This window comes from Duganella sp. Dugasp56, assembly GCF_047304105.1.
Classification (GTDB): Bacteria; Pseudomonadota; Gammaproteobacteria; order Burkholderiales; family Burkholderiaceae_D; genus Rugamonas; species Rugamonas hordei.
On record NZ_JBGLYQ010000053.1, the window covers coordinates 1 to 46,274 of the forward strand.

Annotated in this window: 41 protein-coding genes and 3 pseudogenes; 15 read left to right on the plus strand and 29 right to left on the minus strand. The window is 65.4% G+C overall.

What is annotated here, in order from left to right; translation table 11 throughout:
* Nucleotides 1–80 precede the first annotated feature (80 nt).
* From ACCD07_RS27585 to ACCD07_RS27600, 4 genes and pseudogenes are all read left to right on the plus strand, one after another.
* A pseudogene (locus ACCD07_RS27585) lies at nucleotides 81–341 on the plus strand (lipoprotein-releasing system ATP-binding protein LolD); the annotation flags it as partial.
* 5 nt (nucleotides 342–346) lie between these two features.
* Entirely contained in the window at nucleotides 347–1,150 is an 804-nt protein-coding gene (locus ACCD07_RS27590) for a TatD family hydrolase (protein WP_176650464.1), read from the plus strand.
* A gap of 63 nt (nucleotides 1,151–1,213) precedes the next feature.
* The gene (locus ACCD07_RS27595; protein WP_176650465.1) at nucleotides 1,214–2,008 is read left to right on the plus strand and encodes a CsgG/HfaB family protein; all 795 of its coding nucleotides are present in this window, start codon (nucleotides 1,214–1,216) and stop codon (nucleotides 2,006–2,008) included.
* A 71-nt stretch (nucleotides 2,009–2,079) separates the two neighbouring features.
* Complete coding sequence (locus ACCD07_RS27600; protein ID WP_413449189.1) at nucleotides 2,080–4,572, plus strand: DNA internalization-related competence protein ComEC/Rec2; 2,493 nt, start codon at nucleotides 2,080–2,082, stop codon at nucleotides 4,570–4,572.
* Between the two features lie 30 nt (nucleotides 4,573–4,602).
* On the opposite strand, the gene ACCD07_RS27605 is transcribed toward ACCD07_RS27600, so the two are convergent.
* On the minus strand, nucleotides 4,603–5,430 hold the full coding sequence (locus ACCD07_RS27605; RefSeq protein ID WP_413449190.1) for a hypothetical protein: 828 nt from the start codon (nucleotides 5,428–5,430) through the stop codon (nucleotides 4,603–4,605).
* A gap of 186 nt (nucleotides 5,431–5,616) precedes the next feature.
* Here ACCD07_RS27605 and ACCD07_RS27610 point away from each other — a divergent pair, with 186 nt between their 5' ends.
* Together ACCD07_RS27610 and dcd are read left to right on the plus strand one after the other, a co-directional pair.
* A complete protein-coding gene (locus tag ACCD07_RS27610) occupies nucleotides 5,617–6,450 on the plus strand; it encodes an alpha/beta hydrolase (protein ID WP_176650468.1) in 834 nt (277 codons plus the stop codon).
* A 56-nt stretch (nucleotides 6,451–6,506) separates the two neighbouring features.
* The gene (gene dcd, locus ACCD07_RS27615) at nucleotides 6,507–7,073 is read left to right on the plus strand and encodes a dCTP deaminase (protein WP_176650469.1); all 567 of its coding nucleotides are present in this window, start codon (nucleotides 6,507–6,509) and stop codon (nucleotides 7,071–7,073) included.
* Between the two features lie 19 nt (nucleotides 7,074–7,092).
* Here dcd and ACCD07_RS27620 read toward each other — a convergent pair whose 3' ends face one another.
* Together ACCD07_RS27620 and ACCD07_RS27625 are read right to left on the minus strand one after the other, a co-directional pair.
* On the minus strand, nucleotides 7,093–8,664 hold the full coding sequence (locus ACCD07_RS27620) for an ATP-binding protein (RefSeq protein ID WP_413449191.1): 1,572 nt from the start codon (nucleotides 8,662–8,664) through the stop codon (nucleotides 7,093–7,095).
* A 4-nt stretch (nucleotides 8,665–8,668) separates the two neighbouring features.
* Nucleotides 8,669–9,361, minus strand: coding sequence for a response regulator (locus ACCD07_RS27625; RefSeq protein ID WP_176650471.1), 693 nt, complete (start codon nucleotides 9,359–9,361; stop codon nucleotides 8,669–8,671).
* A gap of 207 nt (nucleotides 9,362–9,568) precedes the next feature.
* Between ACCD07_RS27625 and ACCD07_RS27630 the strand changes: the two genes are divergently transcribed.
* The 3 genes from ACCD07_RS27630 to ACCD07_RS27640 are packed head-to-tail and all read left to right on the plus strand — an operon-like array spanning nucleotide 9,569 to nucleotide 11,736.
* The gene (locus tag ACCD07_RS27630; RefSeq protein WP_413449192.1) at nucleotides 9,569–10,126 is read left to right on the plus strand and encodes a Spy/CpxP family protein refolding chaperone; all 558 of its coding nucleotides are present in this window, start codon (nucleotides 9,569–9,571) and stop codon (nucleotides 10,124–10,126) included.
* Nucleotides 10,127–10,161: 35 nt separating this feature from the next.
* Nucleotides 10,162–10,851, plus strand: a complete 690-nt coding sequence (locus tag ACCD07_RS27635; protein WP_413449193.1) for a hypothetical protein — start codon at nucleotides 10,162–10,164, stop codon at nucleotides 10,849–10,851.
* Nucleotides 10,852–10,863: 12 nt separating this feature from the next.
* Nucleotides 10,864–11,736, plus strand: a complete 873-nt coding sequence (locus ACCD07_RS27640; protein ID WP_413449194.1) for an intradiol ring-cleavage dioxygenase — start codon at nucleotides 10,864–10,866, stop codon at nucleotides 11,734–11,736.
* On the opposite strand, the gene ACCD07_RS27645 is transcribed toward ACCD07_RS27640, so the two are convergent.
* The 6 genes from ACCD07_RS27645 to ACCD07_RS27670 all read right to left on the minus strand — a co-directional run bounded on the left by ACCD07_RS27645 (nucleotide 11,690) and on the right by ACCD07_RS27670 (nucleotide 17,898).
* Entirely contained in the window at nucleotides 11,690–12,865 is a 1,176-nt protein-coding gene (locus ACCD07_RS27645) for a hypothetical protein (RefSeq protein ID WP_413449195.1), read from the minus strand. The genes ACCD07_RS27640 and ACCD07_RS27645 overlap by 47 nt on opposite strands.
* A gap of 76 nt (nucleotides 12,866–12,941) precedes the next feature.
* Nucleotides 12,942–15,194, minus strand: a complete 2,253-nt coding sequence (locus ACCD07_RS27650; RefSeq protein ID WP_176650477.1) for an Orn/Lys/Arg decarboxylase N-terminal domain-containing protein — start codon at nucleotides 15,192–15,194, stop codon at nucleotides 12,942–12,944.
* Between the two features lie 200 nt (nucleotides 15,195–15,394).
* On the minus strand, nucleotides 15,395–15,994 hold the full coding sequence (locus tag ACCD07_RS27655) for a DUF4337 domain-containing protein (RefSeq protein WP_176650478.1): 600 nt from the start codon (nucleotides 15,992–15,994) through the stop codon (nucleotides 15,395–15,397).
* 35 nt (nucleotides 15,995–16,029) lie between these two features.
* The gene (locus ACCD07_RS27660; protein ID WP_413449196.1) at nucleotides 16,030–16,515 is read right to left on the minus strand and encodes a dihydrofolate reductase; all 486 of its coding nucleotides are present in this window, start codon (nucleotides 16,513–16,515) and stop codon (nucleotides 16,030–16,032) included.
* Nucleotides 16,516–16,565: 50 nt separating this feature from the next.
* On the minus strand, nucleotides 16,566–17,360 hold the full coding sequence (locus tag ACCD07_RS27665) for an anti-sigma factor family protein (protein WP_413449197.1): 795 nt from the start codon (nucleotides 17,358–17,360) through the stop codon (nucleotides 16,566–16,568).
* Nucleotides 17,350–17,898 carry a sigma-70 family RNA polymerase sigma factor gene (locus ACCD07_RS27670; RefSeq protein ID WP_176650481.1) on the minus strand — a complete coding sequence of 183 codons (549 nt, stop codon included), beginning with the start codon at nucleotides 17,896–17,898 and terminating at the stop codon, nucleotides 17,350–17,352. Before ACCD07_RS27670 ends, ACCD07_RS27665 begins: the two co-directional genes overlap by 11 nt.
* Nucleotides 17,899–18,071: 173 nt before the next feature.
* Here ACCD07_RS27670 and ACCD07_RS27675 point away from each other — a divergent pair, with 173 nt between their 5' ends.
* On the plus strand, nucleotides 18,072–18,950 hold the full coding sequence (locus ACCD07_RS27675; RefSeq protein ID WP_176651233.1) for a metallophosphoesterase family protein: 879 nt from the start codon (nucleotides 18,072–18,074) through the stop codon (nucleotides 18,948–18,950).
* Between the two features lie 3 nt (nucleotides 18,951–18,953).
* Complete coding sequence (locus ACCD07_RS27680) at nucleotides 18,954–19,310, plus strand: cupredoxin domain-containing protein (RefSeq protein ID WP_413449198.1); 357 nt, start codon at nucleotides 18,954–18,956, stop codon at nucleotides 19,308–19,310.
* Nucleotide 19,311: 1 nt separating this feature from the next.
* On the opposite strand, the gene ACCD07_RS27685 is transcribed toward ACCD07_RS27680, so the two are convergent.
* From ACCD07_RS27685 to wrbA, 14 genes and pseudogenes are all read right to left on the minus strand, one after another.
* Entirely contained in the window at nucleotides 19,312–19,521 is a 210-nt protein-coding gene (locus tag ACCD07_RS27685) for a hypothetical protein (protein ID WP_413449216.1), read from the minus strand.
* A gap of 48 nt (nucleotides 19,522–19,569) precedes the next feature.
* Nucleotides 19,570–19,761 (minus strand): annotated as a pseudogene (gene yidD / locus ACCD07_RS27690) (membrane protein insertion efficiency factor YidD); the annotation flags it as partial.
* On the minus strand, nucleotides 19,758–20,453 hold the full coding sequence (locus tag ACCD07_RS27695; RefSeq protein WP_353398164.1) for an alpha/beta fold hydrolase: 696 nt from the start codon (nucleotides 20,451–20,453) through the stop codon (nucleotides 19,758–19,760). The pseudogene yidD and the gene ACCD07_RS27695, both read right to left, overlap by 4 nt.
* Nucleotides 20,450–21,424 carry a thymidylate synthase gene (locus ACCD07_RS27700; protein ID WP_413449199.1) on the minus strand — a complete coding sequence of 325 codons (975 nt, stop codon included), beginning with the start codon at nucleotides 21,422–21,424 and terminating at the stop codon, nucleotides 20,450–20,452. The genes ACCD07_RS27695 and ACCD07_RS27700 overlap by 4 nt, the downstream gene beginning before the upstream one ends.
* A gap of 58 nt (nucleotides 21,425–21,482) precedes the next feature.
* On the minus strand, nucleotides 21,483–23,036 hold the full coding sequence (locus ACCD07_RS27705) for a DEAD/DEAH box helicase (protein WP_413449200.1): 1,554 nt from the start codon (nucleotides 23,034–23,036) through the stop codon (nucleotides 21,483–21,485).
* Nucleotides 23,037–23,097: 61 nt separating this feature from the next.
* On the minus strand, nucleotides 23,098–24,183 hold the full coding sequence (locus ACCD07_RS27710) for a threonine aldolase family protein (RefSeq protein WP_413449201.1): 1,086 nt from the start codon (nucleotides 24,181–24,183) through the stop codon (nucleotides 23,098–23,100).
* 24 nt (nucleotides 24,184–24,207) lie between these two features.
* Nucleotides 24,208–24,981, minus strand: coding sequence for a sterol desaturase family protein (locus ACCD07_RS27715; RefSeq protein WP_413449202.1), 774 nt, complete (start codon nucleotides 24,979–24,981; stop codon nucleotides 24,208–24,210).
* Nucleotides 24,982–25,060: 79 nt separating this feature from the next.
* Nucleotides 25,061–26,905, minus strand: coding sequence for an ABC transporter transmembrane domain-containing protein (locus ACCD07_RS27720; RefSeq protein WP_413449203.1), 1,845 nt, complete (start codon nucleotides 26,903–26,905; stop codon nucleotides 25,061–25,063).
* Between the two features lie 70 nt (nucleotides 26,906–26,975).
* On the minus strand, nucleotides 26,976–28,073 hold the full coding sequence (locus ACCD07_RS27725) for a lipocalin-like domain-containing protein (RefSeq protein ID WP_413449204.1): 1,098 nt from the start codon (nucleotides 28,071–28,073) through the stop codon (nucleotides 26,976–26,978).
* Entirely contained in the window at nucleotides 28,073–30,637 is a 2,565-nt protein-coding gene (locus ACCD07_RS27730) for an FtsX-like permease family protein (RefSeq protein WP_413449205.1), read from the minus strand. The genes ACCD07_RS27725 and ACCD07_RS27730 overlap by 1 nt, the downstream gene beginning before the upstream one ends.
* Nucleotides 30,638–30,648: 11 nt before the next feature.
* Entirely contained in the window at nucleotides 30,649–31,083 is a 435-nt protein-coding gene (locus ACCD07_RS27735; protein ID WP_413449206.1) for a DUF4124 domain-containing protein, read from the minus strand.
* Nucleotides 31,084–31,094: 11 nt separating this feature from the next.
* On the minus strand, nucleotides 31,095–32,501 hold the full coding sequence (locus tag ACCD07_RS27740) for an FAD-binding oxidoreductase (RefSeq protein ID WP_413449207.1): 1,407 nt from the start codon (nucleotides 32,499–32,501) through the stop codon (nucleotides 31,095–31,097).
* Entirely contained in the window at nucleotides 32,498–32,905 is a 408-nt protein-coding gene (locus ACCD07_RS27745; RefSeq protein ID WP_176650493.1) for a DUF2069 domain-containing protein, read from the minus strand. Before ACCD07_RS27745 ends, ACCD07_RS27740 begins: the two co-directional genes overlap by 4 nt.
* A 13-nt stretch (nucleotides 32,906–32,918) precedes the next feature.
* Nucleotides 32,919–33,530 carry an NAD(P)H:quinone oxidoreductase gene (wrbA, locus tag ACCD07_RS27750; RefSeq protein WP_413449208.1) on the minus strand — a complete coding sequence of 204 codons (612 nt, stop codon included), beginning with the start codon at nucleotides 33,528–33,530 and terminating at the stop codon, nucleotides 32,919–32,921.
* 65 nt (nucleotides 33,531–33,595) lie between these two features.
* On the opposite strand from wrbA, the gene ACCD07_RS27755 reads away from it, so the two are divergent.
* Entirely contained in the window at nucleotides 33,596–34,972 is a 1,377-nt protein-coding gene (locus ACCD07_RS27755; RefSeq protein WP_413449209.1) for a YihY family inner membrane protein, read from the plus strand.
* Nucleotides 34,973–35,027: 55 nt separating this feature from the next.
* Here the strand turns inward: ACCD07_RS27755 and ACCD07_RS27760 are convergent, their stop codons facing one another.
* Both ACCD07_RS27760 and ACCD07_RS27765 read right to left on the minus strand, forming a co-directional pair.
* Nucleotides 35,028–35,831, minus strand: coding sequence for an alpha/beta fold hydrolase (locus ACCD07_RS27760; protein ID WP_413449210.1), 804 nt, complete (start codon nucleotides 35,829–35,831; stop codon nucleotides 35,028–35,030).
* 1 nt (nucleotide 35,832) lies between these two features.
* Entirely contained in the window at nucleotides 35,833–37,143 is a 1,311-nt protein-coding gene (locus tag ACCD07_RS27765) for an O-acetylhomoserine aminocarboxypropyltransferase (RefSeq protein WP_413449211.1), read from the minus strand.
* Nucleotides 37,144–37,339: 196 nt separating this feature from the next.
* Here ACCD07_RS27765 and ACCD07_RS27770 point away from each other — a divergent pair, with 196 nt between their 5' ends.
* Nucleotides 37,340–37,798, plus strand: a complete 459-nt coding sequence (locus ACCD07_RS27770) for a CBS domain-containing protein (RefSeq protein WP_413449212.1) — start codon at nucleotides 37,340–37,342, stop codon at nucleotides 37,796–37,798.
* Between the two features lie 76 nt (nucleotides 37,799–37,874).
* Here the strand turns inward: ACCD07_RS27770 and ACCD07_RS27775 are convergent, their stop codons facing one another.
* Nucleotides 37,875–40,139, minus strand: a complete 2,265-nt coding sequence (locus tag ACCD07_RS27775) for a putative bifunctional diguanylate cyclase/phosphodiesterase (RefSeq protein ID WP_413449213.1) — start codon at nucleotides 40,137–40,139, stop codon at nucleotides 37,875–37,877.
* Nucleotides 40,140–40,369: 230 nt separating this feature from the next.
* Between ACCD07_RS27775 and aroC the strand changes: the two genes are divergently transcribed.
* Together aroC and ACCD07_RS27785 are read left to right on the plus strand one after the other, a co-directional pair.
* Nucleotides 40,370–41,467, plus strand: a complete 1,098-nt coding sequence (gene aroC / locus ACCD07_RS27780) for a chorismate synthase (protein WP_413449214.1) — start codon at nucleotides 40,370–40,372, stop codon at nucleotides 41,465–41,467.
* Nucleotides 41,468–41,470: 3 nt separating this feature from the next.
* On the plus strand, nucleotides 41,471–42,622 hold the full coding sequence (locus ACCD07_RS27785; RefSeq protein ID WP_176650501.1) for an MFS transporter: 1,152 nt from the start codon (nucleotides 41,471–41,473) through the stop codon (nucleotides 42,620–42,622).
* Between the two features lie 9 nt (nucleotides 42,623–42,631).
* On the opposite strand, the gene ACCD07_RS27790 is transcribed toward ACCD07_RS27785, so the two are convergent.
* The 3 genes and pseudogenes from ACCD07_RS27790 to ACCD07_RS27800 all read right to left on the minus strand — a co-directional run.
* Complete coding sequence (locus ACCD07_RS27790) at nucleotides 42,632–44,140, minus strand: HDOD domain-containing protein (protein WP_413449215.1); 1,509 nt, start codon at nucleotides 44,138–44,140, stop codon at nucleotides 42,632–42,634.
* The gene (locus tag ACCD07_RS27795; protein ID WP_176650502.1) at nucleotides 44,140–45,864 is read right to left on the minus strand and encodes a putative bifunctional diguanylate cyclase/phosphodiesterase; all 1,725 of its coding nucleotides are present in this window, start codon (nucleotides 45,862–45,864) and stop codon (nucleotides 44,140–44,142) included. Before ACCD07_RS27795 ends, ACCD07_RS27790 begins: the two co-directional genes overlap by 1 nt.
* A gap of 164 nt (nucleotides 45,865–46,028) precedes the next feature.
* Nucleotides 46,029–46,274 (minus strand): annotated as a pseudogene (locus ACCD07_RS27800) (hypothetical protein); the annotation flags it as partial.

The following is a 46,274-nucleotide window of genomic DNA, read 5'->3' on the forward strand; positions in this document are numbered from 1 at the left end:
CCCCCCTTTTTTTCTCCCACCCCACCCCGCCAACCCCCCCCCCCCCTTTCTCGCGGGGCGGCGTATAGGTGATAACCCCCCCGGCCGCGGGGGCGGGCGGCGAGCCCCTGGGCGTGGCGCTGGCGCGGGCGCTGGTCACGCAGCCGGCCTGCGTGCTGGCCGACGAACCGACCGGCAACCTCGATCACGCCACCGCGCAGCAGATTTTCGAGCTGATGCTGGAGCTGTCGCGCACCCTCGGCACGGCCTTCGTCATCGTCACCCACGATATCGAACTGGCACGCCGCTGCGACCGCGTGCTGCGCCTCACCGACGAAGGCCTGCAGCCATACCAGGAGTAAGCCTGATGTGGATCGACACTCACTGCCATCTGGACGCGCACGAATTCGGCGGCGAGTCCGTCGCGCAAGCCGCGCTGGCGCGGCAGCAGGGCGTGGGCATGATCGTGATCCCGGCGGTGGAGGCGGCCAACTTCCCGGTGGTGGCGCAGCTGGCCGCCAGTGTGGACAATAGCTGCTACGCGCTGGGCATCCACCCGATCTACGTGCCGCAGGCCGCGGAGGACGACCTGCGGATGCTGCGCGAACAGGTCGCCGCCGCGATGGCGGATGAGCGCTTCGTGGCCATCGGCGAGATCGGCCTCGATTTTTTCATCCCCATGCTGACCGAACCGGCCATGCGCGAGAAGCAGGTGTTCTTCTTTCGCGAGCAGCTCAAGATCGCCCGCGATTTTGAGCTGCCGGTGCTGATGCACGTGCGCCGCTCGCAGGACGTGGTGCTCAAGCACGTGCGCCAGATCCGCCCGGCCGGCGGCATCGCGCACGCATTCAACGGCAGCTTCCAGCAGGCGCAGGGCTATATCGGGCTGGGGTTCAAGCTGGGCTTCGGCGGCGCCATGACATTTACCCGTGCGCTGCAGATACGCCGCATGGCAGCGGAGCTGCCGCTGGACGCCATCGTGCTGGAAACCGATGCGCCGGATATTTCACCCAGTTGGATCCATCCGGGCCGCAACAGCCCCGACCAGATTCCCCGCATCGGCCAGGTGTTGGCCGAGTTGCGCGGCATCGGCATTGAGCAGGTGGCCGCCGCGACCACCGCCAACGCCCGCGCCGCGCTGCCGCGCATGGTGAGATTTGGTGAGAATTGACGGAACTTTAATAGTGCATAATTTTAAATCTTAATTTTAAAATAATTCACTGGAAAGTGCCGAATGAAAAATATCTGCCTTGCATCGCTGCTGGTCGTGCCCATCCTCGGTTTTGCTGAAACCAGCCAGGTGTCCGAGCGCGAAATCGCCGTGCCGAAGTGCGCCAATCCCGCCGCGAAGGTGGTATTTACCGAATTTAAATGCAAATCGGCAGATTGCTCGTCGGGCGCCGGCCAGCAGGATCCGCGCCAGTACCGCTGGTGGGAGCGCCAGGGCAACGTGGCGCAGCCCAGCTACACCGGCGTCGGCACCGGCATGACCGAGATGCTGGCGACCGCGCTGACGCAAACCGGCTGTTTCGACGTGCAGGAGCGCGCGGAGATGGAAGAGATCAACAAGGAACTGGCGCTGATCGGCAAAAAAGTGGAGGCCGAGGCGGCCGACTACATGATCACCGGATCGATCACCTCGCTCGGCTTCGAGCAGAGCTCCACCGGCCTGGGCGGCCTGGGCTTTCTGAAGGGGCCGTTGAGCTTGCTGGCCGGCTCGGTCGACTTCAAGAAATCCAAGGTGCACATGAATATGGACATCCGCGTGGTGGATGTGAAGCGGGCCAAGATCGTCGCCTCCAAGACCTTCCAGGCGAATAACGAGAAGAACGGCTTCGGCGTGTCGGCGCTGGGCTGGGGCGGCGGCGTGGGGCTGGGCGGCAGCCACGCCAGCATCAGCGGCTCGCCGCTGGAGGAAGTGGCGCGCGACCTGCTGGTCAAGTCGACGTCCTTCCTGGCCGAGACCATCGCGGCCAAGAATATCACCGAACACGTCGCCATCAAGGCGACGGACGTCTCGGTCAAGTAAGCGGCTGGCGCCCGGCGAACCCGGGCAGGCGCAGCGTCCGGCGGCGGGCCTGGCGGTAGCGAGGTGGCGTGATGCGGATGGCGATAATCGGCTTTGCCGCCGGCGCGGCGCTCCTGCAAACACAGGCCGCGCTGCCTGAGGCTTCGACTATCGGGCTGGCCGCCGTCGCGGTTTTGGCGTTGCCGCTGGCCTCGGCCGCATGGCGCAGGCACGGTGGGCAGGGCGGCTGGTCCGCCACCATGCGTGGCGCGGCTGCCTTGACCCTGGCGGCGCGTCTCGCCGCGATGCTTGCCGGCTGCGCCGCCGGATTCCTTTGGGCCGCCTGGCTGGCCCATTGCGCGCTGGCGCCGCAGTTGGCGTCCGCCGACGAAGGACGCGACTTCACGCTGGTGGGCACCATCGACAACCTGCCGTATCGCTTCGACCGGGGCGTGCGCTTCAACTTCGCGGTGGAGCGGGTAGTCGGCGGCGTGCAAGGCCAAGTACCGCCGCATGTCGCGTTGTCCTGGTATGCCGGTTTCCGCGACCAGGTGACTGAAGTGGGCGACGTCCAGCCGGGCGAGCGTTGGCAGCTCACGGTGCGGCTGCAACGCCCGCACGGCAACGCCAATCCCTACGGTTTCGATTATGAAGTCTGGCTGCTGGAACAAGGCCTGCGCGCGACCGGCTATGTGCGTCCGGACGCGGGCAACCGGCGGCTGGACGGCTTTGTCTTCAGCATCGGCAACGTCGTCGAGCATGCGCGGGCGGTGCTGCGTGGCCGCATCCTGGCCGCGCTGCCGGACCGGCCCTATGCCGGCGTGATCGTCGCGCTGGTGCTCGGCGACCAGCGCGGCATCGACCAATCAGACTGGGCGGTGTTCAACCGCACCGGCATCGGACATCTCATTTCCATCTCTGGGTTGCACATCACGATGGTGGCGGGACTGTTTGCGCTGGCCGCATTCAAGCTGTGGCGCTGGTCGTTCTTCACGCGCGCGCAGCTGCCGTTGCTGCTGCCGGCGCAGAAGGTGGCGGCGCTGGTCGGCGCGGCGGTGGCTTTGCTCTACGTGCTGCTGGCTGGATTCGGCGTGCCGGCGCAGCGCACCTTGTACATGCTGACGGTGGTGGCCGCCGCGCTGTGGCTGAACCGGATCACGAGCGTCTCGCACGTGCTGTGCACCGCGCTGGGCGTGGTGGTGGTGCTTGATCCGTGGGCCGTGCTGTGGCCGGGCTTCTGGCTGTCATTCGGTGCGGTCGCCGTCATCCTGTACGCGACGGTCGGCCGTACCACGCTGCGTCCAGCGCGCGGCCGGCACGGTCCCGCGCCCGCTGCGGCGGCGCAGGCGCCGTCGCGCCGCGAGCAGCTTTGGCAGGCGTTGCGGCTGGGCGCGCACACGCAGTATGCGGTGACGTTCGGGCTGGTGCCGCTGTCCATGCTGCTGTTCGCGCAAATCTCCGTGGTCAGTCCCCTGGCGAACGCTGTGGCGATTCCCTTGATCAGCCTTGTGGTCACGCCGCTGGCTTTGGTCGGCAGCATGCTGCCCGCGCCGCTGGCCGGACCGGTACTGGGGCTTGCGCACTGGCTGGTCGCGCTGCTGGCGGCGTGCCTGCAGTGGTTCAGCGGCTTGCGCTATGCCGTCTGGAGTGCGCCGACACCGCCGTTCTGGCTGTTCTGCTGGGCCATGTTCGGTACTATCTGGCTGCTGGCGCCGCGCGGCTGGCCGGTGCGCTGGCTGGGCCTGGCGACGTGGATACCACTGCTGGCGGCGCAGCCATCGCATCCGGCGCCTGGTCGGATGACGGTCACCGCGTTCGACATCGGGCAGGGCATGGCGCTGCTGATCGAGACCGGGCACCACCGGCTGCTGTACGACACCGGGCCGGCCTATGCGCCCGACTCCAACGCCGGCAACCGCGTCATCCTGCCGTACCTGAAGGCGCGCGGCATCGCGGCGCTGGACGGCATGATCGTCAGCCACAGCGACGCCGACCACTCCGGCGGCGCGCTGACGCTGCTCGACGGGGTCCGCATCGGCTGGGTTTTATCCTCGCTGTGGCCGAACCATCCGATCGCGCTGGCCGCTCGCCGGCATGTGCATTGCGCGGCGGGGCAGGGCTGGAGCTGGGACGGCGTGCGTTTCGAGATGCTGCATCCGCTGCCGTCCAGCTACGCCGACACCGCGCTCAAGCCGAACGCGCGCGGCTGTACGCTGAAGATCACGGCGGGCGGCAAATCGATGCTGCTGGCGGCCGACATCGAAGCCGCGCAGGAAGCCGCGCTGCTGGAGCGCGATCGTGGCCGTTTGCAGGCCGACGTGCTGCTGGCGCCGCACCACGGCAGCGGCACCTCGTCGACGCCGGCTTTCCTGCTGGCCGTGCAGCCATCGGTGGCCGTGTTCCAGGTGGGCTACCGCAACCGCTATCACCATCCCAAGCAGGAAGTGTATGAACGCTACGGCGTGCAGGGCATACGCCGCTTGCGTACCGATGAAAGCGGCGCTGTCGCGCTGGCCTTTGGCGACGGCGCCGTCGCCGCCACCGAATACCGCTCGCAGCAGCGCAGGTACTGGCATGGACACTGATGATTGCCGAGGCGCCGGATAACGCGCCGTCTACCCCCTGCGTCCGACCGGCAGACGCAACGGCAAAGTGCCGTGGGTGAAATCTTGAGGTTGCAGGGGCTGGCCGTTCATGTGTTCAAATCCCTGGTTGCGATAGAACCCTTGGGCTTCGCGGCCTTCTGCCGACAGCGTGACTTCGGGCAGATGGGCCGCGCGAGCCAGATGTTGCGCGTGCTGGATCATGGCGCTACCGACACCTGGCGTCGGCGCGTTGCCCAGAATATTTTGCGGATGGGTGCCGATAAACCCGATCGCCAGCCGGTTTGCCTGGGTTCCATCGTCGTTGGCGGTGGTGGTCTGCATCAAGCCTTGCAGGCGCCCCTGATGAGTCACGGCGGAAAACGTGGACGGGAAAAACTCATGCATATCCGCCGCGTCCCGGATGGTACTGAAGACACTGGCCGATTCATGCAGGCGCCGGGCGGTCGTCAAATGCTGCATGACATTGCCCTGTTGCCCGTAATTGCCGTCGCGGCGCGTAGGCTGCATGATGTCGGCCAGCCAGGACAATTGCGCCGCGCTGCGTGAGACCCGTTCGCCGATGCCGGCATCCTGTGCCAACGCGCTGGCGGCTGCGCCAAGCGCAGGCACTGCCGACGGGGTGACGGTGCTGACCGTGAGCGCGGTATCGCCCCGCACGTGCGTGCTCTGCGACGATACGTGCTGCGCCTGTCCGGCGTATTGCGTGGCCAGCACGGTGTCGGGAGTATTCACGCCATTTAGCTGCCCGGTGCGGTGTGCCGTCAGCTCCCGCCGCGCGGTGTGAAAAGTATCACCGACCCTGTCAAAGGTATCGCGTATCGGTCCGTTATGATCCATGGATTGTCCTTGATGAAGAGGCGCGGCAAGCGGTTGATGTCAATTTTGACACTTTTCACCAAGGTTTTTCTATCCAATTGTCACTGACCACCAGGTCGGTCGAACGCTTATTTTAGAGTCTTTACCCCAAGTCGCTTGCGCCGTCTGCCCGTACAATGGACCGAAACAACCATACGGAGACCGCTTGTGAGCAAGCCCAAGCTGCATTTCGCCCACGCCAACAGCTATCCGGCGGGCGTGTACCGCCAATATTTCGCGTTGCTGGCCGAGGATTTCGACATCCAGGCGCTCGACATGCACGGCCATAGCCCGCGCTACCCGGTCAGCGACTGCTGGCCTAACCTGGTCGACGAATATATCAACGAACTGACCGCCCGCTACGACGAACCGGTGATCCTAGTCGGCCACTCGCTGGGCGGCATGCTGAGTCTGATGGTGGCGCACGCCCGGCCCGACCTGGTGCGCTGCGTCGTCATGCTCGACGCGCCGGTGGTGGCCGGGTGGCGCGCGCTGGCCTGGCGCCTGATCAAGATGACCGGCAGGGCCAACAGCGTGCCGCCGGCCAAATTCTCCATCCGCCGCCGCAACGTGTGGCCGGACGCGCAGGCGGCCTACCAGCATTTCGTCACCAAGGACCTGTTTGCCGCGTGGGCGCCGGGCGTGCTGGCCGACTACATGGAAAGCGGCCTGAAACCGCACCCGGAGGGCGTGCAGCTGCGCTTTACCCGCGAGGTGGAGACGGCGATCTACGCCAGCCTGCCGCACCACCTGCCCAAGCTGGTGCGCGGCCGTTTCCCGGTGCCGATCGGTTTTATCGGCGGCACGGATTCGTGGGAAACCAGCCAGTCCGGTCTCGGTCACACGCAGGCGCTGGTGGGGCGGCACTTCCGCATCGTCAAAGGCGGCCATTTGTTCCCGATGGAGTCGCCGCAAGTGGCGGCCGAGGCGACGCGGGAGATGATAGTCAATCTCGTGGGCATATCGAGCAAAAAAGTTCTTAAAAGCGGGGCTTTCGCGTAAAATCTCGGGCATCCGGCGCGGTTGCGCCGCCCCCTGAACTTTAGGAATGCCTTGCGATGACGATTAAAAGCGATAAATGGATACGCCGGATGGCGGAGCAGCATGGAATGATCGAACCGTTCTTCCCGGACCAGGTGCGCCAGGAAGAGGGCCGCAAGGTGATCTCCTACGGTACCTCGTCGTACGGCTACGATATCCGCTGCGCCGACGAATTCAAGGTCTTCACCAACATCAACAGCACCATCGTCGATCCGAAGAACTTCGATTCGAATTCCTTCGTCGATATCAAGAGCGATGTCTGCATCATCCCGCCGAACTCCTTCGCGCTGGCGCGCACCATCGAGTACTTCCGCATTCCGCGCAACGTGCTGACGGTCTGCCTGGGCAAATCGACGTATGCGCGCTGCGGCATCATCGTCAACGTGACGCCGTTCGAGCCGGAATGGGAAGGCTACGTCACGCTGGAGTTCTCCAACACCACGCCGCTGCCGGCCAAGATCTACGCCGGCGAAGGCTGCGCGCAGGTGCTGTTCTTCGAGAGCGACGAAGTGTGCGAGGTGTCGTACAAGGACCGCAACGGCAAGTACCAGGGCCAGCACGGCGTGACCTTGCCGAAGGCCTGAGGTCCAGGGCCGATAAGGCTTAGCGCTTAATCGGCAGCAGCATTTCCACGCACAAGCCACCACCCGTACGGTTGGTGGCTTTTATACTTCCGCCGTGCGCCTGGATCACATGCTGGGCGATGGCCAGGCCCAGGCCGTGGCCGTCGGCGCTGGCGGTGCTGGAGCGGAAGAAGGGCTGGAAGATGGTTTCCAGATCGGCCGGCGCCACGCCTGGGCCGCGATCGAGCACGCGGATGCACAGCTGGCGCGCGTCCTGCACGGTGCGCGACTGCAGCTGCACCACGCCGCCCTCGGGGCTGTGCTTGATCGCGTTGCGCACCACGTTCTCGATGGCGCGGCCCAGCAGGTCGGCCTGGCCGGCGACCAGCACTTCGGCTTCGCCTTCCTGCACCACGCTGCGCTGCTGGCTGGACGCCTCGTAGCTGGCGTCGTCGGCGATCTGGTCCAGCAGCTCCGCCATGCTGATTTCTTCCTGGCTGGCGCGGATGGCACCCGCTTCCAGCCGCGCCAGAGTCAGCAACTCGCCCACCAGTTTGTCCATGCGCACGCTTTCGCGCTCGATGCGCTCCAGCGATGCGCCCAGCTTTTCCGGCTGCTGATGGGCGAGGCCGATCGCCGCCTGCAGGCGCGCCAGCGGCGAGCGCAGTTCGTGCGAAACGTCGTGCAGCAAACGGGTCTGGCCGTCGATCAGGCTGCGCAGGCGGGCCGTCATGCGGTCGAAGTCGCGACCGAGATCGTTCAATTCCGAATTGCCCTTGCCGTTGCCGAAGCGCGGCGCCAGATCGCCGCCGGCGGCGGCGTCGAACGCCTGCCGCAGCGCGCGGATGGGACGGGAAAAATACCACGCCAGCAGGAACGAGAACAGCAGGCTGGCCAGGGTGGCCGCGGCGATCGGCACCCACGGCGTCAGCGGCTGGAAGCGCTGGCCGCGCATCTCGCGCGGTTCGCCCGGGCCTCCGGGACCGCCCGGACCACGAGGGCTGGCGGCATCGCCCGGCCCGCCTGGGCCGCTGTCGGGTGGCGGGTTCGCATGGCCCGGGTCGAAGCGGTGGTCGGGCATTGGCGGCTGGCCGTTCGGGCCGTGGGGCTGGTCGCCGCCGGGCGGCATCGCCGGGGCGCCTTGCAGCGCCATCTGCGCGCCGCCGAGACCGGCCATCAACTGGCGGCCGCCATCGAGGCCGCGCAGGCGCTCGGCCGTCGGCAGGAACAGCGTGTGGCGCAGGCCGTCCGGATCGGTCACCTGGCGCACCACGTGGCGCTTGCCTTCCTGCTTGAGCAGGGCGCGCGATTCGCGCAGCATGGCCGGCGTGACGACGCGGCCCAGCAGTTCATGCCCCTGCTCGTCGACCACGAAAACGCGATGGCGTTCGAGGCCATCGAGCATTTTCCGCAGCGCCTTGGTGCCGCCGAATTCCAGCGTGGCCGCCGCCGCGCCGATCGCCATTTCGGCCGGCGGACTGGTGTCCAGGTCGGATGCAGCGGCGTTTTGCTGACGGAGGTTCTTGAGCCAGACGGCGCCGCCGATGCCGACCGTCGCGGTCAGCTGCGCCAGCAGGATACAGACGAAAAACTTCCAGAACAAACGGCCCACAGGCTTACTCCTTGATCAGCTGATAGCCCAGGCGGTACACGGTTTGCAGGCAGGAGCGGCCGTCGGCGATGGTGCCGAGCTTGTGGCGCAGGCTGCTCAGGTGAACGTCGATATTGCGGTCGAAGCGCGCCAGCGGCCGGCCCAGGCCCTGTTCGGACAAGGTGTTCTTGCTGACCGGGCGACCGGCGTTACGGGCCAGCACTTCGAGCAGGTTGAATTCGGTGCTGGTCAGTTCCAGCTTGTCGCCGGCCCACGCGGCGCGGCGCTGCTCCGGCCACATGGTCAGCTGGCCGACCGTCAGCGCGGCCGGCGTGCCGCTGTCCGCCGGCGCGCTTTGCGCCCGGCGCAGGATGGCGCGGATGCGGGCGGTGAGCTCGCGCGGCGTGCAGGGCTTGGCGACGTAATCGTCGGCGCCCAGTTCGAGGCCGACGATGCGGTCGGTGTCGTCGCCGCGCCCGGTCAGCATCAGGATCGGCAGCTGGCTGTTGGTGCGGATGCGGCGCAGCGTCTCCAGGCCGTTCATGCGCGGCATCATCACGTCCAGGATGGCGATCGAATACATGCCGGTAAAGGCTTCGGCGGTACCGGCCTCGCCGTCGTGCACGGCTTTGACATCGAAGCCTTCGCGCTCCAGGTACTCCTGGAACATGCCCACCAGTTCGATGTCGTCGTCTATCAGCAGTACTTTGCTCTTCATTGCCGCATGGTTCTTTCTATATCGAGAAGCCGATCATAGCAGCCCTCAGGCAGCGGCCGGCATGCTTTTACCCCGTTTTACAACGCGTTGCCCTGTGCTAATCAAGTGTCAAATCGACCATCTTTACATCGATTTACCCCGGGCTAACAGCGCTTTACACGGGCTGGCAAGAAAATGGCTGCTCCCTACCAACCGAGGATTGTTTGCATGAAAACTCCAAGAAACAGCGTACACAATATCTTGCTGGCGGCCGCCATGGCGCTGCCGCTGTTTGCCATGAGCGGCGGCGTGCGCGCCGGCAACGACGATGGCGATGCCGACGGCGGCCGTCCACCGATGATGATGCGGGAAGGCGACGCGCCAGCGCACGGCGGCGAGCGCGGCCCGGACCGTGGCCCCGGCTTCCACGGCGGCATGGCGCCGTTTGGCGGGCCGGTCATGGGCGGCCCCTCGCGGTCGCTGCGCGGCGTCGAGCTGAGCGAGGCCCAGGACGACCAGGTGTTCGCCATCCTGCATGCCCAGGAACCGTATCTGCGCGAGCAGGGCAAGGCGGCCGCCAAGGCCCACGAAGCGCTGCGCGCGCTGGCTGCAGCCGACAAGTACGACGACGCCAAGGCCGCGGCGCTGGCGAAGGAAGCGGCGACGGCGATGGCCAACATCGCGCTGCAGCACGTGCGCACCGAGCAGAAGTTGCGGGCCGTGCTGACGCCGGAACAGCGCAAGAAGCAAGCTGAAGACGATGCACGCCGCGCACCGCGCTCCTGAATCAACCTCAACCACTCACATGAACGGAGAACGCCATGTCGATCAGCGCCCTGAGTTCCAGTAACGTCAGCCAGCTCAGCTTTCTGAGCCGTTTGAGCAGCACCAATGCCGGCAGCAGTGCCGAGGCGACGCGCGGCGCGCCGCCACCTCGGCCACCGGAAGGCGGCGGCTTCGCCTCGGCCATCGCCGACGCGCTGGCGGCGATCGGAATTACTGACGCCAGCATCACCGGCGGCACCACCGACACCAGCACCGGCACCGCGACAGCGGCCGGCAGCACCGACAGCACGACCGATGGCACCGACAGCGGCACGCTGGCCGATGCGCTGGGCAGCTTCCTGCAAAGCCTGATGGGCGCGCTGCACGCGCAAAACAATGGCAGCGAGGCGCCGCCGCCGTACAGCGACGCGCAGCAGGGCGGGGGCTCGGGCGGTCCGGGCAAGCTGCAGTCCGATCTGCAGAGCCTGATCGCCAAGCTGACATCGGGCAGCACCGCTTCATCGACCACGAGCACCGACAGCACCGACGGCAGCGACGCCGTCAGCGAACTGGAAAGCACGTTCGCCAATCTGCTGGACAAGCTGAGCGGTGGTAGCGGCACTGGCAGCACTGGCAGCACCGACAGCACCGATGCCAACGTCAAGCTGGCGGACTTCCTGCAGGCCTTGTCGTCCAAGGTCGGCGGCAGCGGCACCAGCGGCAGTCTGGTCAACACCACAGTATAAGGAGAAATGTAAATGACAATGCACGACGATCAACACGAGCACAGCCTGGCGGCCGACCTGAGCGCCATGCTCAACCTGGCCAGCGACCGGCGCCAGACCCTGCGCTGGCTGCTGGCCGGCGCATCGGCCTTGCCGGTGCTCGGCTGCGGCGGCGGTGGCAGTGCCAGCGACAGCACCAGCGCAACCACCTCGACCAGCAGCACTACTACCACTACCACGACAACAACGACCACCGGCTCATGCGCGGTGATTCCCGAGGAGACCGGCGGCCCCTATCCGGGCGACGGCACCAACAGCAACGCCAGCGGCGTGGTCAATGTACTGACGCAGACGGGCGTGGTCCGCAGCGACATCCGCAGCAGCTTCAATGGTCCGACCGGCGTGGCGGCCGGCGTGCCGTTGACGATCAAGCTGCAGATCGTCAACGCCAACGGCAGCTGTGCGGCCTTGTCCGGCTACGCGGTGTACCTGTGGCATTGCGACCGCGACGGCAACTACTCGCTGTATTCGAGCGGCGTGACGTCGGAGAATTATCTGCGCGGCGTGCAGGCCAGCGACACCGGCGGCAACGTCACGTTCCAGACCATCTTCCCGGGCTGCTATTCGGGCCGCATGACGCACGTGCACTTCGAGGTGTACCCGACGCTGGCCAAGAGCACCAGCGCCGCCAACCGCATCAAGACCTCGCAGTTCACCTTCCCGATGGCGACGCTGAACGAGGTCTACGCCACCAGCGGCTACAGCGCCAGCGTACGCAACCTGGCGCAGATCAGCTACGCCACCGACAACGTCTTCAGCGACGGCACCACGCTGCAGATGGGCGCCGTTACCGGCAACGTCACCGACGGTTACGTGGTGACGCTGACCGTGGCCGTGGCGGGGTGACCGGCGCAGGCGGGGCCAGCGTATCCCTGACGGCCTTCAGCCGCGCATAAAACTGATCGCTGCTATTGGAAATTTCATCGAACAGCAGCAGGGCGCCCACGGCAATCCTGCCCATCTGGTACCGGTGATTGAATAAGGTTTCCTCATTGCTTTCATGTAGGCGGCGCGAACCATGCGAGATGTGGCAGCGTTGCTTGTACAGTTCCTTCAAGTCATCTTCGATGGCTGCCCACTCCTGTTTCATGTCGCTGTCGACAACAGGGTGGGCCTGGGACGCCAGATCCGGGTGAGCAGCGATGACGGCGAACGTTGCACCGAACTCGCGGAACTTCGCCGACACACCGCCCGTGCCGCCGGCCTGGTTGGTCAGGGCCTCGACGGCGGTGGCGCCCCGGAGGAAGCAGTCTCGCAGATTGGTCTCTTCCATCATGGCACCGAACTGGATCATGCTGGCGCCGATGATTTCATGCAGCGGCGTCACGTGCTGGCCTGTGTGGGAACGGTAGACCGTCGCTGCCAGCGTCTCGAAATTCCAGGCCAGTATCCACAGGTCAATGTCTTTCTGATGGAGCGGCACATCGTGGATGCGGGTGCCCGGCAGCAGATCCTCGGAATAGGATTTGCCGCTATCCGTCACGCCGACGACCGTAGAGTAATGTGGCAGGTGCTGAAGGCTGATGAGATTGTGGGCAGGCATCTGGCCCCGATGGCCAATAAAGATAAACAGGCGCAGCAGCGACAACATGTCTTCGAGAAGCGGCAAGGCCATGCCAATCACATCGGTGGGTTCGCCGCCGGCTATCGTTGCAATACAAATGCATTCCTTGTTCCTGAGTGTGACGACATCGACCATCTGGCCGTCAATCAGACGAGGCTGTGTTTGATCGGTTTTGTGTCTGGCACATCGGCGACACCGGTTTTGTTCAGGCACTACATGGCCAGGGATTTTTACGGACAACACAGTACTGCACCAAAAGTCCTCCTTGAGGCGCAGCTGATGTTTTTCGCGCAGGTTCTCCATGCTTGCATGGCGGAGCGAAAACGGACCGAATTCGACGTCCGTCTTAAACTTTACCCCTATGATGGGCAACAGGATTTCCCATTCCACCGTTTGCATTGCGGTATTCATAAGTTGAGATGTTACGACGTAGGTTTACATGAAAAAATGCAGCCGAAGCTGCATTTTTTGCCGGGATTAACGACGCTTACTGTTTGACGCAGTCGACAAAGTAGCCGCGCTTGCCATCCACTTCGCGCTTGACCAGCCCGTGCACGTCGGTTTCGAAGCCGGGGAAACGTTCGTTGAAGTCGCGCGCGAAGCGCAGGTAGTCGACGATGGTCTTGTTGAAGCGCTCGCCCGGGATCAGCAGCGGAATGCCCGGCGGGTAGGGCGTCAGCAGGATGGACGTGATGCGGCCTTCCAGCTCGTCGATGGCGACGCGCTCGATCTCGCGGTGCGCCATCTTGGCGAAGGCGTCCGACGGCTTCATCGCCGGGATCATGTCCGACAGGTACATCTCGGTGGTCAGGCGCGCCACGTCGTAGGCCTTGTAGAAGTCGTGGATCTGCTGGCACAGGTCGCGCAGGCCCATTTTTTCGTAGGTCGGGTTGGCGGCCGCGAATTCCGGCAGGATGCGCCACATCGGCTGGTTCTTGTCGTAGTCGTCCTTGAACTGCTGCAGCGCCGTCAGCAGCGTGTTCCAGCGGCCCTTGGTGATGCCGATGGTAAACATGATGAAGAACGAGTACAGGCCGCACTTCTCGATGATCACGCCGTGCTCGGCCAGGTACTTGGTGACGATGGACGCCGGAATGCCGGACTCGGCGAACTGGCCGTCCAGCGACAGGCCCGGATTGACGATGGTGGCCTTGATCGGGTCCAGCATGTTGAAGCCCGGCGCCAGCTTGCCGAAGCCGTGCCAGTCGTCCTCGGCGCGGATGACCCAGTCTTCGCGCGAGCCGATGCCTTCCTCGGCGAATTCCTGCGGGCCCCAGACCTGGAACCACCAGTCCTTGCCCCATTCCTGGTCGATCTTCTTCATCGCGCGGCGGAAGTCCAGCGCCTCGAGGATGGACTCTTCCACCAGCGCGGTGCCGCCCGGCGCCTCCATCATCGCCGCCGCCACGTCGCAGGAAGCGATGATCGAGTACTGCGGCGAGGTCGAGGTGTGCATCAGGTAGGCCTCGTTGAAGGCGTCGCGGTCCAGCTTGACCGTTTCCGATTCGCGCACCAGCACCTGCGAGGCCTGCGACAGGCCGGCCAGCAGCTTGTGGGTCGACTGGGTCGAGAAGATCATCGACTCCTTGGCGCGCGGACGGTCCTTGCCGATCGCGTGCATGTTCTTGTAGAAGTCGTGGAAGGTGGCGTGCGGCAGCCACGCTTCGTCGAAGTGCAGCGTGTCGATCTGGCCGTCGAGCATTTCGCGCAGGGTTTCCACGTTGTAGACCACGCCGTCGTAGGTCGACTGGGTGATGGTCAGGATGCGCGGCTTCTTGTTTACCGCTTCGCGCGCGAACGGGTTGGCCTCGATCTTGCGCATGATGCTTTCCATCGTGAACTCTTCCAGCGGGATCGGTCCGATGATGCCCAGGTGGTTGCGGGTCGGCATCAGGAACACCGGTATCGCGCCGCACATGATGATCGAGTGCAGGATGGACTTGTGGCAGTTGCGGTCGACCACGACGATGTCGCCCGGCGCCACCGTCGAATGCCAGACCATCTTGTTCGAGGTCGACGTGCCGTTGGTGACGAAATAGCAATGGTCGGCGTTGAAGATGCGCGCGGCGTTGCGCTCGGACGCGGCCACCGGGCCGGTGTGGTCCAGCAGCTGGCCCAGCTCTTCGACAGCGTTGCAGACGTCGGCGCGCAGCATGTTTTCGCCGAAGAACTGGTGGAACATCTGGCCGATCGGCGACTTCAGGAAGGCCACGCCGCCCGAGTGGCCGGGGCAGTGCCACGAGTAGGAGCCGTCGTTGGCGTAGTGCACCAGCGCGCGGAAGAACGGCGGCGACAGGCCGTCCAGGTAGGACTTGGCTTCGCGGATGATGTGGCGCGCCACGAACTCCGGCGTGTCCTCGAACATGTGGATGAAGCCGTGCAGCTCGCGCAGGATATCGTTGGGGATGTGGCGCGAGGTGCGGGTTTCGCCGTACAGGTAGATCGGGATGTCGGCGTTCTTGTAGCGGATCTCTTCGACGAAGGCGCGCAGCGACTTCAGCGCGACATCGGTTTCCTCGGCCGAACCGGCGCCGAATTCCTCGTCGTCGATCGACAGCACGAAGGCCGACGCGCGCGATTGCTGCTGGGCAAACTGGGACAGGTCGCCGTAGCTGGTCACGCCCACCACTTCCATGCCTTCTTTTTCCATCGCATCGGCCAAGGCGCGGATGCCCAGGCCAGACGTGTTCTCGGAACGGAAATCCTCGTCAATGATGACGATGGGGAAACGAAATTTCATGCATGTCTCCAAAAAAGCAAGCCGCCCCGGCAAAGGTGCAGGGGCGGACAGGGCGCGACCCTTCAGGTGAACGGGCCGCAAAAAAATAAGAACGGGATTCTCGCAGAAATAGTGCCGCTGCGGGAAAAAATTATCGTAACAGAATGCATGAGTAGCATGACGCCCCTGTGACAGGCGTCATGCCGTTCATATAATGTTGCTTAGTGACCGCCCAGCAGCGCGCCGATCGGATCGACGTGGAACCAGGCGAACGCGCCCAGCGCGATGCCGACGCCGGCCACGCCGTAGGCCAGGCCCATCATCCACTTCTTGCGGGTCAGCAGCGTGATGGCCGCCAGCGAAATGGCGATCTGCTCGGCCGTGGTTGCCAGCGCCCACTGGTGGTGCTGGTGCATGGCCTCGTCCGATTTATGGTTCCATTCCTTGGACGACTCTTCCCACTTCTCCGCATCCTTCTTGATGTCTTCCTTTTCGCCCTTGTAGCGGGCCACCTCGGCCTCGTAGCGTTTCGGGTCGACGCCCGGCAGCGTCATCGCCAGCTCGGCCAGGTTTTGCTTGCTGGACTTGGCCTGATAGTAATTCCAGCTGTTGGCGGCCTGGGTCTTGTCGATCGCGGCGTTGTTCTTGAACAGCGCCGCGTCATTCTGCGTGGCGCCGCCCAGGTAGCCGAAGGTGGCGCCCACCGTGGCCAGGATGGCCGTCATGACGGCAATGTTGTTCGAAAAGCCATCGCTGCCGTGGGCTGCGTGTTCGACCGCGTGATCGTGCGGTCCGTGTACGTGAAAACCATCGCCTGACATTGCTGTTGATTCCTTGATGAAGTTGAGGATAGGACTTAGGCCTTGCGGCGCAGTGTAACAAAAGCGTAGGACAAACCGGCGGATTCCGAAACGTGCGCCTCGCGCGCGGTTTCTTCCCATTCCGACGGCGCCAGGGCGGGGAAGAAGGCGTCGCAGGCGAAACTGCCGCCGATTTCGGTGATGACCAGCTTGTCGGTCACCGGCAGCGCCTGCTTGTAGATCTCGGCGCCGCCGATCAGGTAGCCTTCTGCGCCGTCCAGCAGCGCGATGGCCGCGTCGATGGAGCCGACCGCTTCCACGCCGTCATGGCGCCAGTCCGCGTTGCGGGTGATGACGATGTTGCGGCGGTTCGGCAGCGGCCGGCCGATGGAATCGAAGGTCTTGCGGCCCATGATGATGGGATGGCCGGTGGTCAGGCGCTTGAAATGCGCCAGATCCTCCGGCAGCTTCCACGGCAGGGTGTTGTTGATGCCGATGCCGCGCTGGGCGTCCATGGCGACGATGATGGTTAGTGTGCTCATTTTTCGATGCTATCCGATGCAGAGCCAACATTATCGTTCAAATTGCCATGCTATTGGGCGGCCGATTGCGCCACCTTGTCGTGCAGCAGGCGGGCGAATTCCGCCAGGTCCTGCGGATTCATGTCCGACACGGCCGAGTACTGCATGCCGTCCTGCGACCAGCGCAGCAGGTGGAAGCCCTGGCGCGTGCCGGCGCGCGGCGCGCTGTCGCGGCCGCCGGCGTCGGGCCAGACGTACAGGTTCATGATGTGCTGGCGGTGGCGGTAGGCCAGCGCCGCCACCGGACGCCGCTGCAGATAGTCCAGCCGGCCGCCGACCAGCGTATAACCGTGCGCCGCCAGGTCGTAGACCGGCGGGGAAAAATCGAGCTTGCCGGCGAACCAGGGCTTGACCGTATGCTGGTCGGTCGAGGCGACGTCCGCCAGGTGGTCAGGCATCAGCGCGCGGAAGTGGCTGGCGACCAGTTCCTGCTCCACCAGCTCGTTGGCCGACGGCTGGCCCAGGTACAGCGTCAGCGTGACGGCGAAGGCGGCCGTCGCGGCGCCGGCCAGGCCGAGGTTGATCCATGCCCACGGCCAGGCGCGCCGGCTGCGCTGGCCTTGCGTATCCGCCTGGCGCGGACGCTCGGCCTGCAGCGCCGCGTGGATGCGGTGCTTCAGGTGTTCGGGCGCGGCGTGGCGCGTCGCCTGCGTCGCGATCTGGTCCTGCAGCGCCCGCAGTTCCGCCAGCGCGGCCTGGCAGGCGGCGCACGACGCCAGATGGCCCTCGATCTGGCGCAGGTCGGCCGCGCCGAGTTCGGCGTCCAGATAGGCCGACATCATTTCCTGGCTGTGCTTACAGTCCATCCTGTTCTCCGTGCTTCAGGTAGGCCAGCAGCAGCTTGCGCGCGCGGGCCAGCCGCGACATCACCGTGCCGATCGGCGTTTCGGTTACTTGCGCGATCTGCTTGTACGACAGATCGTCCATCTCCTTCAGTACCAGCACCTCGCGGAACGCCCGCGGCAGCTGCGCCAGCGCGGCGTTGACGGTGCGGCAGGTGTCGCGGCTGGCGGCGATGGCGGCCGGGTCGCCGGCGTCGTCGTCCTGCTCGCCGTCGCCATGCAGTTCCTCGTCGTAGCTGACGTCGCCGCGCTGGGCCTGGCCGTCGCGCAGCGCCGTGTAATAGGTGTGGCGCACGATGGTCAGCAGCCATGCGCGCACGTCGCCGCCGCGAAAGCCGTCGGCAAAGCGGAAGGCGCGCAGATAGGCGCTCTGCACCAGATCATCGGCGTCGTGCTCGTTGCGGGTCAGCCAGCGGGCCAGGTTGTAGGCCGCGTCCAGGTGCGGCATGGTCATCGCCTCGAACCGCGCGGTTTTGTCGTCGTCGCCCAAATACTTGTCCATCGTAGTGATCCAGTGGATGAAGACTCGGTGGGATGCGGTTTTATTCCCGGTTCAAAAATAAAAAAATAAACGGGAATAATCCCGCTGCGCTCCGGGTTTTAGCCGGTACGAGCGACGCCCGCAGATTATGCCATGGGCGCCGTCTTTTCAATCTGACCACGGAGCACATCATGATGGATCGCAGGGGATTTATACGGTTGACGGCAGTCGGCGGGGGCGCCGTTTTCATGTCCGGCCTGTACGGCACGGCGCTGGCCGACACCGGCTATGAGGATTTTTACTTCGTCCAGCTGTCCGATTCGCACTGGGGCTACAAGGGCCCGGCCAATCCGGACGCGCAAAACACGCTCAAGCTGGCGGTTGACAGCGTCAACGCGCTAACGGTGCCGCCCGAGTTCATCGTCTTCACCGGCGACCTGACGCATACCACCGACGATCCTGCCGAGCGCCGCCGGCGCATGGCGGAGTTCAAGCAGATCGTCGGCGGGCTGAAGGTGAAAACGGTGCATTTCCTCGCGGGCGAGCACGACGCCTCGCTCGACAACGGCGCCGCGTTCCAGGAATTCTTCGGACCGACGCACTACAGCTTCGACCACAAGGGCGTGCACTTCATCGCCCTCGACAACGTCTCCGATCCCGGCGCGCGCATCGGCGAGGCGCAGCTGGCGTGGCTGAAGGCGGATCTGGCGAAGCAAGCCAGGGACGCGCGCATCGTCGTGCTGACCCACCGGCCGCTGTTCGACCTGGCGCCCAAGTGGGACTGGGCCACGCGCGACGGCGAGCAGGCCATCGCGTTGCTGATGCCATATTCGAACGTGACCGTGTTCTACGGCCATATCCACCAGGAGAACCATCACATGAGCGGCCATATCGCCCATCACGCGGCCAAGTCGCTGATCTTCCCGCTGCCGGCGCCGGGTTCGCAGCCCAACCGCGCGCCGCTGCCGTGGGACCCTGCGGCGCCGGGCAAGGGCCTGGGATTCCGCGAAGTGGAAGCGGAAGCGAAGCCCGTGGGCTACCAGATCACCGAATTCCCTGCGATGAAGGGATAAATCATGGTGTCGACAAAACGAAGGCTGCTGGTTAGCGCGCCGCTGGTACTGGCGGTGCTGGGCGTGGTGCAGGCCAAGGCGAAGGAACGCGTCATCAAGATCGAGGCGCGCAAATTCCGCTTCGCGCCCAATGTGATCGAGTTGAAGAAGGGTGAAGCGGTGGTGCTGGAGCTGACCGCGCTGGACTTCCCGCACGGCTTCAGTCTGCCGGACTTCAAGATCCGGGCCGATCTGGTGATGGGCAAGCCGGTGCAGGTGAGATTGAAGCCGGACCAGGTGGGGCAATTCGGCTTCTTGTGCGATAACTTCTGCGGCAGCGGCCACGAGGAAATGGCCGGCACGATTATCGTCAAGGCTTGAGTTACTCCAGGCCTTGGGTAGGGTTGACGCGCACGTACTGGTCCTGGTTGCGTTTTCTGCGCCACCAGTTCCTGCAGCTGGAACCGTCGCAGGAGGCGAGGTTGCCCAGGCAGTCGGCAGCATCGCAGGCGTCGCCCGCACTACAGGGCAAGTCGGGCACGTCGCAGGGCAGGTCGCAAAAGCCGGCCTGTGCCAAGTGTCGTGTGGTCATGCCGCGCGGCGCTGCGGCCGGCGGACAAGGACGATGCTGGCGATGCATGTCGCCGCAATCGCCCATACGGCGGTTCAGCAGGGCCAAGCCGACGTGCAATCCATACCGTGCGATTACGCGCTGGCCGTAAGCGGAGCAGCTGTCACGGCCTGTATGGACGCGGAACGCGCAGGAAAAACCCTTCAGCCGAGACAGGTAGCGCCGATAAAACGCGATGGCGGCGAGGGCGAGCCGTTTCATGCGGCGTCGTGGAAGGCCAGTATGTCGGCGGCCAGCGTCTGAGGGATCTCCAGCGGGATCATGTGGCCGCTGCCTTCGTGCATGCTCAAGCGGGCGTGGGGCAGGCGGGCGTGCATGTCGCGCAGGATGGCGGCATCCACCAGCTGGTCGCCTTCCGCGCCGACGATCAGGACCGGGCAGGCGATCTCCGATAGCCGGTCCATCAGGTCGGGGCGCTCCATGGAGGCGGTGAACTGCGCCAGCAGCACGTCCTTACCCAGGTCCAGCGCCATCTGCTGGATGACGTCGACGATGGACTGGTCTTCGAAGTGGTCCGGATGCAGCACTTCGCGCAGGCGCTGGCGCGTCATGCCGCTGTAGGCATTGCGCTCCAACATGGGGATGATGCGCCGGCGGGTCTGGATTTCAGCGTCGCTCAGCCCACGGGCGGAATTGGCGATCAGCACCAGCGACTGGACCCGCTCCGGATGCGCCAGCACGTGTTCAATCGCCAGGTAGGCGCCCAGCGAGAACGCCACCAGATGGGCGGACGGCGCGCTATGCGCCGAAATCAGCTGCTGCATCTGGGGACGCGTGCGCGCCTTGTGCAGCGGAACGTGATTGAATTCGAAACCGCCGCCCAGCAGCGGCGTCAGGCGGGACCACATCCTCTCGTCGCACAAGGTGCCGGGGATGAAGTCCAGCCGCGTCATACCGCCATCGGCGCGGTGATCGGCGCGTGGTGCTGGTAGCCTTCCAGCGAGAAGTCGGACGGCTCGACCTTTTCCAGCCATTCCGGCTCGTACTTGCCGGTCTTGGCGAAATCCGGCACGCGGTCGGAGATGATGAAGCGCGGCGCCGGGAACGGCGCGCGGGTCAGCTGTTCCTTGACCATGTCCATGTGATTTTCATAGATATGCGCGTCGCCGATGAAGTAGGTGAACCAGCGTGGCGTGTAGCCGGTCAGGCGGCCGACCAGGTGCATCAGCGCGGCGCCTTCGGCCAGGTTGAACGGCGTGCCCAGGCCCAGGTCGTTCGAACGGACGTAGAGGCACATCGACAGCTCGCGCGTGGCCGGATTCGGAATGAACTGGTACAGCAGGTGGCAGGCCGGCAGCGCGACCGAGTCCAGCACGGCCGGATTCCAGCCGTGGAACAGGATGCGGCGGCTGGACGGATTGTTGACGATGGTGTCCAGGCACTCGCGCAGCTGGTCGATGGCCTTGTGCAGTAGCACCTTGGTCACGCCTTCATCCTCGATTTGCGAGATCAGGCGAAAGCCGTTCTTTTGCGCGTCGGCGATCTGCGCCGGCTGGTCGACGGGGATCAGCTTGAAGCCAGGCCATTGGCGCCACTGCACGCCGTAGACCGGGCCGAGGTCGTCCTCGCCGAGGCGGTAGGGATTGTCCAGCCATTGCTTGTTCTCGTTGGCGTTCTGGTCCCAGACCTTGCAGCCCAGCGCGCGGAAGTCGGCGGCGCTGCGGGAGGCGCGCAGGAACGCGCACAGTTCGCCGACCACGGACTTGAATGCCAGCTTCTTGGTCGTCACGGCAGGAAAACCGTCGTTCAACAGGTCGAAGCGCATCATCGCACCCGGCACGCTCAGCGTGCGGATGCCGGTGCGGTTGTCTTGCCAGCTGCCGGTGTCGAGGACGGTCTGGATCAGTTCCTGGTATTGCTGCATTCAATTCTCCAACGTGTGCGGGGCGCGAAAGACAGCTATTTTATCAGGCCCCCGGCCGTCAGCGTCCGCCCGGCTTGCCTTTGCGGCCGCCCGGCTGGGCGGTGGCCTTGCCGGCGGCGCGCGCCAGCGATTTGGCGCCGCGGCCGCCGGTGACGACCACGGCGCCTTTCGGTGCGGCGGCCGGCTTGCCGCCACCCCCGTAGATGCGGCCCTGGGCGGATTTGCCGCCACCGGCGGAGCGTGCGCCGCCGGCCGGCTTGCCCGATGGCGCCGGCGGCGTCCAGGTGCCCAGCGATGCGTCGCCGCCTGCGGGGCGCGCCGTCACAGCCGCCTTGGCGCCCGCTGCGGCGTTTGCGCCCGCCGCAGGCTTGCCGCCCGCAGGTCCGGTGAACGCGCGTTTCTTTTTGGCCGGCGCCTCGGCCGCCATCTTCCTGGCTGCGGCGATGGCGGCGCCTTTGGGGCCGGTCTCCGGCACGCGGTGGTCGGCCTCGAAGCCCGGCTCCTCCTGGCGTGCGATGACCTGGCGCGTCAGCGTTTCGATCGCCTTCAGCAGCTCGACCTCGTCGGCGCACACCAGCGACACCGCTTCGCCTTCCATGCCGGCACGGCCGGTGCGGCCGATACGGTGGATGTAATCCTCCGCCACGGTCGGCAGATCGAAGTTCACCACCTGCGGCAGCGCCTCGATATCCAGCCCGCGCGCAGCCACGTCGGTGGCCACCAGCAGCTGCACCTCGGCCTTCTTGAAGCGGGCCAGCGCCTTCAGGCGTGCCGGCTGCGTCTTGTCGCCGTGGATGGAGTCGGCCGAAATGCCGCGCTCCTGCAAGGTCTTGACCAGCGTTTCAACGCCTTTGCGGGTCTTGACGAATACCAGTACCTGGCCCCATTGCAGCTTCCTCAGCAAATGCAGCAGCAGCTCGGGCTTGCGGCGCTTGTCGGTCGGGATCAGCCACTGCCTGACGGTCTTGGTCGCGGTATTGCCGGCGCTGACCTGCACCGATACCGGGTCTTTCAGCATACCGCCGGCCAGCTTGCGGATCTCGTCCGAGAACGTGGCCGAGAACAGCAAGGTCTGGCGCTTCTTCGGCAGCGCCGCCAGCAGGATGTCCAGGTCACGCTCGAAGCCGAGGTCCAGCATGCGGTCCGCCTCGTCCAGCACCAGCGTTTGCAGCAGCGTGAAGCTGATCGCGCCCTGGTCGTGCAGGTCGATCAGGCGGCCCGGCGTCGCCACCAGCACGTCCAGGCCCTTGCGCAGCTTGGTGATCTGCGGTTCGATCGGCACGCCGCCATAGGCCACGGCGGACTTCAGCGGCAGGTTGCCGCCATAGGTGCGGAAGCTTTCGTAGACCTGCTCGGCCAGCTCGCGCGTCGGCACCAGCACCAGGCAGCGCACGGCTTTCGGCTCGGTCACGCCGTCCATGGTCAGGCGCTGCAGGATGGGCAGGGCGAAGCCGGCGGTCTTGCCGGTGCCGGTTTGCGCCGCCGCCATCAGGTCGCGACCCGCCAGCACTGCGGGAATGGCTTGCTTCTGGACGGGCGTAGGCTGCTTGTAGCCCAGCGTGTCCAGCGTGCGCTGTATGGGGTCGATCAGGCCGAGGGCTTGGAAAGTCATGGTATGTGCAGTAAAACGAAAAGAGGGCGCAGTGTAGCCGGTTGGCCCGGCTTGTGCGAAATTAGTTGACGAGCGCTGCGGACCACAAGGCCAGGATTTCACGCACGCGGTCGTCCGGCATGTTCAGCAGGTTGTCGCCGATGTAGAGCTCCACCGAGCTGCGGCCGGGCAGCGCGGCGTGGCTGGCGGCGTTAAACAGCCACACGCCATGGCGCTCGGCGATGCTGTTGCGGAGTTCGTTGGCGCGCTCGCGGCTGACCGGCAGATGCAGGTGCAGCATGCTGGCCTGCGGCTGCGCCGGATTCGGCACCAGCAGCGGAAAGTCGCGCAACTGCTCGTACAGCCACCGCGTGCGGCGGAAGTAGTCGGGCATTGCCTTCAGCCGCGCATCGAACTGCATCGCCGCCGCCACCACGTACGGCGTGCGCTGGTAGACGTTGCCGCCCTGGCGCCGGAACCACTCCTGCGCCTTGGCCACGAAATCCGCGCTGCCCAGCAGCATGGCGCCGCCCATGCCGCCTATGCCTTTGTACATCGAGACGTAGACCGTATCGAAGCCGGCCGCGATCTCGGCGGCGGGGCGGCCGTATGCGGCGGCGGTTTCCCACAGGCGGGCGCCGTCCAGGTGCAGGTGGATGGCCCTCTCGCGGCAGTAAGCCTTGATCGCCGCCAGCTCGTCCCAGCTCGGGCACTGGCCGCCGATTTCGCGCATCGGCAGTTCCAGCGTGGCCGCGCCCAGTTTGTCCGGGATGCCTTTCAGCTCCTCGAGCGTCCACGGACGGTGCTGGTCGCCGATCTGCAGCGCGTGAAAATGGTCGAACAGCTGGTGGTTGCCGCGCTCGTGGCGCAGGATGTGCGACGTCGGATGCAGCGCCACCAGCTTGCTGCCGCGTTCCGCGCAGGCGATGCGCAGTGCGGTCGCCTGTACCATCGTGCCGGTGATGCAGAATAGCGCCGCCTCGAAGCCCAGCAAGCCGGCCACCTTCTGTTCGAATTGCTGGATCAGCGGGCCGTTGCCGTAGGTGTCGTGCGCCACGCCGTTGGCCTCGCACCATGCCGACATCGCCGCAAACAGCTGGGCGGGCGACGGCTGGCGATGGCCGGGAAGATGGGTTGTGCAGCTGAGCCGCAGTTCGGCGTCGGTCAAGGCGTTCTCCTGAAAGAGAGAATGTTACCGGCTTTTTGCCTCGGCGGCCAAAAAACCGGCTTTGCGATAGTGTTCGTCATAATCCGGCGACAGGGTGCCCATCATCCGGTCCCAGAACAGGAAGTACCAGCCATAGTTGTAGCGGCCCCGCGCGTGGTGGGTGTTGTGCGCCGTGGAAGTGTTGATCCACCGGCCCAGCCAGTGCCGCGACAGCGCGCGCGGGAACAGCTCGTAGCCGAGATGCGTGTACACCGCGAAGATCGTATTGAGCCACGTGAAGATGAACAGTGACCAGAACGTCACCGGCAACAGCAACAGGATCACGATGCTGGCGCCACTGTCGATCACCGCTTCCAGCGGGCTGATCGAGTAGGTGGACCAGGGGCTGGTGTTGGTGGACAGGTGATGGGTGCGGTGCGCCCAGCGAAACAGCCGGCGGTGGTGCATCAGCCGGTGCGTCCAGTAGAACCAGGTATCCTGGATCAGTATCATCAACATGACGACGGCGGCGATAAAGCCCCATCCGCGGCCGTAGGCATGCACGCTTTGGTAGAAGTGGGCGTGCCGGCCGAGGCCCAGCGCAAAGGCCACCGGCATCACGCTGCCGAGCACTACGATGCTGACGATCGAAGTCAAGACCTCGCGCCGGATCTGCGGAATACCGACCGCCTTTGCCTGCAAGCGCCGCCGGCGGCCCGGCCGGAAGCGCCACCACAGCCAGAGCGCGGTGAAGACGCCGACCACCACCAGGTAGTGCCAGGCCGTCTGCAGGATAGTGCGCGCAAGGTTGTCCAGCATGGCGTTCCCTTAAAATTAAGATAACCCGATGCTAAGGCCGTTCGCGCCGGCCGTGCTTATGATTTGATTAACGCGTTGATTAATGCGGCTGGTGCTCGATGTGGACGTTGTGGAACTGCAGCGCCGCTAGGTTGGCGTAGATGCCGCCCAGCGCCACCAGCGACGCGTGGGTGCCGGTTTCCACAATCCGGCCGTCTTCCATGACGATGATACGGTCGGCGCGCTGCACTGTCGCCAGGCGGTGCGCGATGATGACCGTGGTGCGGCCGACCATCGCCGCTTCCAGCGCTTTTTGCACCAGGCGCTCGGATTCCGCATCCAGCGCGCTGGTCGCTTCGTCCAGCAGCAGCAAAGGCGGATTTTTCAGCAGCGCCCGCGCGATCGCGATGCGCTGGCGCTGGCCGCCGGACAGGCGCACGCCGCGCTCGCCCAGGAAGGACTGGTAGCCCTGCGGCAGACGCTCGATGAATTCATGGGCGGCGGCCAGCTTGGCCGCCTGGATCACCTCGGCGTCGGTGGCGCCGGCGCGGCCGTAGCGGATGTTCTCCATCGCGTCGGCCGAGAAGATCACCGTATCCTGCGGCACGATACCGATGGCGCCGCGCAGCGTGTGCAGCTCGAGCTGGGTGATGTCCACGCCATCGAGCTTGATGCTGCCGCTCTGCGGATCGTAGAAGCGCAGGAACAGCTGGAACAGCGTGGTCTTGCCGGCGCCGGAAGGACCGACCACGGCCACCGTTTCACCCGGCTTGATGTCCAGCGACAGGTGGCTCAGCGCCGCCGTATCGGGGCGCGAAGGATAGGAGAAGGTCACGTCGTGCAGGCTCAGCGCGGCGCCGTTGGCGGCGCGCGGCGGCAGCGCCAGCGGCTGGGCCGGCGACTGGATATTCGATTTGACCGACATCAGCTCCAGCAGGCGCTCGGTGGCGCCGGCGGCGCGCTGCGCTTCGCCCATCACCTCGGACAGCGCGCCGATGGCGCCGGCGACGATGGAGGCGTACAGGATGAACTGGCCGAGGTCGCCCCCGGTCATCGAACCGGCCAGCACGGCGTGCGCTCCCAGCCACAACACGAACACGATGGTGCCGAACACCAGCACGATGGCGATCATGGTCAGCAGCGCGCGCGCGCGGATGCGGCGCATGGCGGTGCCGAACGCGCCTTCGACCGAGGCGTCGAAGCGGGTCGATTCGATTTTCTCGTGCGTGAACGCCTGCACCGTCGGCATGGCGTTGAGGATTTCGCCCGCCATGGCCGAGGCGTCGGCGATGCGGTCCTGCGAATCGCGCGACAGCTTGCGCACGCGGCGGCCGAACATCACGATCGGCAGCACGGTCAGGATCAGCAGGCCGATGATGATGGCGGACAGCTTGGCGCTGGTCACGAACAGCATCACCAGGCCGCCGATGAACAGCAGCACGTTACGCAGCGCCATCGAGATGCTGGTGCCGACGACCGCCTGGATCAGCGTGGTGTCGGTGGTGATGCGCGACAGGACTTCGCCGGTCTGCGTGGTCTCGAAGAACTCCGGGCTCTGGGTGACGACGTGGTCGTACACCGCGCTGCGGATGTCGGCGGTGACGCGCTCGCCCAGCCAGGAGACGGTATAGAAGCGCGCCGCCGTGGCCAACGCCAGCACGGTGGCGACCGCGAACAGCGCCAGGAATACCAGGTCCACGTGCTTGATGCTCTTGGCGCCGGTGCCGCCGAAGCCCAGGTCGATCATCTGCTTGAAGGCGGCGGGGATCGCCAGCGTGGCGCAGGCGGCGACCACCAGCGCGATGCCGGCCATGACGAATTGGCGCTTGTACGGCAGCAGGAAAGGCGTCAGCCCGCGCAAGGTGGCGAGGCTGCCTTTCTTGGCTTCCCTGGCGGTGTTGGGGGCGGTTGCGGACGGGGTGCTGGCGGTGGTGCTGTTGGTCATCGTGTGGCTGCGGTTTGTAAGTATTCTTTGTTGACGATTCGGGTAGCGCTATATTTTACAGTTTCATCTTTTACAGTTTCATCGGCCGGACGTAACCCGTCATTTCCAGGTAGGCGCGCCCGGCCGGCTTGCCGTCGCGCTCAAGCGTGACGGCGCCCTCCCAGTAAACGGCGCCGGTCGAGCGGCGCGAGTCCAGCTCCTGGTCGTCCTGCAAGGGGACGATCCGCCAGACCGTGCTGCCTGTGGTGAGCTGCGTCGCGACCGGATACTCGGCATTGGTGCGGGGCGAACGCCACCGCCTTTGCGGGGTAAAACTGACCTGATCCGGCGAGAACTGCGTGATCTTACCGGATGCATCGCGCCATGTCGCGTGCGCCCATAGTTTAGCACCTGTCTTGCTGCGGACCTGGAAAGCCATCAGCGCGCCGCCGTCGGCCAGGTTGGCGCCCACCCAGTCCCAGCCCGTGGTGTCGGGATCGAGGGCCTGGCTGGACCATTCGTGATCGAGCCAGCTGGCGCCGCTGACGGCGACCGTCTTGCCGGCGCGGGTGACGGTGCCGCTGGTGCCCAGTTGCGGCTCGCTGTAGTAATAGCTGCTGTACAGCGGTTGCGGGCTTTTGCGCGAATAGCCTTGTTCTCCTTGCAGCAGCACCGGCTGCGACGGTGCGAGTTTCAGGTCCAGCTTGAAACTGGCGGCGTCGAGAAGCACCCGGTAACTGCCGTCGGCGGCGCGCGTCATGCGCCAGTCCTCGAGCTTGACGTCGGTGTCGCCGACCTTGGCGTAGGACAGGCCGAAGCCTTCGCGCGCGCTGCGCTGGTCGTGCAGCAGCTTACCGTTGGCCGGGTCGGACACGGCGGCATGGCCGATGATCAGCTGCTTGGGCGCGAACTGGCTGGGATTGGCAAGGTCATGCCCGGTGGCGCTGCGGAAGAAGGTGACCTGGAAGCCGAGCGGCTTGCCATCGGCCGTGTTCAACCAGCCGGTGACGTACCACCATTCGGTCTTGTAGCCGGGGTGGGCGCCGAAGTCGGTGGGGAAGCGCAATGCGGCGCCCGCCGACAGCGGAACGACCGGTTTGAATTCCGGCGTGGCGGCGCGGGCCGGGGCGGAGGCCAACAACGGCAGGACCAGGGCGGCGACCGCCCACTTGCGAATGCGGCTGAACATTACCAGTCCTCCCTGACTGCGCGTATCGGTCCGCCCGACAGCGATTGGCGGCCCGCCAGCAGCGCCGTCAGCGCGGCGGCGGCCAGCAGCAGGCCTGCCACGGTGCCCAGCAACGGCCATGGCAGGTGCAGCTGCATGGTCCAGTGGAACGACTGCGGGTTGACGATGAAGACCAGGATCAGGCTGATGACCCAGCCCAGCACGAAGCCGGTGCCGATGCCGAGCGCCGTCAACGCGCCGCCCTCGATCGCCAGTATCGACAGGATCTGGCGGCGGGTAACGCCCACGTGCCGCAGCATGCCGAACTCCTTGGACCGCGCCAGCGTCTGTGCCGAGAACGTCGCCGCCACGCCGAACAGGCCGATCACGATGGCGATCGCCTCCAGCAGGTAGGTGATGGCGAAGCTGCGGTCGAATATCTTCATGCTCATGGCGCGGATATCGGATGGCGCGCTGGTTTCCAGCGCGGCGGCAAACGGCAGCCGCTTCAAGGCCTGGGTGGTGTCGGCTGGCTTGGCGCCGGGCTTGAGCCACAGCGCGACATTACTCGCATCCTGGTCGTCGGTGATGGCGCGATAGTCGCTCAGCCGCATCTGGATCGTACCTGTCGGCCGTGCGTAGTCGCGCCAGATGCCGGATACTTGGAATGTGTGCAGCTTGCCGTTCAGCGGAAACTCGATGCGCTGGCCGACATGCATGCCGTACAAATCAACCATCGCTTCCGATACCCACACCGGCGGCGGGGAGCCAGGTTCCGGCATTTGCGTCACGCCGACGATGGCCAGCGATTTGCCGGGATCGGCTGCATCCACGTTGCGTGCCATCAGTGCGACCGGCGGCCGGGCGGCGGCCAGCGAGATCGCCCGCACGCGCAGGAAGTCGGCGCTGGCCACGCCGGGCAGGGCGGCGATGGCGGCTTGTTCCTGCGGACGCAATCCGGCCGTGGTGCCGCCGCTGGTGGTGCTGATGTAGATATCGGCCGGCAGAATGTGCAGCAGCCAGTCGTCGAGCGACACGCGGAAACTGGCGACCATGATGGCCATCGCCACCATCAAGCTGAAACTCGACAGCACGCCGCCCAGCGCGATGCCGGCCTGGCTGGATGCGTTGGCAAGGCGTGACAGCGTCAGCGTCAGCACCGGCGATGCGCCTGGTCTGTCGGCGTTGGCTGCGCTCCAGCGCAGATGCGCCGCGCGGAACACGATGGCGGCAAGACGGGGCATCAGGGCGATGCTGCCGATCAGCAGCAGGGCGATCGACAGGTAGCCGAACAGCGGCAGCTCGAATACCGGGGGCGCCTGCGTCAACAGCGCCGCCAGCGCGATGCATGCCAGTGACGGCCAGGCGCGCGACAGGCGCGACATCGCCGCTTCCTCGGTGCCGGATTTGAGCGCGACGGCCGGCTGGGCGCGTGCGGCGTCCAGCGCGGGCGCGGCGCAACCCAGCAGCGCGACGGCGACGCCAAGCGCAAAGTAGACCGCAGCGGCGACGGGCGTGAACTGGACTTCCGGCCGCACGCCGGAGAAGAAACCCGCGCCCAGATCGGCGCCCATGAAGTGCAGCGCGGCCGCCGCCATGCCGTAGCCGGCGGCGATGCCGATCGCCGATCCGGCCACGCCGAGGCTCAGGCCTTCGATCAGAATCTGGCGCAGCAGGTGCTTGCGGTCCATGCCGAGCACGCGCAGCAGCGCGAACTGGCTGCGGCGGCGGATCACCGACAGCGCCTGCGTGGAGAACACCAGGAAGGCGCCGGTGAACAGCGCTACCAGCGCCAGCACCGTCAGGTTGACGCGGTAGGCGCGGCTCATGCCTTCGTTGCGGCTGTTCTGTTCTTCGTCGTTGGGCTGGTTGACGCGGAAGCGGCCCGGATAGTCGCGCTGCAGTTGCTGTTCCAGTTGCGCCTTGAAGGCGTCCCGATTGACGCCACTGCGCAGCTTGAGGTCGACGCGCGACAGCTGACCCAGTTTGTTGAAGCGCCATTGCGCGGCGCCGAGATCCATCACGCCGACGCGCTGCCCTGCGCGGGCGCGCTGCAGCGGCCCGGCCACGCGAAGATGCAACTGGCCGACGCCGACCTGCAGCGTCAGCGGCGCGCCATCCGCGGGCTTGAGCCATTGCAGTGCCGCGGGCGACAGGAAGATGGCGTCGTCGGCCAACAGGTCGTCCACCTTGTCTTCGGCGGGAGCCCCCACCAGGTCGGGCGAGATGAAGCCGGCGCGGAAGGCATCCACGGCCAGGATCTTCAGGGCGGTGCGTTCACCGGGCACGGAAGCGTCGAACTCCAGCACCGGTGAGGCCACAGCCACGCCGTCGCGTTGCGCCAGCAGCGGATAGATGGTTTCGTCGAAAAACGGTTCGGTGCCGCGCACCTGCACGTCGGCGACGCCAGACAGTCCCTTGATGGCGGACGAAAATTCGTTGAACGCGGCGGCGTTGATCAAATGGATGGCGAAGCCCAGCGAGATGCCGATGGCGATGGCGGCTATCGCCACCAATGCCCGCACGGGATGCGCGCGCCACTCGCCCAGCAGCAGCCAGCGTGACAGGCGAGTATTTGCAGGCATCAATCCGGACATTACTTGGGACACTCCAGCGCCAGCGTGTCGCCGGCGCGCTTGGCGCGCAGCTTGGCGTTATCGAGATTGACGGCGGTGGCACGGCGCACATCGTCGTCTGCCCATTGCTTGTTCAATTTGAGCTTGCCGCACCTCTTGCGTTGCACGGCGGCCGCCTGCGCGGACTTGTCGGCTTCGCGCGCGTCCTTGTCCTCACGCTGATGGCGCGCCTTTTCCAGCGCCGCCGCTTCCTTGCCTTGCCGCGCCAGGTCGCGTGCCGCCGCGGGATCCACCGCCGGCGCCGCCGGCACCTGCAAGGTCGTGGCCGACGCCGCTCCGGCGGGACAAGGCACGTCGCCGTAGCTGACTTTTCCATCCACGGTGCATTTGTGGACGTCCTGGGCGTGCGCCGTCAGGGACGCCGCGCACAGCACGGCCGCGATAGCGAATTTCATGGCAGCTCCCTTCAAAGGATTTTCCCGGGATTCATGATACCCAGTGGATCCAGCGCCGTTTTGATGGCCCGCATCATGTTCAGTTCCACCGCCGATTTATAGTGGGCCAGCTCGTCGCGCTTCAACGCACCGATGCCGTGTTCCGCTGAAATCGAGCCGCCAAAACCCACCACGCTGTCATGCACGACGCGATTGACCTTGTCCTGGTTGGCGAGGAAATCCTCGTTGGAGATGCCGGTCGGCGGCGCCACGTTGTAGTGCAGGTTGCCGTCGCCCAGATGGCCGAAGCACACCAGCTGGCAGCCAGGGAAGGCCGCTTCCAGCAACGGCCCGGTGGCCGCGATGAAGTCCGCGATGCTCGATACCGGCAGCGAGATATCGTGCTTGATGTTCTTGCCGGCCTTGGCCTGCGCCAGCGGGATATGCTCGCGCAGTTGCCACAGACCGGCCGATTGCGCCACCGACGTCGCCACCACGGCGTCGCTGATGACGTCGCGCTCGAGCGCCGCGCCGATGGCCCGTCCCAGCAAGCCCACCGCGTGGTCTTCCGATTCGCTGCTCGACAGTTCCAGCAGCACGTACTGCGGATGCGGCGCCGCGAACGGCTTCGGCAGCGACGGGAACTGCTGCGCCACCAGCTCCAGGCAAAAGCGCGACATCAACTCGAAGCCGGTCAGGCTGGAGCCGCAGTGGTCCTGCATCAGGTTCAGTAATTGCAGCGCGTGGGCGGGCGAGGGCAGTGCGGCCAGCGCCGTGATGCTGGCCTTGGGCTGCGGGTACAGCTTGAGCACCGCGCCGGTGATGATGCCCAGCGTGCCTTCCGCGCCGATGAACAGGTCGCGCAGATCGTAGCCGGTATTGTCCTTGCGCAGGCCGCGCAAGCCGCTCCACACCTCGCCCTGCGGTGTGACCACCTCCAGCCCGAGGCATAGTTCGCGCGTGTTGCCGTAGCGGAGAACCGCCGTGCCGCCGGCATTGGTGGACAGGTTGCCGCCTATCGTGCAGCTGCCTTCGGCGGCCAGCGACAAGGGGAACAGGCAGCCCGCGGCGGCGGCCGCTTCCTGCACCTGTTGGAGAATGCAGCCCGCATCCACGGTCATCGTGCGGTTGACGGCATCGACCGAGCGGATGGCGTTGAGTCGGGCCAGCGACAGTACGACCGCCGTGCCGCTGGCATCGGGCACGCTGCCCAGCACCAGCCCTGTATTGCCGCCCTGCGGCACCAACGCGATGCGCCACTGCGCGCAGGCGCGCACCAGCGCCGCCACCTGGTCCACCGACGCCGGCCGCAGCACGGCCAGCGCGCTGCCGGTAAAGCGGCCGCGCCAGTCGGTCAGGAACGGCGCCATGTCGGCGGGCGTGTCGAGCACCCAGGCCTCGCCCAGCAGCGAACGACAGTGCGTCAGGAAGTCCTTCATTTGACGGTGGTGACCTTCACCTTGTCGAGCAATTCCTTGGCCAGCTTCTTCGCCGCCTTCTTATATGGACGCAGGTACATGACGGCGCAGACGAAGTAGACGCAGACGATCAGCGCCTCGCCCCAGCCCAGCCATGCGGACAGGTTGCCCTTGTCGCTCCAGCCGCGCACCACGCCCTCGGTGAAGTATAACAGTATCATCATCGAGGTCCACTGCAGCGTGTAGATGTCGCGCTTCCAGACGCCGTACAGCGGCAGCAGCAGCGGCAAGGCCTTCAGCACCAGCCACGAACCTCCCGGATGCAGCGGCGCCAGCACCATCTCCCACAGCACGCACCAGACTATCAGCGTCACCAGGCTGCCGATGGCGCCCCAGTGAAAATATTTTTGCATTGAGTTTTCCATGTTGCGTCCCCGTTCAAGCGACGGCGCGCAGTTTGACGGCCGTTTCGGCCAGGCGCCGGCCCAGCGCGACGGCCAGGCGTTTTTCATCTTCGGTGATGGTCTTCTTGCCATCAAGGCCGGACCAGTGGCTGGCGCCGTACGGCGTGCCGCCGCTGGACGTCGTCATCAGTTCCGGATGGGTGTAGGGCAGGCCGAGCACCATCAGGCCATGGTGGAACAGCGGTATCATCATCGACAGCAGCGTCGATTCCTGGCCGCCGTGCAGGCTGCCGGTCGAGGTGAACACGCAGGCTGGCTTGCCGGCCAGCGTGCCGGACAGCCAGTGGGTGGCGGTGCCGTCCCAAAAATACTTCATGGCCGAGGCCATGTTGCCAAAGCGCGTAGGCGAGCCGACGGCGATGCCGGCGCACTCGCTCAGGTCGTCCAGCTCCACATACGGCGCGCCGTCGGCCGGCACCTCCGGTTCGGTGGCTTCGGCCACGGTCGACACGGCGGGAACCGTGCGCAGGCGCGCGTCGCAGCCCGGCACGCTCTCGATGCCCTGGGCGATCAGCTCGGCCAGTTTGCGCGTGGCGCCATGGCGCGAGTAGAACAAAACAAGAATAATCAGATTAGGTTGGTTCATCAGCGGTATTATAGGGCGCTTTAGCGGGTGGCATCGTTGTCACTCTTGTATTTCGATTATCGCTCATGTACGAAAAATATATTCATCCGGTTTTACATTATCTGTTCCGCAGCTGCCGCAGCGGTATCGCGACAGTGCGTTCGCTGTCCTGGCCCGAAGTGCGCGACCTGTTTTTATTTGCCCAGCGCCGCCTGCGCGAGGAAAGCCTGCCGCAAGTGGCGGGCAGTCTCACTTTTACCACGGTGTTCGCCTTGGTGCCGCTGCTGACCATCGCGCTGGCGATTTTCACCACGTTCCCGCTGTTTAATTCCTTCCGCAGCTCGCTGGAAGCCTACTTCGTGCAGAGCGTGATGCCGAAGTCGATTTCCTCCACCATCCTGAACTACCTGACCATGTTCGCCTCGAAGGCCACGCGGCTGTCGGCGGTGGGGGCGGTGGCGCTGATTTTCACGTCGATCGCGATGATGAACCTGATCGAGCGCGTGTTCAACCGCATCTGGCGCGTGCGCGACGAGCGCCGCTGGAGCAAGCGGATCCTGGTCTACTGGGCCATCGTCACGCTCGGTCCCTTGCTGATCGGCGTGTCGCTGACGCTGTCGTCGCAGGTGTTCATGGCCACCAGTACCCTGGTCGGCGACGTGCCGGTGATCGGCGTGCTGATCTATACCATCCTGTCGCTGGCGCTGACCACGGCCGGCTTCACGCTGTTGTACGTGGCGGTGCCGAACCGCGACGTCGACTGGCAGGATGCGGCCTGGGGCGGCCTGGTGGCGGGTCTGGCGTTCGAGGTGGCCAAGCGCGGCTTCGCGATTTTCATCACGCAGTTTCCGACCTATTCGAAGATCTACGGCGCGCTGGCGGCCTTGCCGCTGTTCTTGCTGTGGGTGTACGTGTCGTGGATGATCACGCTGTTCGGCGCGCTGCTGGTGGCCGCGCTGCCGGTGGTGAAGTACGAGCGCTGGTGGCACGAGGCGCAGCCGGGCGGCGAATTCGTCGATGCGATGGCGATCCTGAAAGTGCTGCACGTGGCCTGCAAATGCGGCGACACGGCGCTGGTCAGCGCCGGCACGATACGCGCGCGCACCCGCCTGGGCTTCGACGAGATGGACATGCTGCTTGAGCGGATGATGGCCGAGGGCTGGGTGGGGCGCGTCAAGGTCGAGGCGCCGTCGCGGGTCCAGTGGGGCAAGCGCGTCAGCGATGGCGGTGACCACTGGGTCATCCTGGCCAACGTCGAGAGGCTGACGCTGGCCGAGGTCTACCGCCTGTTCGTCTTCTCCGGCATGCCGATCAACGCCGGCGTGGTGACCGACAGCGACGATGAGCGCGACCGGCAAGCGGCCCGCGATGCGGCGCAGCTGGCGCGCGAGGTGGAAACCGCCGTCGAAAACGGCCTGTCCAAGACGTTGGCCGACCATTTCGGTCCCATCGACTGTCGCTAAACCCTGGAGCGTTATCGCGGCTTCGTGATGCAAGAAGCGAACCGCATCATCCGCTTCAAGTTCCCGCAAAACTGAACAGCGCATCCAGCACCGCGTCCGGCCGCTCGCTCATCAGCGAGTGGCCGCTGTCCACCGTCACCACCTTGCCGTGCTTGATGGTCGATGTCAGCAGCCTGGTGGACTTGGGCGGCGTCATCATGTCGCGGGCGCCGAACAGGAACAGGGTAGGGCAGCGCACCGCCTGCGCCGCCGCCTCGCCGTTGGCATAGGCGTTACAGGCCGAGAAGTCCGTGTAGAACACCTGCTGCGGATTGATCTGCGAGATGCGCTGCATCAGCCGGCGCGCGCCGCCCATCACGCTGAAGCCGGGCCCCGGACACGAGGGCTTGTGCGCGATCGACGAGTGCGACCAGATGTTGACCATGTCGATGGCGCTCTGCTCATCGCTGCGCGAGGTTTCCAGCAGCGCGTCCGACACTTTCATCGGATAAGTCGAACCTATCATGCCCAGGTGCGTCACGCGCTCCGGCGCCTGGTGCGATGCTTCCAGCGCGATCAATGAGCCCATGCTGTGGCCGAACAGCGCGGCCTTCCGCACGCCGGCCGCGTCCAGCACCTGCAGCAGCCAGTCCGCCAGCTCGGCCACGCTGGCCTTGGCCGCGCCCTTGCTGCGGCCGTGGCCCGGCAGGTCGACCGCCAGCACGCCATAGCCGTGATGGGCGAAATAACGGGTCTGCAGCGCCCACACCGAATGATCGTTTTGCGCGCCGTGGATGAAGACCACGGTCGGCAGCGCCGGGTTGAACGGCTTGCCGCCGGTGTAGCAGTAGGCGTCCACGCCTTGTACGGTCAGCAGCATCTCAGGCTCCCTTCTGCGACAGCTTCAGGCCGCGCGCCAGGTCTTCGATCAGGTCGTCCAGGTCTTCCAGCCCGACCGACAGCCGCATCGTGCCTTCGGTGATGCCGGCCGCCGCCAGCTGTTCGGCCGGAATGCGGAAGTGCGTGGTGGACGCCGGATGGATCACCAGCGACTTGGCGTCGCCGACGTTGGCCAGGTGCGAGAACACCTTCAGCGCGTCGACGAAGCGGCGGCCGGCGGCGCGGTCGCCCTTCAGGCTGAACGAGAACACGGCGCCGCAGCCTTTGGGCAGCAGGCGCTTGGCCAGTTCATAGTCAGGGTGCGACGGCAGCTCGGGATACGACACCGATTCCACGGCGGGATTCGACAGCAGGAACTCGACCACCTTGCGCGTGTTGGCGACGTGGCGGTCCATGCGCAGGCTCAGCGTCTCCATGCCCTGCAGCACGGCGAAGGCGTTGTGCGGGCTCATGACGGCGCCGAAGTCGCGCAGGCCCTCGCGCCGCGCGCGCAGCGCGAATGGCGCCACGGTCGACTCTTCGGCAAACACCATGCCGTGGAAGCCGTCGTACGGCTCGCACAGCTCCGCAAAGCGGCCGGTCTTGTCGTAGGCGGCCTGCCAGTCGAAGGTGCCGCCGTCCACCAGCAGCCCGCCGATGGCGGTGCCGTGCCCGCACAGGAACTTGGTCGCCGAGTGGAACACCAGGTCGGCGCCGTGCTCGAAAGGCTTCAACAGGTAGGGCGTGGTGAAGGTGGAATCCAGCATCAGCGGCAGGTGCTGCTCATGGGCGATGGCCGATACGGCGCCGATATCGAGCACGTCCAGCCCCGGATTGCCCAGCGTTTCGGCAAACAGCACCTTGGTGTTGGGCCGGATCGCGGCGCGCCAGGCGTCGAGGTCGCGCGGATCGACGAAGGTGGTGTCGATGCCGAAGCGCTTGAGCGTATAGGCCAGCATATTGTGCGAGCCGCCGTACAGCGCGCGCGAGGCGACGATGTGCGAGCCGGCGCCGGCGATGGTGGCCAGGCCGAGATGCATCGCGGCCTGGCCGCTGGCCGTGGCGATGCCGGCCACGCCGCCTTCCAGCGCGGCGATGCGTTCCTCCAGCACCGCGTTGGTCGGGTTGGAGATGCGCGAGTAGACGTGGCCGGCGCGCTCCATATTGAACAGTGAGGCCGCGTGGTCCGAATCCTTGAACGCGAACGACGCGGTGAAATGGATAGGCGTGGCGCGCGCACCGGTGGCCGGGTCGGGTGACGATCCGGCGTGCAGCGACAGCGTATCGAAACCGGGGTATTTGGGTCCGCTCATATTGTCTCTGTAGAGTTATAAGTATGCCGCGCATCCTACCCCGAATCGCGCCGCGGCAACAGCACTGCAAAAATGTTGCGTTTTGCTTATCCAGAGCGCTGGATTTTTCTCCGGGCATACGCTACATTCGCTATAAGGCTACAATAACTAGAACCCCCATTCACAGAGCCTATATCAGCGGACAGGACGGCCCAAAATGAAAGTCTCCGAAATTCTTCAGGTTAAAGGCAGCATTCTTTACACGATTTCCCCGGACCAGCCTTTGGTGGATGCCGCCAATACCATGGCGGAGAAGGACATTGGCTCGCTGGTGGTCATGGAGTTTGGCGACCTGGCCGGCATGCTGACTTTCCGCGAGGTGCTGCGCGCCTTGCACGAAAACGGCGGCACAGTCGGCGCCGGCACCGTGCGCAAGCATATGGACGACCATCCGATCACCGTCACGCCGGACACCGAAGTCAACGAGGTGCGCCGCATCATGCTGGAGAAGCATGCGCGCTACCTGCCGGTGATGAACGCCAAGACCATCCTCGGCGTGATCTCGTTCTACGACGTGGCGCGCGCCGTGCTGGAAGCGCAGAGCTTCGAGAACCGCATGCTCAAAGCCTATATCCGCGATTGGCCGGCCGAAACGGCCGACCAGGCAAACGACTAAAGAAAAGCGCCATGTGCGCTTGCGGCGGTCTTGACCGCAGCAGGCGCACATGGCGTTGTTGTTTTCACGCTGCCTTTCAGGCGACGCCTTTTTCCAGCGTGTCGTTACTGAGCCAGCCGTTCAGCGCCGATGCCGTCATCGGCCGCGCGAACAGGAAGCCCTGCGCCAGCGGGCAGCCCAGCGCCTGCAGGATCTGCGCCTGGCGCTCATCTTCCACCCCTTCGGCAATCACCGCCAGGCCCAGGTTGCGGCCCAGCTGTATCACCATCTCGGCTATGCTGCTGCCGCGCGCGGAGCCGGTGATTTCGGTGACGAAGGCGCGGTCTATCTTCAGGCGGTCGATCTGCAGCCGCTGCAGGTAGGACAGCGACGAGAAGCCGGTGCCGAAATCGTCGATCGCGATGCTGACGCCGGTCTGCTTGATCTGGCCCAGCATCTTGATCAGCATGTCCGGCTCTTCCATCGCCATCGACTCGGTGATCTCCAGCTCGACGAATTCCGGCGGCGCGCCCGTGTCCTCGAGCGCCCTGCGCAGCATGTCGAGGAAGTGCGGATGGCGGAACTGCACCTGCGAGACGTTGATCGACATCATGAAATCGTCATGGCCGGCCTTGCGCAGGTCGACCAGCTCGCGGCAGGCGGTGCGCATCACCCATTCGCCCAGGTCGATGATCAGGCCCGAGTACTCGGCGATCGGAATGAAGCGGTCCGGCGAGATAAACTTGCCGTCCGGCGTCTGCCAGCGCAGCAGCGCCTCGGCGCCCACCGGCCGGCGCGTGGCCAGGTCGATCTGCGGCTGGTAGACCACGAACAGCTGGTTCTGGCCGAAGGCGGTGCGCAGCGCGTGCATCATGCGCACCCGCTCGCGGATCTCGACGCCCATCGAGCGCGAGAAGTAGAAGTGGCCGGCGCGCTGCTGCGACTTGGCGCGCTTCAGCGCGATGTCGGCATCCTTGAGCGCGTCGGCGCCGCTGCCTTCGTGCTCGCCCAGGCGCACCAGGCCCAGCGTGGCCGACAGCTGCACGTCCTGGCCGTCGATGCTGTACGGGCGCTGGAACAGCGCCAGGATATTGGCCGGGTTGACCTGCGACGAGTCGCCCAGCACGCAGAAGATGTCGCCGCCGATGCGCGCCACCGTCAGCTGGCCGCCCAGTTCCGACTGCAGGCGTCCGGCCACGGCGACCAGCAGCATGTCGCCAAACTGGTGGCCCAGCGCGTCGTTGGTCTCGGCGAAGTGGTCGAGGTCGACCAGCGACAGCGTGGCGTCGTCGCGCGCCGGGCCGGCCAGCGTGGCGTCGAGGATCTCGACCAGGCGGGTGCGGTTGGGCAGCTTGGACAATTGATCGTAGAAGGCGGCGTTGTGCAGGTGCGTGACCAGTTCGACGTTGTCCAGGCCGACCGCCACGTTGCTGCAGAACACTTCCAGCAGGCGCTCGTCGATCTCGGTCGGCGCGCGGCTGACCTCGAGGAAGGCGACGAAGTCGCGCGAGGCCTTGCCGGCGAAGTACAGGGTGACGAAGTCCGGACCGTACAGGTTGCGCCGCTGCGCCAGCGCCAGTTCCATCGCGTCGTGGATGCGCGGCTCGTCCTGGGCGGTCAGGGTCATGCCGTCCAGCCGGCGGCAGGCGCCGACGGTGGCCATCACCATCAGTTCGTGGCAGCCGTCCTCCGGGCATTCCTGCACGCACAGCACGCCGTTGCCGTCCTGGCCCAGCAGGTCGGTGATCTGCGCCAGCACGCCGGCGGCGAAGTTCTGCACGCCGTGCAGGGTCATCAGCTGGGTGCTGGCGTGGACGATCTGATTGAGGCCGCGGCGGCTGTCGTTGATCTTGCGGATCTGCTCGTACGAGCGGATCGCCGCGGTGACCGTGGTGAACAGCTTGATGCGGGTCAGCTCGGACTTGGTCTTGTAGTCGTTGATGTCGAAATCGCGGATGGCGTCGATTTCCGGCGCGTAGCCGGGCTGGCCGGTGCGCAGGATGATGCGCACGTCGACCAGTTTCAGCGTTTCGCGGATGTAGCGCACCAGGTGCAGGCCGGCGTCGTCCTGTTCCATCACCACGTCCAGCAGGATGACGGCGATTTCCGCCTCGTGTTTCAGTAGTTCGCGTGCCTGCCCGGCCGAATACGCATGGACGAATTCCAGCGGGCGCTGCTGCATGTCGAGGTTGCCGAGCGCGAAGGTGGTGGTCGAGTGGACGTCTTCGTCGTCATCGATAATCATTACCCGCCATACGTGGCGGGTACCGGCAGTCACAGGCGCCGTCGGATGCTCTTCTAAGAATACCAGATCGTCTTGATCATCCTTGGAGTGCTCAAGGGGTGTGATCGGTGGGGGCATGTGTAGCTTCTCCAGGATTTCTCGGTGTTCTTGAGTCAAGTATATAGCGAATTGTTAAAAAGAACGCAGATTTCGGGGGCTGAGGAGGCCGTGTTGTGGGCTTTCGATTGAAACATGATATTTTGCCAATGGAAACTTGTCCATTAGAAATTGTTACGCCAGCGGGACGCGGGGCGCGGCGGGCTGGTAGAATTAGGAACTTTCCACCTTTTTCCAAAGATTCTCTTCTTATGTCCGGCAATACATTTGGCAAATTGTTTTCAGTTACCACCTTTGGTGAGTCGCACGGTCCCGCGATTGGTTGTGTGATCGATGGCTGCCCACCGGGATTGCCTTTGTCGGAAGCGGATATCCAGCCTGAACTGGATCGTCGCAAACCGGGTACATCGCGCCACGTGACGCAGCGCCAGGAGTCGGACACGGTGGAAATCCTGTCCGGCGTCTACCAGGGCGTGACCACCGGCACGCCGATCGCGCTGCTGATCCGCAACGAAGACCAGCGCAGCAAGGATTACGGCAACATTGCGGAAAGTTTCCGCCCCGGGCACGCAGATTACACCTATTGGCATAAATATGGCGTACGGGACCCGCGCGGCGGCGGCCGTTCGTCGGCGCGCCTGACGGCGCCCGTGGTGGGCGCGGCGGCGATCGCCAAGAAGTGGCTGAACCAGCAATACGGCACCGTGTTCAAGGGCTGCATGAGCCAGCTGGGCGACATCGCCGTGCCGTTCCAGGACTGGAGCCACACGCAGGACAACCCGTTCTTCGCCGCCACCGGCGACGCCGACCTGATCGCCCGCATGGAAGCGGCCATGGACGAGCTGCGCAAGGCGGGCGACTCGATCGGCGCCCGCATCGACGTCATCGCGCAGAACATTCCGGTCGGCCTGGGCCAGCCGATCTACGACAAGCTCGACGCCGACATCGCCTACGCGATGATGGGCATCAACGCCGTCAAGGGCGTGGAAATCGGCGCCGGCTTCAAGTCGGTGGCGCAGAAGGGCACCGAACACGGCGACGAGCTGACCCCGACCGGCTTCATCGGCAACAACGCCGGCGGCGTGCTGGGCGGCATCTCGACCGGCCAGGACATCACGGTATCGATCGCCATCAAGCCGACCTCGTCTATCCGCACGCCGCGCCACTCGATCGACAAGGAGGGCAATCCGGTGATGGTGGAAACCTTCGGCCGCCACGACCCCTGCGTCGGCATCCGCGCCACGCCGATCGCCGAGGCGATGCTGGCGCTGGTGCTGATGGACCATGCGCTGATGCACCGCGCCCAATGCGGCGACGTCAAGGTCTCGACCCCCAACATCGCTCTGTAAGCGGTGCCGGTACAAGCCTTCAGCTTCGCCTTATTCCTCTTCTGCTACTACGCACACGCGGGAACCTGGAGCACCTACGCCACGCTGTTCTTTGCCGACAAGGGCATGACGGTGGCGCAGATCGGCGTGCTGATGTCGATGATCCAGGTGCTGCGCATCGTCGGCCCCAACGTCTGGGGCTACGTTGCCGACCACTACGACCGCCGCGTGCTGGTGCTGCGCATGGCCGGCTTCGCCGCGCTGATCGGCTTTTCCGGCTTCTTCTTTGGCGCCACCTTCGGCCACTTCATGCTGGCGATGATCGTGCTGAACCTGTTCACCAGCGGCCAGGCGCCGATCTGCGAAGCGCTGATGCTGTCCGAGATGAAGGGCGACCTGACCTATTACGGCCGCATCCGCATGTGGGGCTCGATCGGCTTCATCGTCTCGGTGACGCTGGCCTCGTACGCGCTGGAGCACTACGGCATCGTCACGCTGCCGTGGGTGGCGGCGCTGCTGCTGGTGCTGACGATAGGCGCCGCCTTCCGCCTGCGCGACGTGCCGCGCCGCGCGCACAAGGAGCCGCCGTTGCCGGTGTTTACGCTGCTGCGCCGGCGCCAGGTGATCGCCTTCTTCCTGTCGACCGCGCTGATGGTGTCGGCCCATGCCTCGCTGTACACCTTTTATTCGCTGTACCTGGAGCGCAACGGCTACAGCAAGACCGTGATCGGCGCCATGTGGTCGCTGGGCGTGCTGGCCGAGGTGCTGCTGTTCTATTTCCAGGCGCCGCTGTTCCGCCGCTGGGGCGCGATGCGCATGATGTACCTGACCCTGGGCGTGGCCGTCGTGCGCTTCCTGATGATAGGCTTCGGCCCGCATGTGCTGTGGCTGCTGATCGTGGCGCAGGTCCTGCACGCGGCCACTTTCGCGCTGCATCATTCGTCGTCGGTGATGACCCTGCAGCGCTGGTTCTCCGGGCCGCTGCAGGCGCGCGGGCAGGCGCTGTACATGAGCCTGTCGTACGGCATCGGCGGCTCGCTTGGCGGCCTGTTCCTGGCGCAGTGGTGGGAGCGGGCGGGGCCGCAGTCGGTGTACTACGTGGCGGCCGTGCTGGCCATGCTGTCGGCGCTGGCCGCCATGCTGTCGTTCCGCTGGCAGGCCGGGGACCGCTACTAGGTTAGCCGGCTAGCCCCGGCTGGCCACCGCCTTGCTTCCGACCTCGGTCTGGTGGCGGCGCTCGACCGAGCGCACCACGATGGCGCGCATGTCGTTGAGCAGCGAGAACTCGGTCTGGCTGAGCTGGATGGGCGGGAAGGAATCGTCCCAGTCGCCGTACAGGAAGCCGGCCGGCTGGCCGTTCGACGACAGCGGCAGGATGACGAAGCTGCGCGCCTCGGATAGCGAGCTCTTCCACCACAGCGGCAGCTTGGCGGCAAACTTGGCGTCGCGGGCGTTCTCGATGAAGATCACGCGGTCGCTGTTGAGCGCGGCATGGAACACGTTCGGCTCGTAGGCGTCGTCGAAGGTCATCGCCGGCAGCAATTCCCGCGTGCCGTCGCCAAAGCTGATCTTGGCCGCGTACTGGTTTTCCCTGCGGTTGCGCACGAAGGCCACGGCGCGCGAGAAATCCAGGCCCTTGTAGACCGTCTCCAGCGCGATCTGCACCATCTGGCCGGGGCTGGCCGAGTCGAGCACGTCGCGCATGTCGGCCAGGCCGCTGAGCAGGATCTTGTTGCCGGCCGCGCGCTGGCGCGTCTTGGCCAGCGCCTTGGCACGCCGTTCGGCCGGGCGCGACAGCGGGGCGATGGTCAGGTCGTTGGCGGCCACCACCTTGGCCTGCTCGATGGCGTGCATCAGGTTGCCCGGCTCCACGCCCAGCATGCCGGCGTAGGACTCGGTCAGCGCCTTGACCGCCTCGGCGCCGGCGGCATCGTCGTGCCACAGCGATTCGGCGCACAGCGCCGACATCGTCGACAGGCCGGCGATCCAGTCCGACGCGCTGACTTCGGCGCCCGGCTCCGGCGGCGGCAGGTGGCGCATGCCGGAGATCAGGCTGTGCGGCAGGCCCCAGTGCAGCGCGGCCGCGTGGCCGACTTCCTCCAGGCTCAGGCCCAGCGACTCCGGCGCCAGGTCCTCGACGCGGCGGCCGGCGTCGTCGGCCATGCGTTGCAGCTCGGTCCAGCGCTCGGGCATGTAAAAGGTCAGCATCATGCGGCCCAGCGTGTGCAGCATCGAGCACACCACGGCTTCCTCGCCGTGGCGGCTTTCGGCGGTGTAGGCGATCTGCTGCGCGACGATGCCGGCCAGCACGGCCTTTTCCATTTCAACGTGGGCGATGGTGGCGTCGTTCGAGTCGGCGGCCAGTTCCTCGATCAGTTTCAGGCCCAGCGCCAGGTGGCCGATGGCCTCGGTGCCCAGCACCAGCACCGCCTTCGACACCGTGTTCACATGCTGGCCGAAGGCCGAATACATGCCGCTGTTGGCCAGCCGCAGCACTTTTTGCGTCAGCACCGGATCGGACAGCACGGTGCGGGTCATGTTGAATTCCTGCTCGTCCTCGCCGCGCATGGCGCCGAGGATGGCGGTGATGGCCTTGGCGAAGCCCGGCATGTCGCCGCGGCGGCGCGTGCAATCCCACAACTGGGACAGCGTTTGTCCGCCCAGCGGCGAGCTGGTCTCGAAAGCGGCTTGCATCATTGCGCCACCTGTCGCAGTTCGGCTGGCACCACTTTGACGTGGATGCTTTCCTTGAGTGCCGCCATGGCGACATTGGCCGCCATCGGCTTGCCGGTGAGATAACCCTGGATGTACTGGCAGCCGCGCTGGTCCAGGTATTGCAGCTGCTCCTCGGTCTCGACGCCCTCGGCCACGACGGACAGGTCCAGGTGCTTGGCCAGGTCCAGCACGGCGTTGCAGATGGCGCCGTCCTTTTGCGAATCGGGCAGGTCGCGGATGAAGGTGCGGTCGATCTTGAGCACGGAAATCGGGAAGCGCTTCAGGTAGGCCAGCGACGAGTAGCCGGTGCCGAAGTCGTCGATGGCGATGCGGGCGTTGCGCTCGGCCATCTTGGTCAGCAGGGACTCGGCATGCGCCGGATCGATCATCAGTGTGCCTTCTGTGATTTCCAATACCAATTGCTCACCAAGTAGGCCGGAGAAGGCGATCGCGTCGTCCAGCACGTCGAGAAATTTATCGTTGCGGAATTGCCGCGGGCTGATATTAACAGAGATGTACAGGCTGCGCTTTGCCACCTCCTCGAACTGCTTGAGCTGCACGCAGGCGGCCTTCAGCGCCCACGCGCCCAGCAGGTTGATCAGGCCGTTGGTCTCGGCGATCGGGATGAAGCGGGCCGGCGGCACCATGCCCAGGGTCGGATGCTTCCAGCGCATCAGCGTTTCGAAGCCCTGGATCTCGCGCGTCCTGGCGTCGACGATGGGCTGGTAGTACAGCAGGAACTCGCCCTCGCGCACGGCCTGGAACATGGCCGCCTCCAGCGAGATGTCGTGCTCGGGCGGGCCGGACTGCGACTGGCTGTAGACCACGCAGCGCGCCTTGCCGGTTTCCTTGGCGCGCGACATGGCGGCGTCGGCCAGCGCCACCAGGCGCACCTCGTCCTCGGCGTGCTGCGGGTAGACCGAGACGCCGACCGAGGCGCCGACGTAGATCGTGTGGCTGTCGATTTCAAACGGCGACTGCAGGGTGGCGATCAGGCGGCCGGTGACCAGCTTGATCTGGGCGTCGGTAGCGGTTCCAGGCAGGACCGCGACAAATTCGTCGCCGCCCACGCGAGCCAGGGTGTCGCTGTCGCGCAGCGTCTTGCGCAGGCGGGCGGCGGCCGTGCGCAGCACGGCGTCGCCGACCGGATGGCCGAGGCCGTCGTTGACTTTCTTGAAGCCGTCCAGGCCGATGGTGGCCACGGAGAAGCCCTGGCCCGAGCGGCGCGCGTTGGCGATCACCATGCGCATGCGGTCCGACAGCAGCAGCCGGTTTGGCAGCTCGGTCAGCGCGTCGTGGGTGGCCATGTGGCGCAGCCGTTCCTCGGTGGTGTGCTGCTGGGTCATGTCGCGGCCGACGATCAGCAGTTCGGCGGCGCCGGCGGGATTGGCGTAGCAGGCCACGCGCAGTTCGTGCCAGACTTCGGCATCCGGAGTCTTGATGCGTACTTCCAGCAGGCGCGTGCCGCCCGACTCGTGCACTTCGGCCAGCACGGCCGCCAGCGGCGCCTGGTCGCCCTCGGACAGCAGCGTAGCCAGCAGCCCGCTGGTCAGCGGATGCTGGCTGGAGATCAGCGCGATGGCCCGTTTGCTGGCGAACAGCACTTGCCCCAGCAGATTCAGGCGGAACACAACATCGCCAGCCTCCTCCAGGAGGTTATCCACATCGTAACGGTGAGGCTGGTCTGGAATACTGGAAAACATCGCGAGGATCTAATCTTTCAATTTAAGCATGTAACAATTGGGCTGCTCGAATCTTGCAAAACCAGAACGCAATGTATCACTGATGAGAGTGAAATTACATGAAAAAAGACAACATCCTTGCGACTTTTAAAGAATTCTCCAAGCTTGGGCCGAAAAACGGCATTTCATAGCAAAAAAGGGGGCATTTTGAGGGCTGCGGAGCGCTTTACAAAGCTGTCTTTTCCGACATATTCGACAAAATGCGCGGCGCCCCCGGTATGTGCCGGAAAACCGCACAGGCGCACCGACACCAGGTCGGCCTCGTCGCTGTCGACGTCGCCGGCCTCGACAGCGGCGTGCGTCGCATTGGCCAGCGCGTACAGCAGCCGGTCGCGGATGTCGTCGAACGCTGGCGCCGGGGCGGGGGCGTC

What these genes read in the sequence shown, in the direction of transcription:
- ACCD07_RS27745 (WP_176650493.1), bottom strand. Translation starts at nt 32,905, where the DNA reads ATGGAAAACTCAATGCAAAAATATTTTCACTGGGGCGCCATCGGCAGC.
- ACCD07_RS27730 (WP_413449205.1), bottom strand. Translation starts at nt 30,637, where the DNA reads ATGCCTGCAAATACTCGCCTGTCACGCTGGCTGCTGCTGGGCGAGTGG.
- ACCD07_RS27740 (WP_413449207.1), bottom strand. Translation starts at nt 32,501, where the DNA reads ATGAAGGACTTCCTGACGCACTGTCGTTCGCTGCTGGGCGAGGCCTGG.
- ACCD07_RS27735 (WP_413449206.1), bottom strand. Translation starts at nt 31,083, where the DNA reads ATGAAATTCGCTATCGCGGCCGTGCTGTGCGCGGCGTCCCTGACGGCG.
- ACCD07_RS27655 (WP_176650478.1), bottom strand. Translation starts at nt 15,994, where the DNA reads ATGTCAGGCGATGGTTTTCACGTACACGGACCGCACGATCACGCGGTC.
- ACCD07_RS27640 (WP_413449194.1), top strand. Translation starts at nt 10,864, where the DNA reads ATGACAATGCACGACGATCAACACGAGCACAGCCTGGCGGCCGACCTG.
- ACCD07_RS27685 (WP_413449216.1), bottom strand. Translation starts at nt 19,521, where the DNA reads ATGACCACACGACACTTGGCACAGGCCGGCTTTTGCGACCTGCCCTGC.
- ACCD07_RS27705 (WP_413449200.1), bottom strand. Translation starts at nt 23,036, where the DNA reads ATGACTTTCCAAGCCCTCGGCCTGATCGACCCCATACAGCGCACGCTG.
- ACCD07_RS27635 (WP_413449193.1), top strand. Translation starts at nt 10,162, where the DNA reads ATGTCGATCAGCGCCCTGAGTTCCAGTAACGTCAGCCAGCTCAGCTTT.
- ACCD07_RS27680 (WP_413449198.1), top strand. Translation starts at nt 18,954, where the DNA reads ATGGTGTCGACAAAACGAAGGCTGCTGGTTAGCGCGCCGCTGGTACTG.
- ACCD07_RS27775 (WP_413449213.1), bottom strand. Translation starts at nt 40,139, where the DNA reads ATGCCCCCACCGATCACACCCCTTGAGCACTCCAAGGATGATCAAGAC.
- dcd (WP_176650469.1), top strand. Translation starts at nt 6,507, where the DNA reads ATGACGATTAAAAGCGATAAATGGATACGCCGGATGGCGGAGCAGCAT.
- ACCD07_RS27765 (WP_413449211.1), bottom strand. Translation starts at nt 37,143, where the DNA reads ATGAGCGGACCCAAATACCCCGGTTTCGATACGCTGTCGCTGCACGCC.
- ACCD07_RS27600 (WP_413449189.1), top strand. Translation starts at nt 2,080, where the DNA reads ATGCGGATGGCGATAATCGGCTTTGCCGCCGGCGCGGCGCTCCTGCAA.
- ACCD07_RS27625 (WP_176650471.1), bottom strand. Translation starts at nt 9,361, where the DNA reads ATGAAGAGCAAAGTACTGCTGATAGACGACGACATCGAACTGGTGGGC.
- ACCD07_RS27660 (WP_413449196.1), bottom strand. Translation starts at nt 16,515, where the DNA reads ATGAGCACACTAACCATCATCGTCGCCATGGACGCCCAGCGCGGCATC.
- ACCD07_RS27665 (WP_413449197.1), bottom strand. Translation starts at nt 17,360, where the DNA reads ATGGACTGTAAGCACAGCCAGGAAATGATGTCGGCCTATCTGGACGCC.
- ACCD07_RS27650 (WP_176650477.1), bottom strand. Translation starts at nt 15,194, where the DNA reads ATGAAATTTCGTTTCCCCATCGTCATCATTGACGAGGATTTCCGTTCC.
- ACCD07_RS27605 (WP_413449190.1), bottom strand. Translation starts at nt 5,430, where the DNA reads ATGGATCATAACGGACCGATACGCGATACCTTTGACAGGGTCGGTGAT.
- ACCD07_RS27755 (WP_413449209.1), top strand. Translation starts at nt 33,596, where the DNA reads ATGTACGAAAAATATATTCATCCGGTTTTACATTATCTGTTCCGCAGC.
- ACCD07_RS27645 (WP_413449195.1), bottom strand. Translation starts at nt 12,865, where the DNA reads ATGAATACCGCAATGCAAACGGTGGAATGGGAAATCCTGTTGCCCATC.
- ACCD07_RS27700 (WP_413449199.1), bottom strand. Translation starts at nt 21,424, where the DNA reads ATGCAGCAATACCAGGAACTGATCCAGACCGTCCTCGACACCGGCAGC.
- ACCD07_RS27770 (WP_413449212.1), top strand. Translation starts at nt 37,340, where the DNA reads ATGAAAGTCTCCGAAATTCTTCAGGTTAAAGGCAGCATTCTTTACACG.
- ACCD07_RS27790 (WP_413449215.1), bottom strand. Translation starts at nt 44,140, where the DNA reads ATGCAAGCCGCTTTCGAGACCAGCTCGCCGCTGGGCGGACAAACGCTG.
- ACCD07_RS27590 (WP_176650464.1), top strand. Translation starts at nt 347, where the DNA reads ATGTGGATCGACACTCACTGCCATCTGGACGCGCACGAATTCGGCGGC.
- aroC (WP_413449214.1), top strand. Translation starts at nt 40,370, where the DNA reads ATGTCCGGCAATACATTTGGCAAATTGTTTTCAGTTACCACCTTTGGT.
- ACCD07_RS27725 (WP_413449204.1), bottom strand. Translation starts at nt 28,073, where the DNA reads ATGTTCAGCCGCATTCGCAAGTGGGCGGTCGCCGCCCTGGTCCTGCCG.
- ACCD07_RS27715 (WP_413449202.1), bottom strand. Translation starts at nt 24,981, where the DNA reads ATGCTGGACAACCTTGCGCGCACTATCCTGCAGACGGCCTGGCACTAC.
- ACCD07_RS27720 (WP_413449203.1), bottom strand. Translation starts at nt 26,905, where the DNA reads ATGACCAACAGCACCACCGCCAGCACCCCGTCCGCAACCGCCCCCAAC.
- ACCD07_RS27760 (WP_413449210.1), bottom strand. Translation starts at nt 35,831, where the DNA reads ATGCTGCTGACCGTACAAGGCGTGGACGCCTACTGCTACACCGGCGGC.
- ACCD07_RS27795 (WP_176650502.1), bottom strand. Translation starts at nt 45,864, where the DNA reads ATGTTTTCCAGTATTCCAGACCAGCCTCACCGTTACGATGTGGATAAC.
- wrbA (WP_413449208.1), bottom strand. Translation starts at nt 33,530, where the DNA reads ATGAACCAACCTAATCTGATTATTCTTGTTTTGTTCTACTCGCGCCAT.
- ACCD07_RS27695 (WP_353398164.1), bottom strand. Translation starts at nt 20,453, where the DNA reads ATGACGCGGCTGGACTTCATCCCCGGCACCTTGTGCGACGAGAGGATG.
- ACCD07_RS27595 (WP_176650465.1), top strand. Translation starts at nt 1,214, where the DNA reads ATGAAAAATATCTGCCTTGCATCGCTGCTGGTCGTGCCCATCCTCGGT.
- ACCD07_RS27670 (WP_176650481.1), bottom strand. Translation starts at nt 17,898, where the DNA reads ATGGACAAGTATTTGGGCGACGACGACAAAACCGCGCGGTTCGAGGCG.
- ACCD07_RS27675 (WP_176651233.1), top strand. Translation starts at nt 18,072, where the DNA reads ATGGATCGCAGGGGATTTATACGGTTGACGGCAGTCGGCGGGGGCGCC.
- ACCD07_RS27630 (WP_413449192.1), top strand. Translation starts at nt 9,569, where the DNA reads ATGAAAACTCCAAGAAACAGCGTACACAATATCTTGCTGGCGGCCGCC.